We start from the raw sequence: 57671 nt of genomic DNA, 5'->3' as shown, positions 1-57671 counted from the left end.
GCAAGCCCGCATTCCCCGGGTGATCGCCCAAGAGCATATCGCCGGCCTGTCGATTGCCCTGGTCAATGGCCAGGAGCTGATCTGGGCCCAGGGCTTCGGCCTGGCCGACAAGGCCCGGGGCGTGCCGGTCACGCCCAACACCGCGTTCCGTGCCGGTGGCATTTCCAAGCTGCTCACCGCCACGGCCGCGCTGCAATGTGTGGAACAACAGCGGCTGGCGCTGGATGCGCCGATCCAGCAGACCTTGCGCGAGTTTTACGTGCGCTCGCGCTTTCATGACGACCAGGCCGCTGCCGACCGCGCTGTGACCCTGCGGCGTTTACTCAGCCACCAGTCCGGCCTGCCCAGTGAACACCTGCGTGACCTGCACAGCACCTACGCCATGGGGCAGATGCCGATGCGCGTGTCGGGGGTTTGGCTGAGCAGCCCGCCAGGCTCGCAGGTGGCGTATTCCAACCTCGGTTATGCCCTGGTGGGCGCGGCCATCGAGCGCAGCAGCGGCAAAAGCTTTGAAGCCCAGTTGCAAAACAGCCTGCTCAAGCCGCTGGAAATGAACCAGTCGAGTTTTGTCGGCACCGCCAGCCAGCAGGCGTTCCGCGCCCTGGGCTACACGGACGGCGTTGCCAGTACCGATGCCCCGGTGCGCGACATCGCCGCCAGCGGCCTGTGGGCCAGCCCGAAAGACCTCGCGCATTACGTGCACATGCTCTTCGCCCAAGGCGTCTACAAAGGCAACCGCGTGCTGGGCAGCGCTTCGATCGACGCGATGTTCACCCAGCAGAACACCGGCAATGCGCTGGACTTCGATTGCCAGATGGGCCTGGGCTGGTTCCTCGCCCCATGCGGTGACGAACCCGTCGGCCCCGGTATACGCACCTACCAGCACAGCGGTGGCGGCGATGATTTTGCCGCGCAGTTGAGCCTGCTGCCCGACCAACAACTGGCCGTGATCATCATGGCCAATGACAGCAACGCCGAAGACCTGGTGGCCGGCCTGGCCACCGACACCCTGCGCCTGCTGCTCCAGGCGCAAACCGGCCACGCCGTCTGCGCCGACGACTGCCAGGCGCCCAGCCACGGCCTGAAACTGCGCCACGTGCCGGCCGCCATCGACCGCAGGCGCCTGGCCGGCTTCTACGCCACCGCCTGGGGCGTGTTCCGGATCAAGGATGACGATCAGCGGCTGTCGGGCGAGTTGGCCGGCTACACCTTCGAATTATTGCGCGACGACGATGGCTGGTTGCGCGCGCAGAAGAAAGTGCTCGGCTTCTGGCTCAAGGACCTCGGCGAACTGGGCCGCGTGCAACTGGACGTGATCAGCGTGCAAGGCCGCCAGATGCTCACCGCCCGCAGCCACGGCCAGCGCGTGGCTATCGGTGAGCGCATCGAACCGCCGCCCTTGCCCTCGGCCTGGGCCGACACCATCGGGACCTATCAAGTGCTCAACACCCATGAGCCGGACGCCCCCCTGAGCGGCATCAGCGTGCGCCTGGAAGACGGCTTCCTGGTGATCCGCGGCCAACTGCACGACGAACCGCTGACCGACTACATCCTGCTGCCCATCGACAACGCCCATGCCGTCCTCGCCGGCAACGGCTATGGCCTGGGCGATACGGTGAGCCGCCAGATCAACGGTCTCAGCGCTTCGGGCTACGCCTTCAAACGCACCCGCTCCCCTTATAAACCCTTGGCTTTCTAACCCCCCATATGGAACCCTTTATGCGCTCAACCCCCCTGTACCTGTCGCTCTCCTCACTGTGCCTGCTGGCCGCTGCCGACCGCGCAATTGCCGAAGACTGGCAATACAGCCTCAAGGCCGGCATGGCCAACGTGCCCCGCTACAGCGGCAGCGATGAGCGCATGACCGCGCCGGTGCTGGGCGGCAAAGTCGTCAGCCCCTGGGGGATATTCCTCGACACCGACAAAGGTCTGGGCTGGGGCTATGAAGGCAACGCCTTGAGCTTCAGCACCTATATCGGTGCCAGCCATTCACGCAACGACAAGAATCATAGCCTGCACGCCGGCTCGAAGCGGCTCAAGGGCATGGGCGAGATCAAGGCCCGCCCGCAAGTGGGAGTGAGTGCCAGCTATAACCTGGGTGGCGTGATTGCCGGCGCGACCCTGGAACACGCGCTCAAGGAAGATGACCACAAGGACAGCGGCAAGGCGTTCACCCACCTGGAGCTGAGCCTGGGCACCACGCTCTACGACGGCCGCTACGGATCGGTCGATGCCAGCCTCAACAGTCACTTTGGTGACCGCAATTACCTGCAGACCTGGTACGGCGTGACCACCGGCCAGGCCGCGCAAAGTCGCTTCAAGGCCTACAAGGCCGGTGCGGGCAATATCAGCAATGGCATGAACCTGGTGTGGAGCCTGCCGATCAGCGAGCACACCCAGTTCTCGACCCTGCTGGATGTGCAATACCTGGCGGATGACGCGGGCAAGAGCCCGATTGTGGAGCGGCGCTTGCAGACCTCGGTGATGGGGGTGTTGGAATACACCTTTTGACCGGGTAAGCCCGTCAGAAAATGTGGGAAGGGGCTTGCTCCCTCCCACATTTGCCTCCCATTGTTCTCCGGATACTTATTCGGCATACGCCCACGTCATGCGAAACGACGCCCCGCCCCACTCCGAATCCATCACGTGCACGTGCCCGCCATGCCACTGCGACACCCGCTGCACCAGCGCCAGGCCGAGGCCGAAGCCGCCGGTGCGGCGGTCGCGACTGGCATCCAGGCGCATGAAGGGCTGGAAGATCCTGGCCCGGCCGTCCTCGGGCACGCCGGGGCCGTCGTCACACACACGCACTTCGTAGCCCTCGCCGAACTTCACCAGCGACACCTCGACCCGGCGCTCGGCATAACGGATGGCATTGCGCAGCAGGTTGATCACGGCGCGGGCCATGAAGCGCGGCTCGATCTGGATAAAGTCGACCTCGCAGGTACGCAACGTCAGCTGGATACCGGCCGCCTCCGCCTCCAGCGCGACGCTGCCGATCACGCTGTCGAGCCAGCTGTGGGCCTCGATGCGCTCGCGGGTGACCTGAGTGGCGCCGCGCTCCAGGCTGGCGTAGGTGAGCAGCTCGGACACCATCTCCTCCAGCTCGCCGAGGTCGGCGTACATATCGGCGATCAATTCGCCCCGCTGGCGCGGGTCGGCCTGTTGCTTGAGTTGGTCGAGTTCGAACGATAACCGTGCAATCGGTGTACGCAGTTCGTGGGACACCGCATTGGTGAGTTCGCGCTGGTTGGCGATCAGGCTTTCGATGCGCTCGGCCATCTGGTTGAAGTGCCCGGCCAGCGCACGCACGGTGGAGCTGCGCGGCAGCAGGATGCGCGAGCCGAGGTCGTTGTCGCCGAAGCGCTGCGCGGCCAGGCGGATATGTTCCAGGTCGCGCCAGTGCGGGCGCACCCAGAAATACAGGACGATGGCCAGGCACAGCCCGAGAAAACCGTAGGCCCACAGGTATAACCACTTGGGCTCTTCCGGCAGTTTGATTTCCAGCAGTTGCGGGCCACCGTCGATGGCCGTGAGAAACTCCATAAAGTCGCCGCGCACCACCAGCAAGCCCTGTTCCAGAAGCTTTTGTTCGCGCTCGGTGAGGGCCTGGGCATCCTTCTGCACCAGCTTCAGGCGCAGGCCGTAGTGGGACTGCAACTCGGCCAGCCGTGCGGTGCGCTGCTCCACGGGCAACGGCCGCAATTGCTCCACCAAGCCGTATGCCGGGCCACGCATGGCTTCGCGGTTATAGGTCTCGTTGGCTTCGGGGAGCAGTTCGTCGAAGGTGTAGTTGACCAGCCAGATCGCCCCCGCCAGGCCGATCGCCAGAATCACATACAGGCGCAGAAACAGGCGCAGCATCTAGACCTCCCACGCAAACGGATTGAACAGATAGCCCTTGCCCCAGATGGTCTTGATGCACACCGGCTCACGGGGGTTGTCGTTGAGCTTGCCGCGCAGCTTGCTGATGTACACGTCGACGCTGCGGTTAAGGCCGTCAAAGGCAATGCCGCGCATGCGGTTGAGGATGTCGTCGCGGGAAAGAATCTTGCCCGCGCTGCTGGCCAGCAACCACAGGAGCTCGAACTCCATGGTGGTGAGGTCGATCTGCTCGTCCCCCAGGCTGACCACCCGGCAACTGCGGTCAATCGCCAAGCGGCCGAACGCGAGGGCGCCGCGCACCGTCGGCTCGGGCGCCTGGCGACGTTGCAGGGCGCGCAGGCGTGCCAGCAGTACCGGCGGCTTGATCGGCTTGATCACATAGTCGTCGGCACCCGACTCCAGGCCGAGGATATGGTCCAGGTCGTCTTCCTTGGCAGTGAGGATCACAATGGGGGTGTCGGACACCGTGCGGATCTCGCGGCACACATGCAGGCCACTCTGGCCCGGCAGCATCAGGTCGAGCACGACGATCTTGGGTTTGAAGTCGAGGAACGCCGCCAGGGCTTCATCGCCGCGGTGCACCACGCGGACCTCAAAGCCATGCTGTGACAGAAAATGCGCGATCAGCCCTGCCAGCTTCTCGTCGTCCTCAACGAGCAGGACCTTGCCCAGACCCAGGTTTTCCATAAGTTCTCAGTGTGCAAAGACGGATTGAAGAGCGGGCATTATAGGTGGCAAGCTGGTCAACTAAAGCAACTGGCCAGTTGGTGCCGACGAAGCTTCATGCTTTTAAGAGTTTTTAACAAATAGCCTGCATTTTTTAACGCCATCCACAGGGAGTTGTATGCGCAAGGATTACCTGGCGTTCTTCGTTTCGCTGTTCCTGTCGCGGCTGGCGGACCAGATCCTGTTGTTTATCGTGCCACTGATCGTGTTCCAGACCACCCACAGCGTGTCCTGGGCCGGGCTGGCCTTCTTTGTCGAATCACTGCCGCGCTATCTCGCGTTTCCGGTGTGCGGGGCGTTGTGCGACAAGTATTCGCCGGTGCGCATCCTGCATATCAGCCAGGTTTACCGGGCACTGGCCTGTGTGATGGCGGTGGCGTTGTATGGGGTGTTCGACGGTATCTACTGGCTGGTGCTGCTGTCGGCGTTATGCGGGGTGCTGACGACCCAGGGCATCATGGCCCGCGAAGTGTTGATGCCGCATGTCTTCCAGCAGTACAGCTATGCCAAGACCCTCTCCTACTCGCAGATCGCCGACCAGAGCGGCCTGGTGCTGGGGCCGCTGGTGGCCGCGCTGATGCTGGAGGTGTGGGCCTGGCACTGGGTGGTGCTGGGGATTGCCGGGCTGTTTGTGCTGGCGGACCTGGCGATGCTGGCCTGGCAGCGTAAAACCACGGCAAGCCTGGAAACCCATCGGCAGCACCGGGATATCTGGCTGCAACCGCTGCGCATCGCGTTCGGGCATATCCGCAACCTGGCGGAGCTGAAGCGGATCATTACCCTGGCGGTCGGTGTGAACCTGATCATCGGCGTGACGCTGGCCACCTCCGCGGCCATGGTCACCGGCCTCTACGCTGCCGACAAGGACACCTATGCCCTGCTGCAGGCGGCCGGCGCGGGGGTGACCATCGCAATTCTGTTTTACCTGGCGCGCGCCACCCTGCCCTTGAAAGTGCTGGGCGGGCTGTCTTACTCGATGATCGGCGCCGGGGCGTTGGTGATGGCGGTCAGTCCCAGCCTGTGGGCGTACACCCTGGGATTCCTGCTGGTCACCGGCTTCGACAAGATGTTCAACGTTTACCTGCGCAGTACTCGTCAGCGGGTCATTCCAGTGCAGGACTTCGGCAAGACCGTGGGCGTGATCACCTTGCTCAACAACCTGGCCCAGCCGCTGGCGGGCCTGGTGATTGCAGTGCTGGCGGCGCCCTTGGGCACGCAGACGGTGATCCTGCTACTGACCGGGATCAGCGCCTTGATCGGCGTCGCCGTGGCCTCAGGCTGGCACGCCACTGTGAAAGCGGAACTCGATGTCGGGTGATTCGATCAGTTCCTGCTCGGCCGCCCTCACCCGCTCGATCACCTGGGCGATGTCCTTGGCGTCGCCGTACTGGTAGGCCAGCTTCAGGTAACCCTGGAAGTGCCGCGCCTCGCTTTTCAGCAGGCCGAAGTAGAACTTGCCGAGTTCTTCGTCCAAATGCGGCACCAGGGCTTCGAAACGCTCGCAACTGCGCGCTTCGATAAAGGCGCCGACCACCAGGGTATCCACCAGCTTGACCGGTTCGTGGCTGCGCACCACCTTGCGCAAACCGGAGGCATAGCGCCCGGCGTGCAGTTGGCGCAACTCGACCTTGCGCTTCTTGATCAGGCGCATGACCTGCTCATGGTGCACCAGTTCTTCCCGGGCCAGCCGCGACATCATATTGATCAGGTCAACATGGGCGTGGTACTTGGCGATCAGGCTCAGGGCGGTGCTGGCCGCTTTGAATTCGCAGTTCTTGTGGTCGATCAACAGGGTGTCCTGATCGGCCAATGCGGCCTGCACCCAGGCATCGGGGGTTCGGCAACCGAGGAATTCGTGGATTTCGGGCAGGTTCATCGGGCTCACGGACAAAGGATCACAAAAAGGCCGCCGATTATACCCACCGCGCCGCAGACCACCAGCCACCGGCCTTGATGTGCATCAACATGACGTCTGGCGGGCAGCAACTATAGTTGTTCCACGCCCACCCTTTTGGAGATCCGATCATGCAAGCCATTCGCAGCATCCTGGTGGTCATCGAGCCCGCGCATTCGGAAAGCCTGGCCCTCAAGCGCGCCAAGCTGATCGCCGGGGTTACCGGCGCGCACCTGCACTTGCTGGTCTGCGACAAGAAACACGAGCATTCGGCGCTGTTGAGCCTGCTCAAGGCCGGCTTGCAGGAGGACGGTTACAGCGTGACCACCGAGCAGGCGTGGAATGAAAGCCTGCATGACACCATTATCGATGTGCAGCAGGCCGAAGGCTGTGGGCTGGTGATCAAGCAGCACTTTCCCGACAGCCCGCTTAAAAAGGCCCTGCTGACGCCGGCGGACTGGAAGCTGTTGCGCTTGTGCCCGACGCCGGTGTTGCTGGTCAAGACGTCCACACCGTGGGCGGGCGGGGTAATTCTGGCGGCGATCGATGTGGGCAACAACGACGGGGAACACCGCGAGCTGCATCACGCGATCATCGACCATGGCTTCGACATCGCCAGCCTGGCCAAGGCGCAGTTGCATGTGATCAGCGCCCATCCGTCGCCGATGTTGTCGGCGGCGGACCCGACGTTCCAGCTCAAGGAAACCATCGAGGCGCGTTATCGGGAGCAGTGCAAGGCGTTCCAGGCGGAATTCGATGTGGATGACGCGCACCTGCATGTCGAGGAGGGCCCGGCGGATGTATTGATCCCCCACCTGGCCCACACATTGAAAGCGGCCGTGACCATCATAGGCACGGTGGGGCGCACCGGCATTTCCGGGGCGTTGATCGGTAATACGGCGGAGGTGATCCTGGATGCGGTGGACAGTGATGTACTGGTGCTCAAGCCGCAGACGTTGATGGATCACCTGGAGGAACTGGCGACCAAGGCCTGACGCCGATCCCCCTCCCACAGTTGGATGTGTGTTGTCAGTCAGCGAGCGCGTCTCTCAGGAACCCCGGGGCGATATAGCGCTGGTAATGGGCCTCGGACAGAATGAAGAACTCACGGTCGATGGCATCGCGCAGTTCCGGCAAGGCCCAGTCGCGAAACTCCGGCAACAGCACCATGCCGTACGCCTCCAGGTTATTGATCACCCGCGCGCCGCGGGCAATCAGCTGGTACGCCCAGCAGTACTCGGACTGGTGCGGCACGAAACGGATCTTGCGTTGCTCCAGTTGGCCGCGCAGGGTCTTGGGGTCGAAAATCTCGAGTTTGCCGGCCATCACCTGCACCAACAGTTGCTCCAGCCGCAGCCAGACCGCGCGTTTTTCTTCCTCGTTATAGCCATTCCACTGGATCACTTCGTGGTGGAAACGCTTGCAGCCACGGCACACGAGATCGCCGTAGACCGTGGAGCACAGGCCGACGCAGGGGGTCTTGATGGTTTGGTTGGACATGGGCAACAACACGCAAATCAGCGAAACAGTGCGCCATGTTAGCCCTTTGTCTAAGGTTGATCACCCAGCAAACTTGGTGATGCAACTTACCTTTAGAAATTTTTTGCCGTAGAATCATCCGGCCTTGTAAGGCGCCAATAATCCGCTGGAAGCTGTTTTCAAAGCGTCACGAGCACAGTCGTTCCTTCAGAACGGTGTTGGCGATGGTCATTACCCGGCAGGTAATGATCAGCGCCAACCCTCATCAGCTCCGTTCTGCAGGCGTAAAACTTTGAAAGCAGCTTCTGTAAGGAATGCCGGCAGCGCTGGCTTTGCGGCCCAAAAAGCCCCCGAGCGCATGCGTGCCGTTCATTTCTGGATGAGCGTCCCGTGGGACCACTGATGAGGGTAATAACTGTGCTTGAAGCCTACCGCAAACATATCGAAGAGCGTGCAGCACTGGGTATCGTTCCCCAGCCGCTTAATGCCGAACAAACCGCAGGCCTGGTTGAGCTGCTGAAGAATCCTCCGGCTGGCGAAGAAGAATTCCTCGTTGACCTGATCACCAACCGTATTCCACCGGGCGTTGACGAAGCTGCCTACGTCAAGGCCGGCTTCCTGTCTGCCCTGGCCAAGGGCGAAGCCACTTCCCCCCTGATCGACAAGAAACGCGCGGTTGAACTGCTCGGCACCATGCAGGGCGGCTACAACATCGTGACGTTGGTCGAGCTGCTGGACGACGCCGAGCTGGCGCCTGTCGCGGCTGCCCAACTCAAGCACACCCTGCTGATGTTCGATGCGTTCCACGACGTCGCCGAAAAAGCCCGCAACGGCAACGAGCACGCCAAAGGCGTGATCCAGTCCTGGGCTGACGGCGAGTGGTTCCGTAACCGCCCGACCCTGGCCGACAAGATCAGCCTGCGCGTGTTCAAGGTCACCGGCGAAACCAACACCGACGACCTGTCCCCCGCCCCGGACGCGTGGTCCCGCCCTGACATCCCGCTGCACGCCCTGGCCATGTTGAAAATGGCACGTGAAGGCATCGTGCCGGACGAGCAAGGCAAGACCGGCCCGATGAAGCAGATCGAAGAAATGCGCGGCCAAGGCTTCCCGATCGCCTACGTCGGTGACGTGGTCGGTACCGGATCTTCGCGTAAATCCGCGACCAACTCGGTGCTGTGGTTCTTCGGCGACGACGTTCCCTACGTGCCGAACAAGCGCGCCGGCGGCTTCTGCTTCGGCAGCAAGATCGCTCCCATCTTCTACAACACCATGGAAGATGCCGGCGCACTGCCGATCGAATTCGACGTGACCAACATGAACATGGGCGACGTGATCGACCTGTACCCTCATGCTGGCAAAGTCTGCAAGCACGGCACCGACGAAGTCCTGACCACCTTCGAAATGAAGACCCCGGTCCTGCTCGACGAAGTTCGCGCCGGCGGCCGTATCCCGCTGATCATCGGCCGTGGCCTGACCGACAAGGCGCGCGCCGAGCTGGGCCTGGGCCCTACCGACCTGTTCAAGCTGCCTGAAGCACCGGTCGACACGGGCAAGGGTTTCACCCTGGCCCAGAAAATGGTCGGCAAGGCCTGCGGCCTGCCGGAAGGCAAAGGCGTTCGTCCAGGTACGTACTGCGAACCGAAGATGACCACCGTGGGTTCCCAGGACACCACCGGTCCGATGACCCGTGACGAACTGAAAGACCTGGCGTGCCTGGGCTTCTCGACCGACCTGGTGATGCAGTCCTTCTGCCACACCGCGGCGTATCCAAAGCCGATCGACGTGACCACCCACCACACCCTGCCTGACTTCATCATGACCCGTGGCGGTGTATCGCTGCGTCCAGGCGACGGCATCATCCACAGCTGGCTGAACCGCATGCTGCTGCCGGATACCGTCGGCACCGGTGGTGACTCCCACACCCGTTTCCCGATGGGCATCTCGTTCCCGGCCGGTTCGGGTCTGGTCGCGTTCGCCGCAGCCACCGGCGTCATGCCGCTGGACATGCCGGAATCGATCCTGGTGCGCTTCAAAGGCAAGATGAAACCTGGCATCACCCTGCGCGACCTGGTTCATGCCATTCCTTACTACGCGATCCAGGCTGGCCTGCTGACCGTAGAGAAGAAAGGCAAGAAAAACGCCTTCTCCGGCCGCATCCTGGAAATCGAAGGCCTGAACGACCTGACGCTGGAGCAGGCTTTCGAGCTCTCCGACGCATCGGCCGAACGTTCGGCTGCCGGTTGCACCATCAAGCTGTCGAAAGAATCCGTCACCGAGTACCTGAACTCCAACATCACCCTGCTGCGCTGGATGATCGGCGAAGGCTACGGCGATGCCCGCACCCTGGAACGTCGCGCCCAAGCGATGGAAGCCTGGGTCGCCAACCCGGAACTGATGGAAGCCGATGCCGACGCGGAATACGCCGAAGTCATCGAGATCGACCTGGCCGAAATCAACGAGCCGATCCTCTGCGCGCCGAACGACCCGGACGATGCCCGTCTGCTGTCCAGCGTTGCTGGCGAGAAGATCGACGAAGTGTTCATCGGTTCGTGCATGACCAACATCGGTCACTTCCGCGCTGCCGGTAAGCTGCTGGAGCAGGTCAAGGGTCAGTTGCCAACTCGCCTGTGGCTGTCGCCGCCGACCAAGATGGACGCTCACCAGTTGACCGAAGAAGGCTACTACGGCATCTACGGCAAGGCTGGCGCGCGCATGGAAATGCCGGGCTGCTCGCTGTGCATGGGTAACCAGGCACGTGTAGAGCCGAACTCGACCGTGGTATCGACGTCGACCCGTAACTTCCCGAACCGCCTGGGTGACGGCGCGAACGTCTACCTGGCTTCGGCTGAGCTGGCGGCAGTCGCCTCCACCCTGGGTCGCCTGCCGACCGTCGAAGAGTACATGGGCTACGCAGCGAAACTGGACACCATGGCCAGTGACGTCTATCGCTACCTGAACTTCGACCAGATCGCCGAGTTCCGCAAAATCGCAGCAAGCGCCAACATCCCGGTGATCCAGGCTTAACGGTGTGTTGATGTGAAAGACGCCGCGTATCGCAAGGTACGCGGCGTTTTTTTATGCCTGGAATACCAACACATTCAGTTGATCCATCTGTCACTGACCCACCGCCATCGCATAAGCCCCCTTCCTCACGCTTTTCCTACCTCAAGCGCCAGCTGCACCGCGCCATCGACGCTCAGGCCACTGAGCAATACATGGGGCGCCAATGCCTCAGGCAACCCCTGCAACACCTCACGAGCCTCATGCCGGACGCGGGCCAGCACCAAGCGCTTGCCCTCCCCACGTACCTGGGCAAAAAACGCCGCCAGCGCTTCGATACTGGTGCCGTCGAGGTCCGGCGATTCTTCCAGGCTCAACACCACCACCTCTACCTGTGACTGCCGCATCAGGCGTAAGGCGGCGCCCAGGATGCGCTCGGCATTCGCAAAAAACAGCGCCTCGCTGGGCCGTACGATCAAGACTCTAGGCACGGCCAGGGCATCGGCATGGTGCTGACGGTCGACAAAGTCATGGCTGTCACCCAGGCGCCCCAGCACTTGAATGTCGGCTGACGACATCTGGCGCAGCATCAACACCACACTGATCCCCACCGCCACCAGCAAGCCATCCAGCACACCCAGCACCAGTACCGCCGCCACCGCGCAGATCACCAGCACGCGATCACGCCGCCACAGGAAATAACGCCCGAGCGGCTGCACGCTCAAGCCTCGTCCCAGGGCATAGATGACGACGGCGGCCAGCACCGGCTCCGGCGTGAGCGCGACATAGGGCAGCACCGTCAGCACAATCAGCAAGATCACCAGCGCCGCGACAATCCCCGCCAGGCGCGAATAGGCGCCGGCCGCCTCGTTGGCCGACGTCGCCGAATACCCGGCACCGGCCGGCATGCCGTGGAACAACCCGGAGACCAGGTTGGCCGCGCCCAGCGCCAGCAGGTCACGGTTGGATGACACCCGGTCACCATGCTTGAGCGCGAACGAACTGATAGAGCCGTAGGACTCCGCGTACAGGATCATCACCAGCGCAAACGCCAATTCCCCCAGGCGCAGCCAGTCGGCAAACGGCAGCACCGGCAAATGCCCCAGCTCCAGGCGCAGGTCGATCATGCCGATCTGCGCCACCCCATAGGCCTGCAGGTCCAGGTACTGCCCGGCAGCGATGCCGAGCACCACGACCACCAGGCCACCGGGCAGGCGCGGGAGGCGTGCGCACAGCCACAGCACCAGCAACGCCAGCGTCGCCACCAGTGCCGCAGGCCAGTTCCAACGCGGCAGCTGCTCCAGCAACTGCGGCAGAAAACGGATCAGGTTGTTATCGGTGAGGTGCACACCCACCACACCGGCCAATTGCTTGAGGATGATGGTCAGCGCCAGGCCGAAGGCGAAGCCACGCAATACCGGCTTGGCGATAAACGAGGTGACACCGCCGAGCTTGAACAGTCCGGCCAACAGGAAAAACACCCCGGTGAGCAACACCAGCCCGAAGGCCAGGGACAGCCTCAGTGCCGGGTCGTCACCCGCCAGGCTCGCCGTGGCCGCCGCCAACACGGCTGCCGACGACGAGGTGGCCGAGACAATCGCAAAGCGGCTGCTGCCGAACAGGCCATAGCACACCAGCCCGGCAAACAAGGCGATCACCCCGGCCTGGGGCGGCAGCGCGGCAATACTGGAATAGGCCACGGCCTCCGGCAGCAGCAAACCGGCAATGGATAAGCCGGCCAGCAGGTCTTGGGTGCGGTTAGAGGTTACGGCAACGGGTGCATCGGTTTCAGTCTTCAATCGGCCCAACCCATCCTGGCAAAAAGCGTGGGTAAGCTTAGCCCTCATTGGTCGGCGACGGTTGCGCCGCGTCAGCTTTTGCGCAGGCAAAAAAAAGCCGATTCGCGGTGTGCGCGAATCGGCTTGCGGGCGTGAGCCCCGGGGTCAGGACAGCAGCGAATAAATCAATGCGGTAATCGCCACCAGGCCCACCGCCGTGACAAACACGTTGGACGCCTGCCCACGGTACCTGGCCATGGCCGGCACCTTGCGGATCGCGTACATCGGCATCAGGAACAGGATCGACGCGATGATCGGCCCGCCCAGGGTCTCGATCATGCCAAGGATGCTCGGGTTCAGCGTGGCAACGATCCAGCACACCACCAGCATGAAGGCGGCGGTCATGCGGTCCAGGGTCTTGGCGGCCGGACGGCGACCGCTCTTGAGCACCAGGCCCTTGAGGCCTTCGCTGGCGCCGATGTAGTGACCCAGGAACGACTTGGCAATCGCCACGAACGCGATCAACGGCGCGGCAAACGCGATGGTCGGGTTGTTGAAGTGGTTGGCCAGGTACGACAGGATCGACAGGTTCTGCGCTTTCGCCTCACCCAACTGCGCCGGCGACAGGGTCAGCACGCAACTGAACACGAAGAACAGCACCATCACCACCATCAACAGGTGCGCGCGGGACAGGATCTGCGAACTGCGCTCATCGGCGTGTTCGCCGTACTGGCGCTTCTGGTCGACCGCAAACGCCGAGATGATCGGCGAGTGGTTGAACGAGAACACCATCACCGGAATCGCCAGCCACAGGGTGTTGAGCAACGCCGACGGTGCCGGCACCACACTGGCGGTGCTGAGGATGCCACCGTTCCAATGGGGGATCAGGTACACCGCGAGGAACAGCAAGGCGACGATAAACGGGTACACCATCAGGCTCATGGCCTTGACGATCACCTGCTCACCGCAACGCACCACCGCCAGCAGCCCCAGGATCAGCACAAACGCCAGCAACGCCCGTGGCGGCGGCATGATGTGCAACTGGTGCTCCATGAAGCTGCTGACCGTGTTGGTCAGGGCCACGCTGTAGATCAGCAGGATCGGGAAGATCGCGAAGAAGTACAGCAGCGTGATCAACGCACCGGCCTTGATGCCGAAATGCTCTTCGACCACATCGGTGATGTCGGAGCCCGCACGACCGGAGAGTACGAAACGGGTCAGGCCACGGTGGGCAAAGAACGTCATCGGGAACGCCAGCACCGCCAGGATCACCAAGGGCCAGAAGCCGCCCAGGCCGGCGTTGATCGGCAGGAACAAGGTGCCGGCGCCAATGGCGGTGCCGAACAGGCCAAGCATCCAGGTGGTGTCCTGGCGGCTCCAGCTTGAGAGGGTTGCAGGTGTCGTTGCATAGCGTTCGTCGACGCTATTGGCCTGATCATTCATCCGGTCGGATCTCCGCATTTACACGGCCGGGACGAGTCAGAAAAACCTGACAGGCAGCGCCCCGACCATAGAAGGGGCCGGATTGTCCGGGATTCTCGTGAATAAGCAAAGACTTAGCTGAGGAACGGTTATGCGGTGCAGAGGCTCAAGCGCGGCCCTGGGCAGTGGTTTCGGGGGGCTGCCGCGGGTTTCTCGAGTGGCTGCCAGGCGCCATTGACGAGCGCGATCGGGGATTCTAACCAATGGACTTCCCATACTTTTAGAGAAGTCGCCTACAGCAAGACCAGAAACACCTTATATCTAAATAAAAGTTTAACCACAACAACCTTGCAATTGTTACACAACCCTACATAGCCATTGAGCATTCGCCAAGAACCAACCTAACATCGCCCCGCTCCATTCGAAGAACAACATGCTTATTTAAAATAACAAGGATTCCAATATGCGAAGACTCACTGTTGTTTTTGCTGGTTTGTTGATCACGGGCCTACTCTGCTCGTCTGAAAGTTACGCCAATCAAACCGCGTCTGAACCTGACGTTCACGCACTGGCTTCCTCGCCTCAATGGCTGACCACCAAGGTTTATATCGAAGGCGAGCCGGACACCGACGTCAAGGCCAGCTACCCCGGCGTGGTCGGCATATCGATGTGGGACCCGCAGCGCAATCGCTATGAGTTCTTCTACACCGATACCGGCCGCTCGAAACACGCCGATGGCGGCGGCGGTTACTTCCTGGTCACCGGCGATAAAAAGACCCATATCCTGGTCCCTGACGTTGGCCCGACCAGAACCATTGTTAGAAGACTCGAAAAACTCGACAGCAGCGAATTCACTTATTCCCGCGAAGTGCCGCGCGATATGGTCAGCACTAACCCGCCCGTTCGGATTTATGTGGTACACGCCCCCTACACCGGCCCCATGAAGACAGTCATGTCGAACTGATTAAACATTCATGTTTAGTGATAAAACCGAACAACAAACAAGGCACCCGACAATGAATATGCGCAAACTGTTAATACCCGCACTGCTGGCCGCGACACTGTTACCCGGTGTAGCGACTGCGCAAACTTCAACAACCCTTCCCGCAAAAAACGCTGTTGCCACAGCGGACAACGCCGTCATGTTGACCGTATTTCTTAAACACGATCAATCACGCCCGTTGAGCGAACTGAAACGACAACTGGCCAAGCAGGAATTTCACAAGGTGTTCCCACCAGCAGGAGTGGAAGTAGTGAGCTGGAACATCACCATGGGTATCGGGCAGGTCGTCGTGTTGCGCCTGCCGGCGTCGCGCCTGGCGGAAGTCAACCTGGCGATCGAAAACACCGCATGGGGGGTCTACACCACGGAATTCTTCCCCACCTACAATTTCATGGCCATCGCTCAGGCCGAGCAGGAAAAGGCACGGCTTAGCCCCCCGCAGTGATCTCCCGCTAGCATCCGCGCCCCCTGTTCCAGCTGGGGCGCAACTTTTTCGGCACCTGATGCATTTGACAGTCTCGCCCCTGTCCCAGCATGATCAAGGCATGACCTTTTTCCAGCAGCTCCTCACCCGCACCACCACCACGACCGCTCCAGGCGGGTCGTGCGGTTGCCGTGGGTGCTCAAGCTAAACACCACCCAGATTCAACCCAAGGCCCCGCCAGCAATGGACGGGGCCGTTTTATTGCTCCGTCGCCTGGCACTCGCAAGGAGCAATACCATGGCTGATGCCCTGTTGATCATCGATATGCAAACCGGCTTGTACGATGGCCCCGACAAACCCTTTGAACGCGAGCGTGTGCTGGGCACCATCAACTCGTTGATCGGCCGCGCCCGTGAAGCCGGCGCGCCGATCCTGGTCGCCCGCCATACCGGCCCGGCGGGCTCGCCGATAGCTGCGGGCAGTCCGAATTGGCAACTGTGGCAAGGGCTGCTGGTAGACGAGACTCACGACCATCTGTTCGACAAAACCCGCCCCAGTTGCTTCCTGGGTACCGACCTGGCCCGACGACTGCGAGCCCTGGAGGTTAATCAACTGGTGATCGTCGGGATGAAAACCCAGTACTGCATCGACACCACCTGCCGCGTGGCGGTAGAGCTGGGCTTCTCGGTGATCGTGCCTGAAGACGCCCATACCTGCATGGACACCCCGGCGCTGAAGGCCGAGGCGATCATCGCGCATCACAATGCCACGCTGGCGGGGGCGTTTGGGCTGAGTATGAAAGCGGCTGACGTCAGGTTCTGACCGGTACAGACTGTAGGAGCAAGCATGCTCGCGCCTGCAGTCGTAGATTTTTTCTACCCGAGCAAAACGCGCCCTCCTGCAAATCCCGCATACTGATGCCCTCAAACCCTTCAGGAAGAGCCTTCCGATGACCACCACTGTTCTGGTTCTGGTTGAAACCATCAATGAATACCTGCAAATCATCGAGAGCAACGACTTTCATGTGATCCTGGCGCCCACACCCAGCGAGCGCGCCCAGGCGATCAAGACCCATGGCGGGCAGATCAAGGCCGTACTGACCCGGGGCCCGCTGGGCCTGTATGCCGAAGAAATCGCGGCCCTGCCAATGCTGGAGATCATCTGCGTGATCGGCGCCGGTTATGAGCATGTCGACCTGCAGGCCGCGAGCAATCGCGGCATCGTGGTCACCAATGGCGCCGGGGTGAATGCGCCGTCGGTGGCCGACCACGCCATGGCGCTGCTGTTGTCGCTGGTGCGCGGCATTCCCCAGACGGACGCAGCGGTACGCCGCAGCGAATGGCCCAAGGTCATGCGCCCGTCCCTGGGCGGCAAGCAATTGGGCATCCTCGGGCTCGGCGCGGTGGGCCTGGAAATCGCCAAGCGCGCGGCCCTCGGCTTTGGCATGGAAGTGAGCTATCACAACCGCCAGCCGCGCGATGATGTGGACTACACCTACTGCGCCACGGCCGTGGAGCTGGCGCGCAGCTCGGATTTCCTGGTCCTGGCCACGCCCGGCGGCGCCGGCACGCGCCACTTGATCGACCGCCACGCCCTGGACGCCCTCGGCCCGAACGGTTACCTGGTGAATATCGGCCGTGGCAGCGTGGTGGTCACCGCCGACCTGGTCACCGCCCTTGAACAACGCCGTATCGGGGGTGCGGCGCTGGACGTGTTCGACGATGAACCCAAGGTGCCGGATGCCCTCAAGCGCTTGAGCAATACCGTGCTCACGTCCCATGTGGCCGGCCTGTCTCCCGAGGCCGCCCACGACACCGTGCAGCGTGTGGCCGACAACCTGGTGGAGTACTTTGCCGGCCGTCCGGTGCTTACCCCGGTCGTCCTGCCCCCGCCCGTAAAATGACCAATCAGGCAGGCTGATCACCCTTCAACACGCTAACCTATTAAGCCGCCCCGACCTTGTCGCTGGGCGGTGGTGCGCATTAGATTAGGAAATAGTCCGACGCCTTTAGAATAAGCAGAAGGGATAAGCATGGCGCTTAACGACCAATCGACCCAGATTCGCCCAGGCGAAGAACTTGATGCCAACTTGATCGATCCCTACCTCAAGGCCCATATCCCAGGCCTGAGCGGCACGCCCACGATCAGCCAGTTCCCCGGTGGCGCCTCCAACCTCACCTACCTGCTGGAATACCCCGGCCAGGAATTCGTGCTGCGTCGCCCACCCTTTGGCCACAAGGCCAAGTCCGCCCACGACATGGGCCGCGAATACCGCATTCTCAACCAGCTCAAGGATGGTTTCCCGTATTGCCCCAAGGCCTATGTGCACTGCACCGACGCGTCGGTGATCGGCGCCGAGTTCTATGTGATGGAACGGGTCAACGGCATCATCCTGCGTTCCGACCTGCCCGCCGAACTGGGCCTGGATGCCACCCGGACCGAGGCGTTGTGCAAAAGCTTTATCGACAAGTTCGTCGAACTGCACCAGGTCGACTACCGCGCCTGCGGCCTGGCCGACCTGGGCAAGCCTGAAGGCTATGTGGCACGCCAGATTGGTGGCTGGAGCGACCGCTACGAAAAGGCCCTGACCCCCGACGCCCCCAACTGGGAAAAGGTACGTGCCTGGCTCAACGACAAGATGCCCGCCGACCATCCAACCTCGAGCATCGTGCATAACGACTACCGCTTCGATAACGTGATCCTCGACCCGCACAACCCGATGCAGATCATCGGCGTGTTGGATTGGGAACTGACCACCCTCGGCGACCCGCTGATGGACCTGGGCAACACCCTCGCCTACTGGATCGAAGCCGACGACCCGGCGCCGGTGCAACTGATGCGCCGCCAGCCGAGCAATGCCCCCGGCATGCTCACCCGCCGCCAGTTCGTGGATTACTACGCTGAGCGCGCCGGGATCCAGATCGACAATTTCGACTTCTACTACACCTACGGCCTGTTCCGCCTGGCCGGCATCGTGCAGCAGATCTACTACCGTTTCTTCCACGGCCAGACCCAGGACAAACGCTTTGCGCAGTTCATCCACATGAACAAGCTGCTGGAGCAGATGAGCCTGAATGTCATCGGTAAATCAGCCCTCTAAGGAATCGCTAATGTCCAAGACCCACCTGTTCGACCTCGACGGCAAGATTGCCTTTGTGTCCGGCGCCAGCCGTGGCATCGGTGAAGCCATCGCCAAGCTGCTTGCCCAGCAAGGCGCCCACGTGATCGTCTCGAGCCGCAAGCTCGAAGGCTGCCAGCATGTGGCGGATGCAATCATCGCCGACGGCGGCAAGGCCACGGCGATTGCCTGCCATATCGGTGAAATGGAGCAGATTACCCAGGTGTTTGCCGGCATCCGCGAACAGTTCGGCCGCCTGGACATACTGGTCAACAATGCCGCGACCAACCCGCAGTTCTGCAACGTGCTGGACACCGACCTCGGCGCCTTCCAGAAGACCGTTGACGTGAACATTCGCGGCTACTTCTTCATGTCGGTGGAAGCCGGCAAGCTGATGCGCGAGAACGGTGGCGGCAGCATCATCAACGTGGCGTCGATCAACGGCATTTCGCCGGGCGTGTTCCAGGGCATCTACTCGGTGACCAAGGCCGCCGTAATCAACATGACCAAGGTGTTCGCCAAGGAATGCGCCGAATTCGGCATTCGTTGCAACGCCCTGTTGCCCGGCCTGACCGACACCAAGTTCGCCTCGGCGCTGGTGAAGAACGACGCGATCCTGAAAATGGCCCTGGCGCAGATCCCGCTCAAGCGCGTGGCCGACCCGAGCGAGATGGCCGGTGCGGTGCTGTACCTGGCCAGCGATGCGTCGAGCTACACCACCGGTGTGTCGCTGAATGTGGATGGCGGCTTCCTGTCCTGAGTACGCCTGGGTTTCTACAGATCGATTTACGCGTAACCTTGGCGCAGATCGATCTGTCTCAGGATGAAACATGGAACTCCACATCGTCATCAACGGGCGTAAGGACCTGGCGGCCCAGCTTTATCAGCAGTTGCGTGAAGCCATCGCCACCGGGCGTCTCTCGGCGGGCGCGCAACTGCCACCCAGCCGCCTGCTGGCCGAGCAATTAGGCGTATCGCGCAAGACCGTATCCGACACCTACGCCACCCTGACCTACGAAGGCCTGCTGGTGGGCAAGATTGGCCGTGGCACCTTCGTCAACGCGTGGGCACCACAGCCGAATCGCGTGCAGACCGCCACCGACCTGGCCTGCGCCGCCAACCTGGCGAAGTGGCAGTCACTGCCCTCGCCCATGCGCCATCCCACCCGCGACAGCACGTTGCGCTACGAATTTATCGGCGGCGCCACCAGCCGCAACCAGTTCCCCCAGGATGAATGGCGGCGCTGCACCCAGGATGCGCTGCGGCGCATCGCCCAGAACAGTGGGTTCTACAGCCAGCCCGAAGGGGTGCCGGCACTGCGCAGTGCCATCGCCGGGCATATCGCGTTTTCCCGTGGGGTCAAATGCCGCGACAGCGACATCGTGGTCACCAACGGTGCGCAGCAGGCGTTGGACCTGATCGCCCGCGTGGTGCTGGAGCCGGGCAGCATCGTCGCCATGGAAGACCCCGGCTACAGCCCCGCGCGCCAGCTGTTCATGGCGATGGGGGCCTTGGTCATCGGGGTTCCCATCGATGAACAAGGCATTCAGGTCGACCGGATCCCCGATGGCGCCCGGCTGATCTACGTCACGCCCTCCCACCAGTTCCCCCTCGGCATGCCCATGAGCCTGCCACGTCGGGAGTCACTGCTGGCACGCGCCTTCGAGTTGGGTGCGATCATCATCGAGGACGACTACGACAGCGAGTTCCGCTACGAAGGCCGGCCGACCGACTCCCTGCAAAGCATGGACAGCCGTGGCGTGGTCACCTACGTCGGGACGTTCTCCAAGACCCTGTTGCCCGAACTGCGCCTGGGCTATGCGGTGCTGCCGCCGGCGATCTACGGCGCGGTGCTCAAGGCCAAGCAATTGACCGACCAGCACAGCTCCACATTGCCGCAATGGGCGCTGGCCAAATTCATCAGCGAAGGCTATTTGCTCAAGCATATTCGCCGCTGCCACAGCGTATACGCCGGGCGCCGCGAGCGCATTTTGCAGCGCCTGGCGGGCGACCTGTCGCCGTGGTTCGAAGCGGTGCCCACCGTCGCCGGGTTCCATATGGCGGCGTTGTGCAAAGTAGCGGTGAATATCCCGTTGCTGATGGAATTGGCGCGCCAGGTGGAAGTCGGCCTATACCCGCTGGACGTGTTCTTCCACGACACGCCGGTGCGTCCGGGCCTGATCATCGGGTTTGGGGCCATCGAGACCCTCGACATCGACCCGGCGCTGGACAAGGTGCGCGATATTCTCCAGCAGATTGGCTAAGGGTTTTTCCGCCGGATTGGTCATTGGTCGCTCGAAAATCCCGGCGTACGGTGGGCAGGTCTCGAACTTCTCGGAAACTTCGCCATGAAACGCCTGCTCGCCACCACCCTGATGCTCGCCTCGCTCAGCGCCTTTGCCCACCCGCCCGTGTACAACCAGGAATCGATCAAGGTCCTGCAAGAACACGCGCTGCCCCAGGTGCCCGGCAAGAAAACCCTCATGCTCACCGTGGACTACGCCCCCGGCCAGGCCACCGTACCCCACAGCCACACGGGCACGGCCGTGGCCTATGTGCTCGAAGGCGCGATTACCTCGCGGGTGAATGATGAGAAAGCCAGGACCTACACGGTTGGCGAATCGTTCTACGAGCCCGCGGGTTCGCGACACTTTGAATCCAGCAATGCCAGCCAGACCCAGCCGGCCAGGCTGCTGGTAGTGATGGTGCTGGATGACAAGGCCGAGGTGTTGACCCCTCTTCCTCACTAATCAGCCTCATCACCAACCAGCAATATGGATGAAGCCCCCTCCCTCCGTCAGCGACTCACGGGCGCTTGAACTGGCGGCGCAGTTCTTCGATCTTTGGGCGGCACACGCACCCATCAAGGTGATCATTGACCATCCCCATCGCCTGCATCAGCGCATACAGCGTGGTCGGCCCGACGAACGTCCAGCCACGTTTCTTCAAAGCCTTGGACAGGCGCACCGAGGCCGGCGAGATGGGATTGCCCGTCCAGTAAGCCAGGTCCACCACTGCCGGTCGCTCTTCAGGGCCGGGTTCGAACGCCCATAACCACTGCGCCAGCGAGCCGGTCTCATCCACCAGCTCACACGCCCGGCGGGCGTTGTTGATGGTGGAAACGATCTTCGCCCGGTTACGCACGATGCCCGCGTCCTGCATCAACCGCTCGACATCCGCCTCGCCGTACTGCGCCACCCGGCGAAAATCAAAACCGTCGAATGCCGCCCTGAACGGCTCGCGCTTGCGCAGGATGGTGATCCAGGCCATGCCGGCCTGGAAGCCTTCCAGGCAGATCTTCTCGTACAGCTGAACATCATCCGCCACCGGTACGCCCCACTCGTGGTCGTGATAACGGAGGTATTCCGGCGCGGCCGTGCGCCAGGTGCAGTGGGTCAGCCCTGCTTCGTCGGTGGTCAGTCCTGGTTTGTCCATCCATCACCTCATGTGCCAGGCGGCGAATGATAAGCGAAAAAATTTGCGCCCCGCCAACCGCTCAAGCATCCACCTTCGCGACCAACTGGTCAGACCGGGACCTGCCAACCGCCGAATTTTTACTTGTGATTTCAAAAATACCTGGCCTAGACTGGCGACGCACTGGACTTACCGGTATGACCACAACAATTAAGCCCTGGAACCACCAGGGCACCGAATAGAGATCCCTCCCATGCTCAGATGGTGCTCGCGTTCGATTTTCCTGCAAGTCGTGATTGGCCTGATGCTCGGCATCGTGTGCGGCCTGGCCCTTCCCGAATTCTCCTCGCAACTCAAACCCCTGGGTGACGGCTTTATCAAGCTGATCAAGATGCTGATCGGCCTGATCGTGTTCTGCGTGGTGGTCAGTGGTATTTCCGGGGCCGGCGACTTGAAGAAGGTCGGGCGCATCGGCCTTAAGTCGGTGATCTACTTTGAGATCCTCACCACCATCGCCCTGGTGATCGGCCTGATCATGGCCTTCAGCACCGGGATCGGCCAAGGTGCCAATATCCACCTGGAGCAGCTCTCCTCTGCCGGCCTGAATGAACTGGCCGACAAGGGCCAGCACATCAAAGGCACCAGCCAGTTCCTGATGGACCTGATCCCTAATTCGGTGATCGGCGCCTTTGCCGACAACAACGTGCTGCAAGTGCTGCTGTTCTCGGTACTGTTCGGCAGCGCGCTGAACCTGGTAGGCGAAGCAGCCTCGGGCATCACCCGGCTGATCAACGAACTCAGCCACGTGATTTTCCGCATCATGGGCATGATCGTGCGCCTGGCGCCGATCGGTGTGTTCGGCGCAATCGCCTTCACCACCAGCACCTACGGGCTGGACTCCCTGCAACACTTGGGCAGCCTGGTGGGCCTGTTCTACCTGACCTGCCTTGCCTTCGTCGCGCTGATCCTCGGCCTGGTGATGCGCCTGTCGGGCCTGCGCATGCTGCCGTTGCTCAAGTACCTGCGTGAAGAACTGCTGATCGTGATGGGCACCGCCTCCTCCGATGCCGTGCTGCCGCAGGTCATGCGCAAACTCGAACACCTGGGCATCGGCAGTTCCACCGTGGGCCTGGTGATTCCAACCGGGTACTCGTTCAACCTCGACGGTTTCTCGATCTACCTGACCCTGGCCATCGTGTTTATCGCCAACGCCACCGGCACGCCGCTGTCGATGACCGATCTGCTGACCATCCTGCTGGTGTCGCTGATCACCTCCAAGGGTGCCCACGGGATTCCCGGCTCGGCCCTGGTGATCCTGGCGGCGACGCTCACGGCGATCCCGGCGATTCCGGTGGTCGGCCTGGTGCTGGTGTTGGCGGTGGACTGGTTCATGGGCATCGGTCGCGCGTTGACCAACCTGATCGGCAACTGCGTCGCCACCGTGGCCATCGCGCGCTGGGAAAAAGACATCGATATCCAACGCGCCAACAAGGTGCTGGACGGCCAGCAAGGTTATGCCTTCCAGGCCAGGAAGCCGGTAGTGCCGGCCCACCAGGAATTTTAAAACGCTAAACGCTTTCCACTGTAGGAGCGAGCTTGCTCGCGAAGGTCGTCAACGATAACGCGGGCATTCTGGATGCACGCGGTGACTTGAAGTTTTTCGCGAGCAAGCTCGCTCCTACAGTGCAGGGATTATTCATTTTTAAGGAGCGCACGACGTGATCAGCACCTCAACCGTCGTCAATTCAGTCGTAGAAAAACTCCGCGCCGCCCTGGCTCGCGGTCAGTGGCGCCGGGGCGAAATGCTGCCCGGCCAGCGCGAACTGGCCGAACAGATGGGCATCAGCCGCCCCAGCCTGCGCGAAGCGGTCATCGTGCTGGAAACCCTCGGCTTGGTGCGCTCCATGCCCGGCAAAGGTGTGGTCGTGCTGGAAACCAGCGTCAGCGAACCACAATCGAGCGACGCCGTGGCCGACGCCAGCCTCGAAGACATCCTGCAACTGCGCTACACCCTCGAACCCTTTATCGTCGGCCTGGTGGCCCAGTCCATCAGCAGCAAGGAAGTCGGCCAATTGCGCCTGACCCTGATGGACATGCGCGAAGCCCTGGATGCCGGTGACGCCGAAGCCGGCATGAACGCTTACCTCGACTTTCATGAGGAACTGTTCGCGCTCACCTCCAACCCGATCTTCCAGAACGTGGTGCAGCAAACCAGCAATGCCCTCAAGCAAAGCACCCAGGTGCTGCGCAACTCACCCGAGCACCTGGCGGAACGCCTGCAGGAAAATGAGGCGGTGGTACGCGCCATCCGCAACAAGAACAGCGCCCTGGCCAGTGCCGAGATGCGCCGGCATATCCTCCAGGAAGGCCTGCGCATGGGCATTCGCCTGAATATCCCGGACGATCATCTGGGCAGCTGATTTATTGGAGACCGGCCATGACCGCCCACGCCCTGCAACACGACCCCTACTTGCCCACCCTGCGCCTGGTGGCCGGCAAGAAGCCTTCGGTGGATGACATCTACCCACGGTTGTTCGACGCAATCCTCGAACAACGCATCGCCCCGGCCAGCCGCTTCACCGAAGAAAGCCTGGGCGAAACCTTCGGCGTGAGCCGCAGCGTGATCCGTCGGGTATTGGCCAAACTGTCCCATCAGCAAGTGATTATCCTGCGTCCGAACCAGCGCGCCCAAGTGGCGGCGCCGGATGCCCAGCAGACGCGGCAAATCCTCGAAGCGCGGCGCATGACCGAAATGACCGTGGTGCAATTGGCATGCGCCCAGGCCAGCTCCGGGCAAATCCGCCAATTACGCGAATTGATCGCCCGCGAGCGCGATTGCATTGAACGTGACCAGCGTGGGCCGGCGATACGCTTGTCGGGGGAGTTTCACCTGCAGTTGGCAGCCATAGCAGGAAATGCGCCGCTGGCGCAGTTCCTGAACAGCCTGGTGCCGCTGACGTCGTTGATCATTGCGCAATATGAGGCCAAAGCCTGCACGTATTGCGCGTGGCAGGAGCATGTGGCGATTGTCGACGCAGTTGAGCAACGCGACGTCAACCGTGCGATCAGCCTGATGACCCAGCATTTGGATCACCTGGAATCGAAACTGCTCAAGCTAACGCAATAGCTATCTAACGCCTGAGGGCCCAGGCAATCTCACACCCTGTTTGCGCACAATTTGAGTGCGTATTACAGGTACCAATCATGAAATCAGATTCAAAAATACGACCAGCACTGTTCAGCGTGCTTTCGCAACTGAACACGCAAAAAACAACAATGCCACTGGAAATGCAGACGGCTCTGAACGAGTTGAACGATGCTGCGCTTTACACGGGAGCGAAAATATTCCAGCTCAACAAACTTGAAGAAGCCGAGCGCTTTCTAAACATAGCCGCCGCGACCGGCAACGCTTGGTCTCAGTTCGCCCTGGCCACATGCGGTGCTTACCGCGACGGCATCTGGCATCACAAGAACGGTGAGGTCACTTCCCACGCAAGCGACGATACAAAGAAATGGCTCAGATTGGCTGCGGCTCAGAACTATATTCCTGCCTTGATACAACTGGGTGACGCCCAGTCCCTGGAAAAAGCCAAGGGCCTGCTGACCAACCCGGCGAGCCAAGAGAATCCCCAGGGCATGTATTACATGTACCTCATTACCAATGACACCCACTGGTTGGAGAAGTCCGCCGCCGTCGGCTGGAACCAAGCCCAATACAAACTCGCCCAGTTGTATCAACAAAAGCCTGAGATCTTTAGTAACGACACCCTACGCCACGCCCGAATCGAAGAACTCCTGCAAGCGTCCGCAGACGGTGGACTGCCTTTGGCGGTACACGCACGAGTCTTTTCCGATGAGTCGAATGCCAGCTTTGCCGAAAAACAATCACGTCTTGCTCAACTGGCGTGGATGGGACAGGTATACGGGATGCTCGAATACGGCTACGCACTCGCCAACTTTGCACGCGCGCAAAAAGACGCATCCCGCTATGCCCCTGGCGAGCGACAGGCGCCGCGCACGTACGGCCTAGCCAAGGACCTCGGCCTGGCCTACGCGATGTTGAAGTATGTACTCAAGAAAACAGCGGAGGTTGAAGAGGTTCCCATGCTTGCATCCGACCTCCACGCAATCGAAATGCAGATGACGCAAACGGATTGGGAAAAGGCCAACACGACCCTGACCCAACTTGCAGAAAAGGCTATTGAACCCTTCTCTCGCCTTGAGGAGTTGATCATTCCGGGCACTGCGAAATAATCGTCCAATAGCGGGCTGCCCGGGTTCACCGGGCCAAAAAAAATCCCTGAATCGTGAGATTCAGGGATTCGTCCAGTACCAGTCGTTGTTTTACAACACCGATTGACCACTCAACGCCAGGTCCAGCAACTCACGGTTGGCCACCGCGTACATGGCGTAGTCCGTGCCGACCGCAGCACGGATTTCCACCATCATTGCGACCCAACGATCAGCCATGTCCTTGTGCTGCTCAAGCCACAGGGCCACGCGGGCTTCCATGTCCTGTGGCGCGTCGGCCATTTGCAGGACGGAAATGGTGATCGCACGTTGCTGCCAGTCCACATCGTCGCGGAACGCTTCGCGGGCCTGGGCCTGCCAGTTGTTGGCCACGGGCAGATCGCTGATCTGCTGCAGATACCACGGCAGGTCCAGGGCGCTGCCGACAGCGAAGTAGGCCTTGGCCACTTCGGCGGCGTCATGCCCGGTCACATCAGCGGCTTCGATGATCGGCAGCAAGGTGTACAGGTGGGTCGTGCCTGCAACCATGCGCGCCAGCAACTCCGGCACGCCGGCTTCGGTGTAGGCCTGGTAGCGGGTCTGCCAGCCTTCGCGGGTCGGACCTTCCAGCAGTTCGTCGAGCTTGAGGCCCAACGCGGCCAGGTGCGGACCGAAGTGCGCGGTGTCACGGCCGGCGTCCTGCTCGTTGCGACGGCTGCGCAGGAACCAGCGCGTGGCGCGACGGCCCAGGCGCATCAACTCATCCATCAACTGCAATTGCACGTCAGCGGAGACCTGGTGGTCCAGGGCTTCGATCTGGCGGAACCAGTGCGGGAGGTGGAAGATGTCGCGCACGATCACGTAGGCACCGGCCACGTTCGCCGGGCTCATGCCGGTCGACTCCTTGAGTCGCTGCACAAAGGTGATGCCCATGTGGTTGACCAGGTCGTTGGCGATCTGGGTGCTGACGATCTCGCGCTTCAGACGGTGGCGACGCATGGCTTCGCCGAACTTGGCCACCAGGCTCGGTGGGAACGCGGTCTCCATGTCGCGGGTCAGGTAGTCGTCATCCGGTACCAGCGACTTGAGCAGCGCTTCCTTGAGGTCGATCTTGCTGTAGGAAATCAGCACCGACAGTTCCGGACGGGTCAGGCCCTTGCCGGTGGAAGCGCGCTCGGTGAGCTGCTCCTCGGTCGGCAGGTACTCGATGGCGCGGTCCAGCTTGCCACGGCCTTCCAGGTCGCTCATCAGGCGCTTGTACTCGGCGGCACGCTCGTAGGCACGGCGCGCAGCCAGGGACAGGGCCTGGGTCTGCTTGTAGTTGTTGCCCAACACCAGGCTGCCGACTTCGTCGGTCATGCTCGCCAGCAACTGGTTGCGTTGCTTGTCGGTCATGTCGCCGGCCTGCACCACTTCGTTGAGCAGGATCTTGATGTTCACTTCGTGGTCGGAGCAGTCCACGCCACCGGCGTTGTCGATGAAGTCGGTGTTGGAGCCGCCACCATTGAGACCGAATTCCACACGGCCCAGCTGGGTCATGCCGAGGTTACCGCCCTCGCCCACCACCTTGCAGCGCAGCTCGTTGCCGTTGACGCGCAGCGCGTCGTTGGCCTTGTCGCCTACATCGGCATGGCTTTCGGTGCTGGCCTTGACGTAGGTACCGATACCGCCGTTCCACAACAGGTCCACCGGCGCCTTGAGCAAGGCGTTCAGCAGTTCGGTCGGGGTCAGCTTGTCGGCCGAAATGTCAAAGCGTTCCTTCATCTGTGGCGAGATGGCAATGCTCTTCGCGCTGCGCGAGAAGATACCGCCGCCTTCGGACATGATGCTGGTGTCGTAGTCGGTCCAGGCCGAACGCGGCAGCTCGAACATGCGCTGGCGCTCGACGAAGCTGGTGGCCGGGTTCGGGTTCGGGTCGATAAAGATATGCAGGTGGTTGAAGGCCGCGACCAGTTGCAGCTTGTCGGACATCAACAGGCCGTTACCGAACACGTCGCCGGCCATATCGCCGACGCCCACCACGGTGATGCTGTCTTCCTGCACGTTGATGCCGCGCTCACGGAAGTGACGCTGCACACCGACCCAAGCCCCCTTGGCAGTGATGCCCATTTTCTTGTGGTCGTAACCGGCGGAACCACCGGAGGCAAAGGCATCGCCCAGCCAGAAGCCGTAGTCGATGGCGATGCCGTTGGCGATGTCGGAGAAGGTCGCGGTGCCCTTGTCCGCTGCCACCACCAGGTACGGGTCATCGTCGTCATGGCGCACGACGTTGGCCGGCGGCACCAGGGCGCCATCCTTGAGGTTGTCGGTGATGTCCAACAGGCCGGAAATGAAGATGCGGTAGCAGGCGATGCCCTCGGCCGCGATCTCGTCACGGCTGCCGCCCAATGGCAGGCGACGCGGCAGGAAGCCGCCCTTGGCGCCCACCGGCACGATCACCGAGTTCTTCACTTGCTGGGCTTTGACCAGGCCGAGCACTTCGGTACGGAAGTCTTCTTCACGGTCGGACCAGCGCAGGCCGCCACGGGCCACATTGCCAAAGCGTAGGTGCACGCCTTCGACACGCGGCGAGTAGACGAAGATTTCAAACTTCGGCACCGGCTTGGGCAGCTCGGGGATGGCACGCGGGTCGAACTTGAAGCTGAAGTACGACTTGTTCTGGCCGTTGGCGTCGGTCTGGTAGAAGTTGGTGCGCAGGGTGGCCTTGATCAGGTCCAGGTAGCGCCGCAGGATGCGGTCTTCGTTGAGCACCTGGACGTCGTCCAGGGCCGTGAGGATCGCTTGTTCCAGGCGTTGCTGCTTATCTTCCAGGTCATCGGCGGTGAGCTTGCGCGCCAGATAGAAGCGGGTCTTGAACAACCGGGTCAACTCGCGGGCGATGTCGGTGTGGTTGTTCAGGGTGCTGGCGATGTAGCCGAGGTCGAAGCCCAGGCGGATCTGCTTCAGGTAACGGGCGTAGGCACGCAACAGCGCGACGTCGCGCCATGGCAGGCCGGCGGTGAGTACCAGGCGGTTGAACGCATCGTTCTCTGCATCGCCATGCACGATGTGCACGAACGCGTCCTGCAGGGTGTCGTTGAGCTGCTGGATGTCCAGGTTCACGCCTTCGGCGGCAATGAACGCAAAATCGTGGATCCAGAACTCGCGGCCGTTGGCATGGCGCAGGCGGTACGGGAACTCACCCAGCACGCGCAGGCCGAGGTTTTCCAGGATCGGCAAGACGTCGGACAGTGCCAGTGGGGTATCGGCGTGATACAGCTTGCAATGCAGCTCGCGCTGGCCGGAGACCTGGCCCAGCGGCTGATAGAAGCTCATCACCAGCGGGTTGGCTTCGGTGAGACTGAGCAGGTGCTGCATGTCGACCACGGCCGAGTGCGCAGCGAAACGCTCGCGGTAGCCGGCCGGGAAGCCTTTCGGGAAGTCCGCCAGCACGTTGGTGCCGTGGGCTTCGCCGAAGCTTTCCACAACGAGGCTGGAGTAGTCGTCCTGCCAGCTGCGGCAGGCCTGCACCACTTCTTTTTCCAGTTGCAGCGGGTCGATGTCCAGGCGGTTCTTCGGGTCGACCCGCAGAATCAGCTGCACGCGCGCCAGCACGGATTCGGAGAAGAAGGTCCAGAATTCGCAGTCCGAGGCTTTCAGGCGATCCATCAGCACTTGCTGGATCTTCTGGCGCACTTCGGTGGAATAGATGTCGCGCGGCACGTAGGCCAGGCAGTAGCAGAAACGACCGTACGGGTCTTTACGCAGGAACACACGGATCTTGTTGCGTTCCTGGATCTGCACGATCGACATCACGGTGCTGAACAGCTCGTCGACCGGGGTCTGGAACAGGTCGTCACGGGGCAGCACTTCAACGACTTGAGCAAGCTCCTTGCCCAGGTGCGCCTTGGCCTGGAAGCCCGAGCGACGCTCGATTTCCGCGACCTTGCGGCGGATATACGGGATGACGCGCACGCTTTCGCCATACACCGACGAGGTGTAGAGGCCCATGAAGCGGCATTCCTTGATCACCTTGCCGTCGGCATCGATCTGGCGGATCGACACGTAGTCCGGGTAAGCCGGGCGGTGCACACGGCTTGGGTGCGCGGCCTTGGCGAACGACAGCACGGTCGGCTCGCGCAGGTACGACACGGCGTAGTCTTCGATGCGCAGGTCGTCGGCGGTGAGGCCGGCGCGCAGCAGCTTGGTCAGACCGAGGAACGAGCTGGCGTCATATTCGATATGACCGCCGTCCGCCTCGTCACGTACCACGAACTCTTCATAGCCGAGGAAGGTGAAGTGGTTGCCCACCAGCCATTCCAGGAAGTTCTTGATCTCGGCTTTCTCTTCGCCGTCGATGCCGAACGGGCTGGCGTCGATACCGTCGAGCAGCTCCTGGACCTTGGCCTTCATCGGTTCGAAATCGGCCACGGCCACGCGCACTTCGCCCAGTACCTGCTCAAGCTCTTTGCTCAGCACGTTCAGTTCGGCGGCGTTGGCGCAGCGGTCGATTTCCAGGTACATCAGCGATTCTTGCTCGATGCCTTCGCCCTGGGTGCCCTTGGGCAGGATTTCCAGCAACTCGCCCTTGCTGCCACGGCGCACGCTGAGCACGGTGGTCTGCAGGGTGTGGATGCTGTAGCCACGGCGGTTCAGCTCGGTGCGTACCGAGTCCACCAGGAATGGCAGGTCATGGTGCAGCACTTCGACCGCGGTGTGGGTCGATTGCCAGCCATGACGTTCGTAATCGGGGTTGTAGACCCGCACTTGCGGTTGGGTGTGATCAAAGCGCTCAAGCAGGCGCCAGGCAGACAGGGTGCAACCGGCCAGGTCGGAAAGGCGACGCTGGGTCAGTTCATCCAGGGAAATGATGCCGAAGAATTGTTCAGCGAACAGCGCCACTTGTGGCAGTGCCTGTTCACTGATGTGCTGCGCCAGTGCCGCTTGCAGTTGATGCTGGAAGTCGGCCTTGCTGGCTGCGGTGAAGAACGCCATCTGTGGTACTCCGCTTGGGCTTGTTATTGATGGAAGCGTCGCGTGTTATCCCCTGGTGGGGAGACCGTCAGCTCTGTTCGCAGGTAACGAGTTAAGCACCATAAACGAATCAGGGTGACAGGTGGGTGAAGCTGGACAAGACAATGAGGTCACATACAACTTCCATAAGATGCGCACCTTGCCGGGTGACGGTACGACGGGCAGGTCAGGCGCCTGGCACGTGCACATCCGTTGCGCAGCTTAACGAGTGTGGGAAGCCGGGTGCTTGCGATGCTGCGACATATTCGGTCATCGGTACGCAGGCGTGGGGTTGCGACTTGGGCAACCCGGAATTCCCGGTAGAAAAACCGGCTATTTTCCCCGCCCCGAGTACCGAAAATGACCGGTATTGCCCGTCAGGTCATGCGCTGGGTCTGACACAGGAAGCAGCACAAAATTCGCCGCAATGGCACAATTGCCTACGCAACGCCCTACCCCAGACAGGATTCCCCATGCTGCAACTGAAAACCGACGCCCTGATGGCCACCCCGTGCGACGACGAAGAAGACAACATGGCCATGCTCTGCTGCCACGGCAGGAACGGCGAGATGTTCATGCTCACCCGCTACCCCGACGAAGACGAAGTGGAACTGACCTGGGACTATGAGCCGTCGACCCTGGATGGGCTGAAAGTCACCCTCAGCGACACGACATTGCGGGTAGAGCTGGCAGCGGGCGATGCCGATGCACTGGGCGGCAAGGACCAATTGGAGATAACCCACGCCACCGCCGCAGCGGAGATGGCAGAAGTGGAACAAACCCTGCAAAACATCCTCAAGGGCACCGGCACCTACATCCGCGCCTGAATCGCACTGGCGCAGCCTTCACCGATGCCCTTGACCGTTGGTCGGTACTGTTATTTCTAACAGTACCCGGCCCCGTGTTTCCGGCCTTAGCTGAGCAAAGCAACGGTGACTGCACGGGTGCCTCGATGAAATCCCTCAGCAAGTTCCTGGCCATTGGCCTTTTGGCTACGGTTTCATCAGCGCTGGCGGCATCCGCAGCCAACACTGACTATTCACACTTGATTCTGCTGATCAAAGACGACGGATCCAGGTCGCGAAATCTTCAGGACCTCGTCGACCCCTCCAGCACCTTCCAGCACCGCGTGCCCAACATCAAGCCGCTGGTAACGCCGAGCAAGGCCCGCACGCTGGCGGATGCAGAAGCCCTGCGCCGCCATCGGCTGGACCGCTACTACATTGTCGACACGCGCCACTTGAGCCACAGGCAGGCTGACGCACTGCGCCAGCAACTCCAGCAAGACCCGGCCATAGAAGACGTCGACTTTGAACCCGTGGTGGAGGGCATGCACGACGACAAGGCCGAACCCATCGCAGGCAGTGCGCGCGGCAGCATACCGGACCATACCGGACGCCAGCACTACCTGCTCGGCCGACAAGCCGTGCCGCCCTACAACATCGGCGGTGTAAACGCGGTGAAGGCCTGGACCGTACCCGGTGGCAAGGGCTACAACATGCGGGTGATCTCTTCGGAGATCGATCATTGGGCCTACAACCACGTGGACCTGCCCAAACCTTTTCTGGAAGTCGATGCAGGGGCTCTTACTGGCTACCACGACACGGCCAGCGTCGGCACCATCGGCTCCAGGGACAACGGCTTCGGCACCACCGGCATCGTGCCCCATGCACAACTGGGCTATTCGCAATATGGCCCCAGCCGATTGCTGCAAACCGCCGAACAACTGAGCCCCGGCGATGTGTTGCAACTGGGCGTGCATATGAATTACACGCCCTTTCCAGCAGTCGGCTGCACCCAGAACTGCTACATGCCCCTGGAATACAACAGCATGGTACGCGACATCATCACCTACCTGACGATGGAAAAAGGTGTGCATGTCGTACTGGCTGCGGCAAACGGCAATATCAACCTGGACCACCCCTACTTCAACGGCTACTTTGATCGCAACAGATTCGATTCCGGCAGCATCTACGCGGGCGCCGTGTACCCCACGAGCGGTTTGAGAGCCTATTACTCCCAATACGGCAGACGCGTCGACCTGTTCAGTTGGGGCGGCTCCGTCACCACGACGACCTGGACCACCGCCAACCCCACCAGCGCCTACACCCACACCTACAGCGGCACCTCCTCCGCCAACCCGATCATTGCCGGGGTGATGGCATCGCTGCAAGGTGTGGCGCGGGCCAATGGCCTGGGCAATCTCGCCCCCAAGGAACTGCGCAGAATCCTCGTGGAGACCGGCTATCCACAAGCCAACGGCAACCGTACCGAGATTGGCGTGCAACCGGACCTGGAGGCCGCCATCCGCAAACTGCTTGCCGACGGCGCCGGCCAACCGCCCACGGGCCGGCTGGCCATCCCCGAGCAAGCCAAATCGGGAGAGACGTTCAACGGCCATGTCTATGCGCAATCGCCCACGCAAAAACCGCTGACCTATCGCTGGAATGCCGACGGGTTTACCCCTCCGGACGGGGATGGACCGACCTTGGCATTGACCGCCCCGCCCGTAACCGCCGATACCCTGACCTCGATTTCCGTGGCGGTGTCCGACGGCACCCACACCCTCAACCTGAGGGAAAACATGACCATCAAGGCCCCTGACGCGCCTCCGGTCGGCGACTGCGCCGCCCCCTGGATTGCGAGCAAGGTATATGCCTCCGCTGGCGAAAAAGTCTCCTACAGCGGTTACAACTACCAAGTGGCGCACTGGACGCAAAACGCTCGCCCCGATCTGAACTTTGTTGAAACCGGCGCCGCCAAACCCTGGCGGCGCCTGGGCACCTGCGGCAACGGGCTGCCGGTCGCCAGGATCACCGGCCCTTCCAGTGTTGAGGCCGGCAAGGCGGTGCTGCTATCGGGGGCCTCCTCCACGGGCCAAGGCTTGCGCTTCGCCTGGGCGGCCACTGGCTTCAACCCGGACTTTTCGGCGCAAGCATCCAGCAGCTTTATTGCTCCGAATACGGCGGGAACACGCGTCATCACCCTGACCGTCACCGATGAACGCGATCGCCGTGCGACGGCCAGCCACAGCCTCACGGTGACCACCGGCACCCCCGCCAACCGCCCACCCGTCGGCAGCCTGCAGGGCAGCGAAACGGTCGATTCGGGCAAGGCCGTGAGCTTCATCGCCAACACCAGCGACCCTGACGGCGACGCGATGAGCTACACGTGGACGCGCCCGACCGGCTTCACCGGCACCATCGGCAATACCCGCAGCGTCACCCTCACCGCCCCTGCGGTCACCGGCGATACCCGCGTCATCGTCAGTGTCGGGGTCAGTGACGGGCGCGGCGGTACGCTGCGACTGGAAAAACCGATCACCGTCAAGGCCCCGCCACCTTCGGGCAGTTGCCGCGACATTCCGGCGTGGTCGCCCACCAAGGTGTATTCAACCTACGCAGAGGCGGTGTCGTACAACGGCATGGCCTACAAACAGAACTTCTACAGCCTCGACAAACGCCCGGATCTCAACTCTGCCGTGCATAGCCAGCCTTGGCATCCCGAGGTGCCCTGCCGTTGAAGCAGAGGCGGTGAGCGGACACGCCTGCTCGCCGTCCTTTGTGCCTCTCACACAATTTTCCTACAAGTTTTGCTAAAAATACCCCGCGTGCCGTTAGTCGCCACCCCCTGCCATGCATTAAAGTAGGCGCCCCAGGCTGTCGTTTGTTACATGACGCACAGGCTCATCTCTCCAGGAACCGTCATCGATGGAACATCGTGAAGCGCTGCTCGCGCTGCGAACCTTTCTTTCTACGCAGATTCTCGGCCAGGAAAAACTCATCGATCGCCTGCTGATCGCCCTGCTCGCCGACGGCCATATGCTGGTGGAAGGCGCGCCGGGCCTGGCCAAGACCAAGGCGATCAAAGAGCTGGCCGAAGGCATCGAAGCGCAGTTCCATCGTATCCAGTTCACCCCCGACCTGTTGCCCGCCGACATCACCGGCACCGAGATCTATCGCCCGGAAACCGGCAGTTTCGTGTTCCAGCAAGGGCCGATCTTCCACAACCTGGTGCTGGCGGACGAGATCAACCGCGCCCCGGCCAAGGTGCAATCGGCGCTGTTGGAGGCCATGGCCGAGCGCCAGGTCAGCGTCGGGCGCAGTACCTACGACCTGTCCCCGCTGTTTCTGGTGATGGCCACGCAAAACCCCATCGAGCAGGAAGGCACCTACCCGCTGCCCGAGGCCCAGCTCGACCGTTTCCTGATGCACGTCAAGATCGGCTTCCCCGACGCGGCCGTCGAACGGCGCATCCTGCAACAGGCCCGTGGCGAAGCCCTCAACGGCGAAACCAAGCCCGAGCGCCGCGTCAGCCAGCAGGCGATCTTTGCCGCGCGCAAGGAAATCCTCGGCCTGTACATGGCCGATGCGGTGGAGGAATACCTGGTGCAACTGGTCATGGCCACGCGCACCCCGGCCAAGTTCGACCCGGAAATGGCCGAATGGATCGCCTACGGCGCCAGCCCCCGTGGCTCCATCGCCCTGGATCGCTGCGCGCGCGCCCATGCCTGGCTGGCCGGTCGCGACTTTGTCAGCCCGGAAGACATCCAGGCGGTGCTGTTCGACGTGCTGCGCCATCGCATCATCCTGTCGTTCGAAGCCGAAGCGGCCGGGATTGACCAGGACCGTGTGGTGCAACGCATTCTCGACGTCGTTGCCGTCGCTTGAAGTCGATGAACGCAAGCGATGGGGTGCGCGTCACGCTCAGCGAGCTGATCGAGATGCGCCACCGTGTGCGCGAAGTGCAGCTGTTTTCCACGCCAAGCCAGCGCAGCCCGTTGATTGGCCTGCACCACTCCAAGCTGCGCGGGCGCGGTGTGGACTTCGACCAGGTGCGCGTGTACCAGGCCGGCGACGACGTGCGCACCATCGACTGGCGCGTCACCGCGCGCACCCAGGAGCCGCACACCAAGCTGTTCCACGAAGAACGCGAACGGCCGATTTTCATCATGGTGGAGCAAAGTTGCCGGCTGTTTTTCGGCTCGGGGCAGATGTTCAAGTCGGTGCTCGCCGCTCAAGCCGCCAGCCTGATCGGCTGGGCCGCGTTAGGGCACAACGACCGCGTCGGCGGGCTGGTGTTCGGCGACAACGAGCACTACGAAATCAAGCCGCGCCGCAGCAAGCAAAGCCTGCTGCAATTGCTCAACCGCCTGGTGCGCGTCAACCAGAGCCTGGACACCGAAAGCCGCCCGGAGGCCGACGCCCTGGGCATGGCCCTGCGCCGTGGCCGCGAAGTGCTGCGTCCCGGCAGCCTGGTAATCGTGATCTGCGACGAACGTGCCCTCACCGAGGGCGCCGAGCAGCAATTGAGCCTGCTGTCACGCCATTGCGACTTGCTGCTGTTGCCGATCTCCGACCCGCTGGACCACGCCCTCCCCGCCGCCGGGCTGCTGCGTTTTGCGCAACGCGGGGCGCAATTGGAACTGGATACGCTGAACTTCGATTTGCGCCAGGCCTACAAGGCCCAGGCCGAAGCGCGCATCGCCCGTTGGGAACTGCTCGCGCAGAAACTGCGGATCCTGCTGATGCCCCTGAGCACCCAGAGCCAAATGGTCGAACAACTGCGCGAATACCTCAACCCGCAACGCCCGGTTAAAAAGCAATGAGCAGCCTCGACCAACTGCAACCGCTGATCGCCCCGCCGCCCATCGGCTTCTGGCCGCCCGCGCCGGGCTGGTGGCTGTTGCTGCTGGTCATCCCGCTGCTGGGTTGGGGGTTGTGGTCGCTGCGCCGCTTCTTGCCGACTCGACGCCCCCTGGCCCGCGCCGAACAACCGCTGGACCCGCTGCGCATCGCCGCCCTGGCGGAGTTGGCGCTGATGCCCAAACCCTACGATGGCGCGCCCGCCGGCGCCTGGCTGCAACAGCTCAATGGCCTGCTCAAGCGCCTGTGCCGCAACGACTATCCCTATAGCCAGAGCCATACCCTCAACGGCCGCAAATGGCTGGCATTCCTCGACAACCGTTGCCCGGCCGCCGGCCTCACGCGCTGGATGGTGCTGGTGGAGGGAGCCTACAAACCCGAATGCAAACTCGACGACAAGGCCATCGCCGGCCTGACCCAAGCGGTCGACACCTGGATCCGCAAACATGTTTGAGTTCGCCTGGCCGTGGATCTTCATCCTGTTGCCCTTGCCGTGGGTGATGCGGTTCATCCTGCCGGCGGCCGACAGCGGCGAGCCCGCCCTTAAAGTCAGCTACCTCGGCGATCTCGAAAGCCTGGCCCGCCGCCGTGCGCGGGTGAACCTGCCGGGCTGGCGTCAACAGGCGCCCTTCGTGGTGCTGTGGCTGCTGCTGCTGAGCGCAGCTGCGCGCCCGGAATGGCTGGGCGAGCCACTGCCGATTGCCGCCAGCGGCCGCGATTTGCTGGTGGCGGTGGACGTGTCCGGCTCCATGGACTTTCCCGACATGCACTGGCAGGACGAAGACGTCAGCCGCCTGAACCTGGTCAAGCACCTGCTCGGCGACTTCCTTGAAGGCCGCGAAGGTGACCGCGTGGGCCTGATCCTGTTCGGCAGCCAGGCCTACCTCCAGGCACCGCTGACCTTTGACCGCCGCACCGTGCGCACCTGGCTGGATGAGGCGCGCATCGGCATCGCCGGCAAGAACACCGCCATTGGCGATGCCATAGGCCTGGCGCTGAAACGCCTGCGTCAGCGGCCTGCGCAAAGCCGCGTGCTGATCCTGGTCACCGATGGCGCCAACAACGCCGGGCAGATCGCGCCCCTGATCGCCGCGCGCCTGGCGGCCGAAGAAGGGGTGAAGATCTACCCCATCGGCATCGGCGCCGACCCTGAGCAAACCGGTTCCCTGGGCATCCTTGGCGTCAACCCGAGCCTGGACCTCGACGAGCCGGCACTCAGGGCGATTGCCGAGGCCACCGGCGGCCAATACTTCCGTGCCCGCGATGGCCAGGAGCTGGAAGCGATCAAGCAGACACTGGACAAGCTCGAGCCCGTCGAACAGCAACCGACCCAGGCACGCCCGGCGCAGGCGCTGTACAGCGGACCGCTGGCCCTGGCGCTGATCCTGAGCATGTTGCTGGTGATCCACGAACGCTGGCCAAACAACGCCCTGCAACGCGGGCTCAACAAACTGTCGAGCAAGGGAATCTTCCTGCAACAGCATCCGGAATGGCGCCAGCGCCTTAAACGCCTGCGTCTACGGAGGCGTCGATGATCGCCCTGTGGCCACATTGGTTCCGTCCCTGGTGGCTGTTGCTGCTGCCGCTGCTCGGCTGGTTGCTGTGGCAACTGTGGCATCGGCAAAAGCGCGCCGGGCGCTGGCAGATGATCCTGCCGCCGGCCTTTCACGCCGTACTGCTCAGCGGTGGCAGCGGGCGCGAAAGCAAATCGCCGTGGGTGTTGCTGGGCCTCGCCTGGCTGTTGGCGGTGCTGGCGTTGCTGGGTCCCAGCTGGCAACGGGTTGAACAAACCAGCCAGAAACCCTCCGACCCGTTGGTGGTGCTGCTCGAACTGACCCCGGAAATGCTCGCCACCGACAGCCCGCCCAACCGCCTCGAACAGGCACGGCGCAAGCTCTATGACTTGTTGCAGGCGCGCAGCGATGCGCAAACCGCCATCGTCGTGTATGCCGGCAGCGCCCACACCCTGGTGCCGCTGTCGGACGACCTGGCCACCAGCCGCAACCTGCTCGACGCCCTGCGCCCCTCGATCATGCCGGAGTCCGGCCACCGCGCCGACCTGGCCGTGGAGAAAGCCCTGGACCTGCTCAAGCATGGCGGCCTGGGCCAGGGTCGCCTGCTGCTGGTCGGCTCATCGCTGTCCAAACAGGAACGCCAGGGCATTCGCCTGCTGCTGCAGGGCAACCAGGCGCCGAGCCTGTCGATCCTGGGCATCGGCAGCCGTGAAGGTACGCCGGTGACCCAGGAAAGCGGCGAATTCCTCAAGGACGAACAAGGCGCGATCCTGGTACCGCGCCTCGACAGCCCGACACTCAAGGCCTTCGCCAACGAAATGGGCGGCCGCTACCGGGCCGCACGCCTGGATGATAAAGACCTGCGCCAGCTCGGCGTGCTGGACCCGCCCCAAGCCCTGCGCAACGACGGCCAGTTACTGCACCTCGACACCTGGGCCGACCAGGGATACTGGCTGCTGCTGCCGCTGTTGCTGCTGGCCGCCTGCGCCGGGCGGCGCGGCTGGTTGTTCTTTTTACCGCTTCTGCTGTTGGGCGCGCCACAACCCAGCTATGCCTTTGAATTCCAGGATTTGTGGCTGCGGCCGGACCAGCAAGGCCAATACCTGCTCAAGCAGAAACGCCCCGCCGAGGCCGCAGAGCACTTCCAGGATCCGCAGTGGCAAGGCGTCGCCCTGTACGCGGCCGGCAACTATGCCGAGGCCATCAAGCGGTTTGCCGAGGGCAATGACGCCTATTCCCACTACAATCGCGGCAACGCCCTGGCCAGGTCCGGTGAACTCGAAGCGGCCATCGACGCCTACGAACAAGCCCTGGAAGCCCAGCCCGACCTGCAACCGGCACTGAAAAACAAGGCCCTGGTAGAAGCCCTGATCCAGGAACAGACAGAACCCGAGCCGCAAACGCAGGCAAAAAACGAGGATGACGAAACCACCCAACCCGGCCAAACTGCGCAACCGGGCGCCACTGGGCAAAATGCCACAGGTGGCGAGCAGTCGTCCCAGGGCCAGGGCGAAGCCGGCACCGGCGATACCCAGGCCGGCACCCCGCCGCCAGCCGCTGGCAACGACGTGCCGGGCAGCGAGTTGGGCGATGAGCACACCACCACCCCGCCGCTGCTTGCTGCCGACGCCAACCTCGACGGTGAACACCGCCAGGCCCTGGAACAATGGCTGCAGGAGATCCCGGACAATCCCGGCGAACTGCTGCGACGCAAATTCTGGTACGAACAGCAACAGCATCAGGACAAGACTCGATGAGCCGCCGCACCACCCTTCTGCTTCTGCTCGCGTTGTCGGCAGGCCACGCCCAGGCGGCCAGCCTGGTCGCCAGCGTCGACCGCAACCGTCTCAATTCCGGGGAAACGGTGGAACTGACGGTGGAATCCAGCGATGTCACCCAGTTCGGCAAGCCCGACCTGTCGCCCCTGGATGCGCAATTCGAAGTCAGTGGCACGCGCCAGCTCAACCAACTCACGACGTTGGGTGGCGATAACCATGCGACCACCCGCTGGATCATTACCCTGCTGCCCAAACAGAACGGCACGGTGGTGATTCCGCCGCTGCAAGTGGGTGAGTACACGACCCAGCCGATCAGCCTGCAAGTGCTGGAAACCACCAGCCAGGACACCAACGCCGAACTGGCCCCGGTGTTTGTCGAAGCCAACCTCGACCAGACCAGCGTGTACGTCCAGGCCCAGGCACTGTTGACCGTGCGCGTGTACCACTCGGTGTCGCTGTATGACGACAGCAGCTTGACGCCGTTGCAGATCCCCGATGCCCGTGTCGAACAGTTGGGCGAGTCGCGCACCTATGAAAAGGTCATCAACAGCATCCGCCATGGCGTGATCGAAACCCGCTACGCGATCTACCCGCAGCACAGCGGCACCCTGGAGATTCCCGCGCAGACGTTCAGCGCCACGCTGGTGGAGTCGCGTCCGCCCCAGGAAAACACACTGCAGGGCACCAAGCCCGGCAAGCTGATCCATGTGAGTTCGGCGGTGCTGCCACTGGCGGTCAAGCCCAAGCCCGCGCTGTACCCCGTCGATGCGCCCTGGTTGCCGGCTCGCAGCCTCACGCTCACCGAGAGCTGGAACCCGGAGCCGGAACATGTACAAGTCGGCGATTCCCTGACCCGCAGCCTGATCGTCAAGGCCGAAGGCCTGTCCAGCGCCCAACTGCCCGCCCTGCCCAGCACCGACATCAACGGCCTGCGCCGCTACCCGGACCAACCGATGCTCGGCAACCAGACCAGTGACCGTGGCCTGATCGGCAGTCGCGAAGACCGTGAGGCCCTGGTGCCCAACCGTGTCGGCGCCCTGGAACTGCCTGCCGTCGAGGTGGTGTGGTGGAACACCCACGAGGACCATCTGGAACGCACCAGCCTGCCGGCCCGCACCCTGCAAGTGGCCAACAACCCCAGCCTGGCGGTGGACACGCCGGCCATCCCGACCATCATCACCGCACCGGACGACAGCCGCCTGTGGCTGTGGCAACTCAGCACCCTGCTCCTGGCCTGCACCACCTTGCTGGGCTTCGGCCTGTGGTGGCGGGCCCGTCGGCAACCGGCGGTACTGCGCGCCGCGCAAACCGGCCCGAGCCCGCGCACCCTGCTCGACGACCTCAAGCGTGCCACCCAGGCCAACGACCCCCAGGCCACCCGCCAGGCACTGGATGCCTGGGCGCGGCAACAGCCGGAAACCCTGGCGGATATGGCGGCACGGTTTGTGCCGTTGTCGGATGCACTGGATGGGCTCAATGGCGCGCTGTACAGCGAGAGCGGTCAATACTGGCTGGGTGAAGAACTGTGGCGTGCGGTCAAGGCCATCCCCATGGCCGAGCGCGAGCAGGGCCCGGCGACGGACACCACCAGTTTGCCGCCGCTGTATCCCAAATAAGCCCTCCCAGATTTGACTTGTGCTGCCTGGGGGACCTGTATTGTTAAAGGCCAGCAATCCATAGTTCGTTAAAATTGCAGGACGTGCATTTGATCAGCAGCGCCAATAGCCTCGCCGACGGAGCGGCGGGCCGCATCCAGGGTGGACGCCCTCCTTTGAATATTCCCGCGTGGGGCGTGGAAATAATCAATCAAAGGACATCCACCGTCTAAAGGCGTTAAAGCAGGCCTTACTGATTGGCAGACAATGCCGATGAGCACTCCTGCATCGGCTCCTTATGTGGGTTTTCCGGAATCGAACCAGTTGACCATAAACCGCGCGTAATCAGCGCCAGCCTCAGCCAGTTTTGGATCGCGCTTTTCATTGGTCACACTTTCAAGCCAATCCCTGGGATTCATTGGTGCTTCCTTTGGCTCGCTTTTTTTTTCCGGCGACTGATGATGTACGGGAGGTAAGGTGAACGAGTAAAGAAGGTGATCACCACCGGGATTAATTGCACTCATATTCAATTTATCCTTCAAACAGTTCATAGGTATCCCACCTTCAGGTGGGACCTGTTTTGAGTGCATGTTCATCAGCGGTCAGTTCCAAGCGCGCCTGGTAACAGGGTATTTACAGGTAAACTCTCCAGCTTTATCGCCCTGCTTTGTTTTCGGCGGCCATTCATCCTCTTTTCCTCTACGGAGTTCGCCTTGCGTCTGTTCCACACCTCCGACTGGCACCTGGGCCAAAACCTCCACGGCCAGGAACGCGACTTCGAACACGCCTGCTTCCTCGAGTGGCTGCTGCGCCAGATCGCGGCCCAGCAACCCGATGTGCTGTTGATCGCCGGCGATATCTTCGACACCGTCAACCCGCCGCTCAAGGCCCAGGAGCGTCTGTACGATTTCATCATCAGCGCCCACGAACAAAACCCGACGCTGACCATCGTAATGATCGCCGGCAACCACGACTCCGGCTCGCGCATCGAACTGCCCGCGCCGTTGATGCGGCGCCTGCGCACCCATGCGCTGGGCCGCGTGCTGTGGCTGGACGACGGCCAGCTGGACGCCGAACGCCTGCTGATTCCCCTGCCGGATGCCAAGGGCAAGGTCGCCGCGTGGTGCCTGGCGCTGCCGTTCCTGCGCCCGGCGGAAGTCACCGGTGCCCACCTGGGTGATGACTACCTGCAGGGTATCGGCCAGGTACATGAATGGCTGATCGCCGCCGCCAACGCCAAACGCAAAAAAGGCCAGGCGCTGATTGCCATCAGCCATGCGCACATGGCCGGTGGTTCGGTGTCGGAAGACTCCGAGCGCAGCCTGATCATCGGCAACGCCGAGGCGCTGCCGGCCACACTGTTCGACAAGAGTGTGGGCTATGTGGCCCTCGGCCATTTGCACAAGCCGCAAAAGGTCAATGGCGAAGAGCGCATTCGCTACAGCGGCTCACCGATTCCACTGTCGTTTTCCGAAATCGGCTACAAGCACCAGATTCTCGATGTGACGTTCCAGGGCCAATGCCTGGTGAGCGTCGAACCGCTGCTGATTCCCCGCTCGGTCGACCTGCAACGCCTGGAAGCCGCGCCGCTGGCGGATATTCTTAAACAGCTGGCAGAGCTGCCCGATATCGACCTGCTCGCCGAAACCCAGCGCCATCCCTGGCTGGAAGTGCGCGTACTTCTGGACGAGCCCCAGCCCGACCTGCGCCAGCAGATCGAAACCGCCCTACAAGGCAAGGCCGTGCGCCTGGTGCGTATCGCCGCCGAGTACGCGGGTAAACGTGGCAGTGATGCCCATGACGAAGAGCGCTTTATCGAACTCGATCAACTCTCGCCGCAAGAGCTGTTCAGCCGTGCCTGGCAGGACAGCTACGGCAGTGAAGTGGATGAACAGACCTTGAAGGATTTCGCCGTGCTGCTCCAGGAAGTGCAACAGGCAGGTGAACAGCCATGAAGATTCTTGCCATCCGCCTGAAAAACCTCGCCTCCCTGGCCGGGCCGTTCGAGATCGACTTTACTGCCGAGCCCCTGGCCAGTGCCGGGCTGTTCGCGATTACCGGGCCGACCGGCGCCGGTAAAAGCACCCTGCTCGATGCCCTGTGCCTGGCGCTGTTTGGCGCCGTGCCACGCCTGGGCGATACCGGCCAGGCCAAGATGCCGGATGCCGACAGCGATATTTCCATCGGCGATCCACGCACCCTGATCCGGCGTGGCACCGGTGGCGGCTACGCCGAAGTGGACTTTGTCGGTGTCAGCGGCCGTCGCTACCGGGCGCGCTGGGAAGCCAATCGCGCCCGCGACAAGGCCAGCGGCAAATTGCAGAACAGTCGGCAGAGCCTGATCGACCTGGACAGCGACCAACTGCTGGCCAGCCAGAAGACCGAATACAAAACCCAGCTGGAACTGGCCCTGGGCCTGAACTTCGAGCAGTTCACCCGCGCGGTGTTGCTGGCGCAAAGCGAGTTCAGCGCCTTCCTCAAGGCCAACGACAATGAGCGCAGCGAACTGCTGGAAAAGCTCACCGACACCGCGCTGTACACCCAGCTCGGCCGCCGCGCATTCGACAAGGCCAAGGAGGCCAAGGATACGCACAAACACCTGCAGGACCAGGCTACCGGCGTAGTGCCCCTGGCCCCTGAAGCGCGCGCCGAACTGGACCAGCAATTCGACGCGGCCCAGCAGCAGCTCAAGACCCAGCAGGCGCAGCTCAAGCAGTTGGAGTTGCAGCACACCTGGCTCAAGGAACTGCGCGAATGGCAGGACCGCCAGCGCAGTGCCACCGAGCAGCTCCAGCGCGTACAGGCCGATTGGGACAGCCAGGATGCACAGCGCCAAGACCTGAGCCGCCTGGACCAATTGGCGCCGCAGCGGCATCAGTTTGCGCGCCAGGCCGAACTCGACACCTTGCTCACACCGCTGGCTACGCAGATTCAGGCGCACATCGAGCAACAGGCCGAATTGCATACCCGCCAGGCGCAGGCCCAACAGCAGCAGGCATCCGCCCAGGCGGCACTGGCCGAAGCGCTCAAGGCCCAGGGCGATGCGGTGCCGTTGCTGCGCCAGGCCTTTGAAGCACAAAACACCCTTGCCCACCTGACCAGAGACCTGGCCAAGCGCAACGAGGAAAAACAGCAACACGAAGCCGCCTGTGCCGAAGGCCAGACGCTGCTCAAGGGTTTGCAGGACAAACACGCCCACGTTGCCGAGCGCTTGCAACGCCTGGCCGCCGAACTTGAACGCAGCAGCGCCCTCGCCCCGCTCAGCGATGCCTGGAACGCCTACCGCGATCGCTTGCAACAGTTGATGCTGATCGGAAATCGCCTGAAAAAAGGCCAGGCCGAACTGCCACAACTTGAACAGCGTGCTACCAGCGCCGCAGAAAAATTTGCCCAGCAACGCGAAGCCCTCGACCTGCTGTATCAAGAAGCCGGCGCCGAACCCCATGCCGTGGCCGAACAGGTGCAACTGCTGGCCAGCCTGTTGCAGGACAATCGCAAGCAGCAGCGCGCCTTCGAAGACCTGTCACGCCTGTGGGACAGCCAGCAGCAACTGGAGCAGCAAGCCGTTGCCCTCACGCAAAAGCTCGCCGATGCCGCCCAGCAACGCGACCAACTGAACCAGACCGGCCTGCAAACCAAGGCCGAGCTGGCCGTGGCTGAACAGACCCTGACGGTGACCAAGCAACTCTTGGAGCGCCAGCGCCTGGCCCGCAGCGCCAGCGTCGAGGAATTGCGCGAACAATTGCAGGACGGCCAGCCCTGCCCGGTGTGCGGCAGCCATGAACACCCGTACCACCAGCCCGAAGCCCTGCTGCAGAGCCTCGGGCGCCACGACGACAACGAAGAGGCCACGGCGCAGAAAGCGGTCGATACCCTCAAGGAAAAACTCACCGAACTGCGCGGTGAAGTCGGCGGCCTGATCGCCCAGCAGAAAGAATTCCTGCAACAACAGGAACACCTGGTCACCCAACAGCAGGCGCTCCAGCCCAGCCTGGACGCACACCCACTGGCGGCCTCGCTGTTCAATCAGGACGCAGCCAAACGCAGCCATTGGTTGGCCCAGCAACTCAGCCAACTGACCCAAAGCATCACCCAGGACGAACAGCGCCAGGCCGCCCTGCTCAACCTGCAGCAAAACGCCGGGCGCTTGCAGCAACACCTGCAAGCCGCTCAGGACAGTAGCCAGCAGACCCGCCAATTAATGCTGGATCAACAGCGCGAGCTGTCCAACGACCGCGAGCGCCTCGACGAAGAACTCAACGCCTTCGCCAACCTGCTCCCCGCCGACACCCTGGAAGGCTTGCGCAGCGACCCGGCCGCGACCTTTATGCAGTTGGACCAGCAGGTCAGCCAACGCCTTGAACAACTGGGCCATCAGAAGGATGAGTTGGCCGAGCAGCAGGAACGCCAGCAGGCCATCGAGAAAGAGCACACGCACCAGCAGCATCGCCAACAGCAGCTCGAGGCCCTGAACCAGCAATTTACCGAGTTGGCCGCGCAGCGACAGGCCGCCCAGGAAAAACTCGGGGCCTTGCTGGGCGAGCACGCCAGCGCCGAACACTGGCAACAACAACTGGAACAGGCCGTGGTGCAGGCACGCCAGAGCGAGACGGACGCCAACCAGCAGTTGCAGGACATCTGCAACCAACTGATCCAGCTGGCCGCCGACCTCAAGGCCCGGCAGGAGCGCCGGCAATCCCTTGAAGCCGAGCAGCAGGCCCTCCAGACCCGCACCCACGAATGGCGCGCCCTGCACCCAGAGCTGGATGACGAGGGCCTGGCGCGTCTGCTGGCGTTCGATGACACACACATCGCCACGCTGCGCGAGCATCTGCACAGCAGCGAAAAAGCCGTCGAGCAAGCCAAGGTATTGCTGCAGGAACGCGAACAACGCCTCGCCGAACACCAGGCCCTGCACAACGGCAACCTGGACGCCGAACAACTCGACGGCGCCCTGGCTGCGCTCAATCAACACTTGGCCGACGGCGAAAAACACTGCGCCGACCTGCGCGCGCGCCAGTCCGAAGACCAGCGTCGCCAGGACGCCAACAGTGCCCTGGCCGAACAGATCGCCAAGGCCTATGACGAGTGGCAACGCTGGGCACGCCTGAACGCACTGATCGGCTCGGCCACCGGCGATACCTTCCGCAAGATTGCCCAGGCCTACAACCTCGACCTGCTGGTGCACCACGCCAACGTGCAACTGCGCCAACTGGTGCGCCGCTACCGTCTCAAGCGCGGCGGCAGCATGTTGGGCCTGCTGGTGATGGACACGGAAATGGGCGATGAACTGCGCTCGGTGCATTCGTTGTCCGGCGGCGAGACGTTCCTGGTGTCCCTGGCCTTGGCCCTGGGCCTGGCGTCGATGGCGTCCAGCACCTTGAAGATCGAATCGCTGTTTATCGACGAAGGCTTTGGCAGTCTCGACCCCGAGTCCCTGCAATTGGCCATGGACGCCCTCGACGGCTTGCAGGCCCAGGGGCGCAAGGTGGCGGTGATCTCCCACGTACAGGAAATGCACGAACGCATCCCGGTGCAGATCCAGGTCAAGCGCCAGGGCAATGGCCTGAGCACCCTGGAGGTCAAGTGAGCGAGGCGCTGCTGTATTCGTTCCGGCGCTGCCCCTATGCGATGCGCGCACGCCTGGCGCTGCGCTACTCGGGGGTGGCGGTGCGGATTGTCGAGGTGAGCCTCAAGGCCAAGCCGGCGGAGATGCTGGCACTGTCGCCCAAGGGCACGGTGCCGGTGCTGGTGGTGGATGGCGTGGTGATCGACGAGAGCCTGGCGATCATGCAATGGGCCTTGGCCCGGCATGATCCGGATAACTGGTTATTGCAGGGCGATCCAGCGGTACTTGAGCTGATCGCCGAGAACGATTCAACCTTTAAACATCACTTGAATCGATACAAGTACCCCGAGCGCTATCCCGAGCAGCCGGTGGAACACTATCGAGCCGAAGGCGAGGTGTTCTTGCAGAAGCTCGAGGGGTTGCTGGCCCAGCGCGCCTATCTGCTGGCCGACCACCCTGGCCTGGCGGACATGGCGCTTGCGCCGTTTATACGGCAGTTTGCCCACGTGGACCGCGAATGGTTTGCCGGTACGCCGTACAAAGCGTTGCAACGCTGGTTGGAAGAATTCCTGCAATCGCCACTGTTTATCGGCGTGATGGCGAAGGCTTAGCCTTCGATCAGACTCAACAACCGCTCGCGAGCGATCTCCGGTTCGCCGTCCGTCAACTGCACGGATGACAGGATCGGGGTGGAATAAAGGGCGAGGATAAGTGCGGCGAGTCGAAGTGCCATGCTGTCGATTCCATGAAAGAGCGCGTCAATATTTAAGCGTCAATTTAAACACATGGCAATGCGCCATTACCTCATTTTTTTCTTCGACAGCTGCACAAACGCCAAACCACTCGAACGCGCGTTTACGTTCCAGTGGTTTGGCGTCTGCTTGTGTGCAGGGTCAATCAGCGCTCATTGCTGGGTCTTGTGATCCAGGGCGGCGTAGAAGTTGGCGCTCTGTTGCAGGTATTTCTGGGTGTAGGCGCTGGTGCTGGATTTTTTGCCGCTGACTTCCACGCTGGCGGCGGCAGGCAGGGCCACGGTGGCGGAAACGGCGGAGGCGGCGATGATGGAGAAGAGATTCAAGTTCATGTCGGTAACCCTTATGTTCGTTCGGTTGGGTGGCCGGGGAAGGCCTTGGAACCCAACTTACGCCCGAGGGTTGAACCTTAGAAATGCTTTGAAACAGTAGCCGCTATTAATACAATTAATACTAAGGGTCAGGCCCCGCATGGCGGGGCCTGTGGCTTATTGACGCACCAGGAACTTGAGGTCGCTGGGCGCATCGATCGGCAATTTCTGCACGGTTTTACCCAGCAGGCCGGTCTTGGGGTCGCGTTCGACCACCACGATTTCATTGCTTTTCTGGTTGGCGATCAGCAGGAACTTGCCGCTCGGATCGAGGCTGAACTCTCGCGGGTGATCGCCTTCCACCGAGCGCTGCTGCACCTGCTTGAGGTGCGCAGTGGCCGGGTCGATGCTGAACACCAGGATCTGATTGGCCGTGCCACGATTGCTCACGTAGAGGAACTTGCCATCGCTTGACGCGTGCAGCGCCGCGCCGGCTTTGTCCGACACCGGCTGCCCCGGCGCATAGTCCAGCAACTGGGTCTGTGTGAGCGTACCGTCGTGGTAATCGAACACCGCGACCTGGGCGCTCATCTCGGTGGTCAGCCAGGCATGCTTGCCATCTGCGCTGAACAGCAAGTGACGCGGGCCGCTGCCTGGAGGCAATTGCACCGAGGCCGGGTTGGCCGGGGTCAACGGCAGTTCGTGGTTGGCCTTGGGGTCATAACGGTAGGCAAACACCTTGTCGGCACCCAAGTCCTGCACAAACACGTACTTGCCATCCGGCGACGACACCACCGAGTGCACATGGTTGGACGCCTGGCGCTCGGGGTTCACGCGGCTGGCGGGGTGCCCGCTCAACTGCACGGGCGCCGACAGCTTGCCGGTGGCGTCCACCGGCAGGATCGCCAGGCTGCCGCCCGGATCTTGCAGCACCGAATAGTTGGCGACGAACAGGTAGCGCCCATCAGCGGCGACGCTGGAGTGGGTGGGCTCGTTGCCCAGGCTCTGGACCTGGTTGATCAAGGTCAACTGGTGGCTCTGCGGGTCAATGCTGTAACTGCTCACACGCCCCACTGCGTCTTTCTGCCCTGGGCCGTTTTCGTTGACCACAAACAGGTGTTTCTGATCCTTCGAGACCGTCAGCCACGATGGGTTGGCTGCCTTGGCCGCCAGTACCGGCGCGCCCTGGAATTGGCCGGTGCGGCTGTCGAACTGTACGCGGTAAATGCCTTCGCTGGTACCGGCGGTGTAGCTGCCGACCAACAGCTCGTAGGTGTCAGCCGGTGCGGCGTGTACCGACATCGCACCGACACTGCCGGCCATCAGCAGCGGCCAGAATTTACGCATCATCATCGGCTGGGTCCTCATCGTTATTGTTGCCGGTGAACGCGCTCATGCAGATCAGGCGGTGCTCGCCCGACTCACCGGTCAGGGTCCAACTTTGCAAGGGCTCGTCGAAGGTGGCGGCCTGCACCTGCGCCGTGCTGAAGCTCCAGCGTTTTTCGGCACGGCCGTCCATGGCGGTGATCAGCAGCTTTTCATCAACGAGCTGGAAGTCGAAGGCGTGCAGCCCGTCGATTTCAAGCATATCGCTGGCTTCAAGGACGGTTTTCAGGTTGTCGGCAGTCATCAGGATCATTCATCAGTTCATAAAGACGCTGATGATAGGCCAATCTCGCGCGCGTTTCCCCTCTTGCGGTAATCGACTACCACCTTTCCCCGCCAACCAGTCGCCATGCTTGGGCCGATACGACACTTCTTCAGCCACGGAATGGAATCTGCTATGCCAACTACGCCCCCCCCGCTGCCGCCCACACCCCCGACCTTTACCCAACACAGCGACGCCCCGGCCCAGGCGGTCAGCCGTCAGTTCGCCTCGCGCCCGAGCCTGAGAGCGGTGTTCGGGCAAATGCTGCAAAAAGCGATCAAAGAGCAATACCCGCCGCTGGACCTTGACGTGCAGCTTACCCGGCTAGCGGTCCCTAACCTGGTCGGGGGCTGGGACCTTAAGCGCTTGCTGGATGTGGCGCTCGATTACGTGGGCAGCGGTACGCTGTTAGACACGGACACGGTCATCGACGGGCGCCGCTGCTTCCTGACCAACCGAGCGCCCCATCCCCTGACCTATGAGGCCGAAGCGGTCAGAGAGCCGGATTTGCAACTGATCAAGGCGAAAATCCTCGACCTGACACCCACCCTGATGACGGTATTCCAGGACGCTCTGACAGATTACTGGAACCAGCCGGGCGACACCGGCCCTATCCGCTGGCAATGGCTGGGCGACCTGTTGGCCACAGGCTTGAGCAGCACCGCCAGCCTGTTACCGACCCAATACCAGCAACAACAAACAGCCCTGCACCACTTGACCGCTTACCCGGACCAAAGAACGCGCCCGACGCCGGTGCAAGGCGGGGTGCATGCCTATTGCCTGGAAACGAGCATCGTCCAGGGCAGCCACACCGCCAACATCATGGAACCCGAATTGCTGGTGGTGCAGGCACAAAACGTCATGCTGTACCGCAGCAACGGCACATTGGAGTTCCATGATTCCCTTGAAGCCTTCACCCAGGCGCGGGGGCGGGACCTGTCGCGCCGGGTGCTGGCCGACAGCGTGACCATCAAACGTTATGAGCCCGATGGCAATAGCTTCGACACCCTCGCGGCCTTGCTGCTTAACCAACAACTGGAAGCGCTCGGCACCGTCGTGCTGCCGGCCAGCGACGGCCTGAACGCCTTGGAACAGCGCATTGCCGACACCACAGACCCCACGCCCTGGTTCATCCAGGCCCCGGCGCCGAGCCCGACCTTTGAGCACACCCTCCAGGCGAACCTTCCCGTGTGGCTGCAAACAGCGACACCCGGTGATCGTTTTGCCTACCGCCAACAGCTGGCTGAATTGGCACGCGTACACCGGCAAACAGCGGGGGCTTCGTTTCTGGATGGCGTCGAGAACCTGCATGACTTCACGCGCAATACCTTGCTCGAACAGATCCACGCCGATCATCCCGAGGTCACGACGATTGATCCGGACGACCTTGAATTGACCTTCCATGTACCCGTCGGCGACCTGGGCAGCGGCTACCTCACGCCCGTGTCCATGAGCCTGACGCAATTGGCGATCAAGAACCTGGCGGCCGCGCCCCAGGGAAGCCTGACCCTGCGCTCCAAATCCGGCGCGACGATACCGGCCTGGATGAACGCCGACTACCTGCTGGGAGAAAAAGGCCTGTTCACCAGCACCCAGGGGCTGATCGCTCGCACCAATATCGGCGAACGCTACCCCACCACCCTCAGGGCCCTGTTGTTGGGCAACGACAGTGAAGCCCAACGCCGTGAAGCGTTGTTCGACCAAGCATTGCGCGTGCGCCTGCCACTGCAGGCCCTGGAGCACAAGATACGGGGCGAGCATGGCATGACCTGGCAAGGCTACCGTTATGTGCAGGCGTTGATGCAGCGCAGCGCCGCGGACCGGGTGGTCGACGACCTGAGCATTGTGATTCACGCCCTGGCCTTCCACCGCACACCGCATTCCAAGCCGGATGTGGTCAACAACATGTTCATTATCGAGGCGTCGGACCGTCAGGTCGGTCCGCATATCCTCTACCGGCCGCTGTATCCGGACTCGCTACGCCAGTTTGCGAGCCGTGACGCGCTGTTGGGCGCCATTGCTGAGCCTGGCCCCCTGCAAGACAGTGTGCTCAGTTGGCTACCCGACCACGCCCGGCCGATCTACAGCAACAATGGCTTTGTCAGCCCGCATATCATCCGTTTTGGCCAGGGCGACGACACCGTGCAATGGCCGGCACCGGCACCCGCGCAGTTGGCGGACGATAGCAACGGGGATGCAGTGCTGGGGTCTCTCGCCCAGTCGTTGGCCGCTGGCAACCTGACCCAATACCTGTACGGCAGCAACGCGCGGGCGCTGGTCGACCTGGCCGACCGTGACGCCGTGTCCAACGCCGAAAGCCGCTGGGCGATTTTGCTGGAGGGTGGCTGGCTGCTGTTCAACGCACTATTGCTGCCGTTGCTGCGCGGCCCCGCCATGGTCGCGGGCTGGATGGTACAACTGGCCGTCAGCCTGCAACATGACCTGGAGGCCTTGCACGGCGATGCCCCGGTCGCACGCGAACTGGCCTGGGTCGATGTCCTGCTCAATATCGGCCTGTTACTGATACACAGGGCGTCGGCGCAACATCCATCAATCGAGCCCGCTTTCACCCCAGCCAAACCGCCCGTGTCCAAGGCCTTGAGTACCTTGCTGCGACGACCTCCCACGCCGTCTGCACACGTTGCGCCAAAGATTGAACAAGGCCCGGTTGGCCTGCCGTCCGAGCCGCCTGCGAGTGATCGTACCGAGGTGGACTTCATCCACTCCACCGCGCGTGACGGTTCCCGACGCCGTCTGTTCAACGCGTTGCTCGAGCACCACGTAGCCTGGCCGGTGCCCGCTCCCTCTCCGGTCGAGTTGGGTGCCTTCAAAGGGTTGTACCGCATTGGTCAGCAGTGGCATGCCTCGGTAGCCGGCCTGCTGTTCCAGGTCAGCATCGTTCCCGACGCAGGCGAAGTGTTCATCGTCAATCCACAAAAAAACCTGCACCCAGGCTTTAAGCTCAGCTACGACGGGCAAGGACGCTGGGCCTTGGACCTGGGTCTCAAACTGCGTGGAGGGGGGCCGAAAAACCGACTCAAGGCCAAGTTGGCGCAAATTGAACAGCAACGTGCAGAGGCGTGGCTGAAGGTCACTCGCCTGGAAAGCCAGATCCTTGAACAAATTGACCAAACCGCCCATTTGTTCGACACCGTGACGGCAACCAAGAAACAATTTGAAGTGCGCGACCGCGAGTTGGCCCATGCAATGCAACGCCTGCGCCTGTCCCCTAATGACCCGTCAGCCGTCAGCGCCCACGCCGTTGAGGCGCGTAACAGGACCCGGGCTCGCTTGCACTTTCTCGTGGCCTATGAAAAGTACGCCCCGGTCACCGAGCAGTTACAGCAAAATCGCCGCGCGATAATCGACGCCTACGCGCAGGTCAAGGCGGCCGATGGCAAGTTCGATTATGAGTCCAGTTGCCTGGAACAGTACCAAACCCTGCTGGCGGCGCAGGAGGTGGATGTCAGCTTCCTGGCGTCACTGCACACCGCCACGTTTGTGTCTGATCGGGGCGAGCTGATGAACGACCTGTTGCGGATGGAGCGCGACGAGCCGGCCAATCAGCGGTTGCTCGATATGACTGAAATGCACTTTGCCACCTCCGAGCGCCATGCCGAGTCCCTGATTGCTATCGACATGACGTTGGAAGAGATGGCGAACCGCCTCAAGACCGGGCCGGCAGAGCGCCTGAAGTTCCTCAATGCCATGCCCCATCGGCGCTTCTACAACCGCCTCTGTGCCATTGTCGAGCCGCTCGACCTGCTGGCGGCGTTGAGCATTGATGAGCTGAGGGAGCCAGCCACCGCCCAGGAAGAATACTTTATGGCGCGGCTGGAGACCTTGCACTTCCCTCAGGTCTCCGTAGAGCACTCGTACATCGACCTGTTGACCACCCAAGGCTTCACCTCTGCCGAGCGCAAAGAGGTGTTGGTGAATGTGATCGAGCATTACAGCCGGCGCCTCCAGGCCTACCGCATGCTGATGGAACTGGACTCGACACTGCTGCGTCCGCGCTATATGCCGCTGTTGATCGAGCGCCTGGAAACCCTGCGCGCCGCAGCCGAGACAGACTTGGCGGATGTACTTCGCGAGGATGAATTCCTGCCTGCCCAGTTCGTGCGTTTCAAACCAGCGCAACTGCCATCCCCGACCAAGCGCGTGTTCCGGTCGCGGGACAAAGGAACACTGGTGGGCAACCTGCTGCCCCCCGACGCCGAGATGCCCTTTCCAACCATTGTGGTCAAAAACCCGCTGACCGACGAAATCAGCGCGCGGTTCATGGAGCATCCCCATGAAGGCTGGGTGGAAATCGTCGACGCACCGCCGCAGCGCCCGGCACCCGTGCCACGCCAGCGAGCCCTGGCGACCCTGCGTACGGAAGCTCAGCGGCTGATCGATCAAATCACCGCCCTGGAAAAATCCATCGAGTTTCAGAAACGCAAACTGGCCGACCCGCAGCGCCGTGACGACGTCAACCCACAAGACTGGAATGACATGTTCGGCCACCAAGCCAGGAAAATCGAGGCGATTGCCGATGAAATCCAGGCCCATCACCTGGATAAGCCTGATGTCCCCCAGGCCCTGGAGCGCCTGCGCATGCGTGCAACGGACCTGCGCCGTCAGGGTGAGCAACACTGCATAGAAGGCTACAAGGCCCAGCGTCCGCGCCAGGAAAACATTGATTACCTGCGTCGCCATGCCGCCGTGGATATCGGCCTGGTGCATGGCCCGCAGCGCACTGGCGCGAATGACTATGTCTCGGAGTTTGCCATTCGCGAAAAGAACCGCGTCGACGTGCTGTGGTACGCGCATTTTCACTACAGCAGCGCCGACAGCCCGCGCGGCGACTACACCGCCGCCCACCTCAAACGCCCGGAACACCGGTTCACCACCTTCAAGGACCTGATCGCCAAGGCAGGCCCGGACAGCCACGTGATCGTCAATGACCTCTACAGCCCCATCAACCGGCCGCTGGACCAACAACTGTTCCTCGTCCTGATACCTGAATAAACCCCGCGTCGGGCTGACCGCCCATAAAAAGGATTTTTATGTCGATGCACGCAACACCCACTACTCATGCGCTGACCGCCCAGGCCGTCAGTGCCCAATTTGCCAGTCGCCCCTCCCTGGAGGCGGTGATCCAACCCTTACTCGGCGCAGCCATTGCCGAAACATACCCCGACTTGATCATCGACCTGTCGCGCACACGCCTGGCAACCCCCACCGGGAAAGGTGGCTGGACCCTGGCCCCCTTGATGACGGTTATCCGGCGCTACCTGGCCGAAGGTGGACCACTGGACTTCAACGAAGTCGACCATCTGCCCTACTACCTGTCGGATGTCCCGCCCAAGCGCCTCAAGCTACCCGGCACCGAGACGCCTGGGCCGGACATGAAAGTCATTGAGGCGCTGATCAAGACGCTGCCGCCCACCCTGCCCATTGCCCTGCAAGACGCATTGGCCGAGTACTGGAATGCCCCGTCAGACACAACAGTCAGCCGCTGGCGCTGGCTCAGCGACATGCTCAGGAGCACCTTGCGCGCCAGCACCCTGCGCCAGCCGGAACTGGACGAGGCCGCCTGGCAAACCCTGGACCAACTCATCACCACCCCGGACCGTGCACAACGCCTGGCCAAACACGGCGACCACAGCGTGCTCGCCTATGGGCTTGAGACCACGCTGAGCAGCAATGGCCAGGCCGATCGCCAACTGACCGAACACATGGTGCTGACCCGCGCCATCAACGGCGTGGCGCCGGCCCTTTTGTGTGCGCCAAACGGGCAAGTCGAATCCTTTGCCTCAATGGACGCGCTCTTGCAGGCCTGGGGCGAGCGCCTGGCGGCGCACTACCAGGCCAGCACGATTACCTGTAATCGTTACGAACCCGAAGGCTCCATCTTCGACCACCAGGCGTCGATGATTCTGAACCAGCAACTCACGCGCCTGGGCGCCCTGCAACTGCCACTCGGCCAAGACCAGCAGACGCTGCACACGCTGTACCTGGAAATCACCGACCCAGGGCTGTGCTTTCTCGACGCCCTGCAAGCCCCTGCGCAAACACTCGCCAGCGTGCGTGCGCAGCTACCGCAGAATCTGCGTGGCGCCAGCCCCGCCGACCGTGCCCGCTACCGCCATTACACCTTGGCCCTGGCGGGCCTGAAACAACGCGCACAGGACCCGGCCCTTGCCACCGACATTGAAGACATCCAACGTTTTACCGTTGCGGCCCTACAACGCGAAATGGGCCGTGAAACAGCCGTCGGCAACGGTCCAGACCAGATCCCGACACAGGGGCTTAACCCGGATGATGTGCAGCTGACGTTCGTGGTTGCCGCCGGTTACCCGGGTGGTGCCGGGATTGTCGAGCACGTGCGCATGAGTCTCACGGAGCTGGCCATCAGAAACCTGAGTGGTCGTCCCAGCGGCGAGTTCACCCTCGCCCATCGCCAGGGCACCCCCTTACCGGCGTGGCTGACACCGGCCTACGTCATCGCCCTGGTTGAGCGAGTGGATATCGGCCAGCATTACCCCCATTACCTCAAGGACCAGTTGCTCAGCGATACGGCCAAGGCCCGCGCCCAGGAAACGCTGTTCGCTGAACACCTGTCGGTACAACTGCCGCTATTGGCGCTGGAGTTGAGCCTCAAGCGCGAAGCCGGTGTGACGCCCGTGGGCGCACGCATGGTCGAGTGCCTGATGCAGGCCACCAGCAGCGAGCAGCAACTCGACGGCCGTGCAGTGGTGATTCGTCATCTGGCGCTGCTGCACAGCCCCGCCGCCCAGCCGGACGTGGTGAGCAACATGTACATCATTGAGTTCCAGGACGTCAGCAACGGCCCGCACCTGCTGTTTCGCCCGCTCTATGCCCAACCGTTGCACGAGTACGCCAGCCACGCCGACCTGCTGGCCGCGATCGCCGCACCTGGCGACATGCAAGCCAGCATCCTGACCTGGCTGCCCGACAACACCAGGCCGATCTACGACAACGGAGGTTTTCACGAACCCCATTACCTGCGGTTCGGCCAGGGCGATGAGTTCGCCCCCAGGGAAACGCCGCCGCCGGCGACCCTGGCACTCGATGGTATCAACGAAGAATTGCAGCAGTGCCTGGTCACGGGCAGCCTGATGCAGTACCTGTTCAGCGATAACGCCCGCGCCTTGGTACAACAGGCTGACCGAGCCTCCGTGTCCAACAGTGAAAGTCGCTGGCAGACCTTGCGCGAAGGCAGCGGCTTGCTGTTCTTCAGTGTTATACAACCCGTGCTGCGCGGCCCGGCAATGCTGATGGGGTGGTTGCTGGCCATCACGACCAGCCTGACGCAAGACATCCAGGCGCTCGGCAGCCAGAACCCCAAGGTCCGTGAACAGGGCAGCATCGACCTGTTGCTGAACGTCGCGCTGTTGCTGCTGGACTTCCCGGCAACGCCCATCACACGGCGCCCGCTGCCGTTGGCGGTCACACCGCCCGCCTCCGCCACCGCGCTGCCAC

43 protein-coding genes and 1 pseudogene (1 of these 44 running past the window's edge) are annotated in these 57671 nt (G+C 62.2%); 31 read left to right on the top strand and 13 right to left on the bottom strand.

Features of this window, described 5'->3' with window-relative positions:
- Both BFQ01_RS29105 and BFQ01_RS29100 read left to right on the top strand, forming a co-directional pair.
- Positions 1–1699: the 3' portion of a serine hydrolase domain-containing protein gene (locus BFQ01_RS29105; RefSeq protein WP_065928011.1), read on the top strand. The gene continues 125 nt to the left of window position 1, outside the view; only the last 1699 of its 1824 coding nucleotides appear in the window; the start codon falls outside the window, past its left edge; it ends in the stop codon at positions 1697–1699.
- A gap of 20 nt (positions 1700–1719) precedes the next feature.
- Positions 1720–2511, top strand: a complete 792-nt coding sequence (locus BFQ01_RS29100; protein WP_065928010.1) for a MipA/OmpV family protein — start codon at positions 1720–1722, stop codon at positions 2509–2511.
- A 75-nt stretch (positions 2512–2586) separates the two neighbouring features.
- Here BFQ01_RS29100 and BFQ01_RS29095 read toward each other — a convergent pair whose 3' ends face one another.
- Entirely contained in the window at positions 2587–3864 is a 1278-nt protein-coding gene (locus BFQ01_RS29095) for an ATP-binding protein (RefSeq protein WP_065928009.1), read from the bottom strand.
- Positions 3865–4572 carry a response regulator gene (locus BFQ01_RS29090; protein ID WP_065928008.1) on the bottom strand — a complete coding sequence of 236 codons (708 nt, stop codon included), beginning with the start codon at positions 4570–4572 and terminating at the stop codon, positions 3865–3867. It lies immediately after the preceding gene.
- 157 nt (positions 4573–4729) lie between these two features.
- Here BFQ01_RS29090 and BFQ01_RS29085 point away from each other — a divergent pair, with 157 nt between their 5' ends.
- Positions 4730–5929 (top strand): MFS transporter, encoded by a 1200-nt coding sequence (locus tag BFQ01_RS29085; RefSeq protein WP_065928007.1) that lies wholly within the window; start codon positions 4730–4732, stop codon positions 5927–5929.
- Here BFQ01_RS29085 and BFQ01_RS29080 read toward each other — a convergent pair.
- Entirely contained in the window at positions 5885–6487 is a 603-nt protein-coding gene (locus tag BFQ01_RS29080; RefSeq protein ID WP_027608547.1) for a tRNA-(ms[2]io[6]A)-hydroxylase, read from the bottom strand. The genes BFQ01_RS29085 and BFQ01_RS29080 overlap by 45 nt on opposite strands.
- A 149-nt stretch (positions 6488–6636) precedes the next feature.
- Between BFQ01_RS29080 and BFQ01_RS29075 the strand changes: the two genes are divergently transcribed.
- Positions 6637–7500: a universal stress protein gene (locus BFQ01_RS29075; RefSeq protein ID WP_027608548.1), complete on the top strand. Its 864-nt coding sequence runs from the start codon at positions 6637–6639 to the stop codon at positions 7498–7500.
- A 34-nt stretch (positions 7501–7534) separates the two neighbouring features.
- Here BFQ01_RS29075 and BFQ01_RS29070 read toward each other — a convergent pair whose 3' ends face one another.
- A complete protein-coding gene (locus BFQ01_RS29070) occupies positions 7535–8005 on the bottom strand; it encodes a DUF1289 domain-containing protein (protein ID WP_065928006.1) in 471 nt (156 codons plus the stop codon).
- Positions 8006–8401: 396 nt separating this feature from the next.
- Here BFQ01_RS29070 and acnB point away from each other — a divergent pair, with 396 nt between their 5' ends.
- A complete protein-coding gene (acnB, locus tag BFQ01_RS29065; protein ID WP_065928005.1) occupies positions 8402–11011 on the top strand; it encodes a bifunctional aconitate hydratase 2/2-methylisocitrate dehydratase in 2610 nt (869 codons plus the stop codon).
- 125 nt (positions 11012–11136) lie between these two features.
- Here the strand turns inward: acnB and BFQ01_RS29060 are convergent, their stop codons facing one another.
- Both BFQ01_RS29060 and BFQ01_RS29055 read right to left on the bottom strand, forming a co-directional pair.
- The gene (locus BFQ01_RS29060) at positions 11137–12786 is read right to left on the bottom strand and encodes a SulP family inorganic anion transporter (RefSeq protein ID WP_065928004.1); all 1650 of its coding nucleotides are present in this window, start codon (positions 12784–12786) and stop codon (positions 11137–11139) included.
- Positions 12787–12930: 144 nt separating this feature from the next.
- A complete protein-coding gene (locus tag BFQ01_RS29055; RefSeq protein ID WP_065928003.1) occupies positions 12931–14208 on the bottom strand; it encodes a serine/threonine transporter in 1278 nt (425 codons plus the stop codon).
- Between the two features lie 442 nt (positions 14209–14650).
- Between BFQ01_RS29055 and BFQ01_RS29050 the strand changes: the two genes are divergently transcribed.
- The 8 genes from BFQ01_RS29050 to BFQ01_RS29015 all read left to right on the top strand — a co-directional run bounded on the left by BFQ01_RS29050 (position 14651) and on the right by BFQ01_RS29015 (position 21482).
- Positions 14651–15151 carry a DUF4822 domain-containing protein gene (locus tag BFQ01_RS29050; protein ID WP_065928002.1) on the top strand — a complete coding sequence of 167 codons (501 nt, stop codon included), beginning with the start codon at positions 14651–14653 and terminating at the stop codon, positions 15149–15151.
- Positions 15152–15203: 52 nt separating this feature from the next.
- Positions 15204–15635: a hypothetical protein gene (locus BFQ01_RS29045; protein ID WP_370671283.1), complete on the top strand. Its 432-nt coding sequence runs from the start codon at positions 15204–15206 to the stop codon at positions 15633–15635.
- A 276-nt stretch (positions 15636–15911) separates the two neighbouring features.
- Positions 15912–16436 (top strand): cysteine hydrolase family protein, encoded by a 525-nt coding sequence (locus BFQ01_RS29040; RefSeq protein WP_065928001.1) that lies wholly within the window; start codon positions 15912–15914, stop codon positions 16434–16436.
- A gap of 127 nt (positions 16437–16563) precedes the next feature.
- A complete protein-coding gene (locus tag BFQ01_RS29035) occupies positions 16564–17517 on the top strand; it encodes a 2-hydroxyacid dehydrogenase (RefSeq protein ID WP_065928000.1) in 954 nt (317 codons plus the stop codon).
- Positions 17518–17646: 129 nt separating this feature from the next.
- A complete protein-coding gene (locus BFQ01_RS29030; protein ID WP_027608557.1) occupies positions 17647–18714 on the top strand; it encodes a phosphotransferase family protein in 1068 nt (355 codons plus the stop codon).
- 10 nt (positions 18715–18724) lie between these two features.
- Complete coding sequence (locus BFQ01_RS29025) at positions 18725–19492, top strand: SDR family oxidoreductase (protein WP_027608558.1); 768 nt, start codon at positions 18725–18727, stop codon at positions 19490–19492.
- Positions 19493–19562: 70 nt separating this feature from the next.
- A complete protein-coding gene (locus tag BFQ01_RS29020; RefSeq protein WP_065927999.1) occupies positions 19563–20996 on the top strand; it encodes a MocR-like pyridoxine biosynthesis transcription factor PdxR in 1434 nt (477 codons plus the stop codon).
- Positions 20997–21080: 84 nt separating this feature from the next.
- On the top strand, positions 21081–21482 hold the full coding sequence (locus BFQ01_RS29015) for a cupin domain-containing protein (RefSeq protein WP_065927998.1): 402 nt from the start codon (positions 21081–21083) through the stop codon (positions 21480–21482).
- Between the two features lie 55 nt (positions 21483–21537).
- Here BFQ01_RS29015 and BFQ01_RS29010 read toward each other — a convergent pair whose 3' ends face one another.
- The gene (locus BFQ01_RS29010; RefSeq protein ID WP_065927997.1) at positions 21538–22167 is read right to left on the bottom strand and encodes a DNA-3-methyladenine glycosylase I; all 630 of its coding nucleotides are present in this window, start codon (positions 22165–22167) and stop codon (positions 21538–21540) included.
- Between the two features lie 217 nt (positions 22168–22384).
- Between BFQ01_RS29010 and BFQ01_RS29005 the strand changes: the two genes are divergently transcribed.
- The 5 genes and pseudogenes from BFQ01_RS29005 to BFQ01_RS28990 all read left to right on the top strand — a co-directional run bounded on the left by BFQ01_RS29005 (position 22385) and on the right by BFQ01_RS28990 (position 26400).
- Positions 22385–23710, top strand: coding sequence for a C4-dicarboxylate transporter DctA (locus BFQ01_RS29005; protein ID WP_176718771.1), 1326 nt, complete (start codon positions 22385–22387; stop codon positions 23708–23710).
- 32 nt (positions 23711–23742) lie between these two features.
- Positions 23743–23832 (top strand): annotated as a pseudogene (locus tag BFQ01_RS33120) (outer membrane lipoprotein carrier protein LolA); the annotation flags it as partial.
- 32 nt (positions 23833–23864) lie between these two features.
- Complete coding sequence (locus BFQ01_RS29000) at positions 23865–24566, top strand: FadR/GntR family transcriptional regulator (RefSeq protein ID WP_065927995.1); 702 nt, start codon at positions 23865–23867, stop codon at positions 24564–24566.
- A gap of 17 nt (positions 24567–24583) precedes the next feature.
- Positions 24584–25273 (top strand): GntR family transcriptional regulator, encoded by a 690-nt coding sequence (locus tag BFQ01_RS28995; protein WP_065927994.1) that lies wholly within the window; start codon positions 24584–24586, stop codon positions 25271–25273.
- Positions 25274–25350: 77 nt separating this feature from the next.
- On the top strand, positions 25351–26400 hold the full coding sequence (locus BFQ01_RS28990; protein WP_141691324.1) for a hypothetical protein: 1050 nt from the start codon (positions 25351–25353) through the stop codon (positions 26398–26400).
- A gap of 90 nt (positions 26401–26490) precedes the next feature.
- On the opposite strand, the gene BFQ01_RS28985 is transcribed toward BFQ01_RS28990, so the two are convergent.
- Entirely contained in the window at positions 26491–31350 is a 4860-nt protein-coding gene (locus BFQ01_RS28985; protein ID WP_065927992.1) for an NAD-glutamate dehydrogenase, read from the bottom strand.
- Positions 31351–31841: 491 nt separating this feature from the next.
- On the opposite strand from BFQ01_RS28985, the gene BFQ01_RS28980 reads away from it, so the two are divergent.
- The 8 genes from BFQ01_RS28980 to BFQ01_RS28945 all read left to right on the top strand — a co-directional run bounded on the left by BFQ01_RS28980 (position 31842) and on the right by BFQ01_RS28945 (position 41921).
- Positions 31842–32195, top strand: coding sequence for a hypothetical protein (locus BFQ01_RS28980; protein WP_065927991.1), 354 nt, complete (start codon positions 31842–31844; stop codon positions 32193–32195).
- Positions 32196–32320: 125 nt separating this feature from the next.
- Complete coding sequence (locus BFQ01_RS28975) at positions 32321–34891, top strand: S8 family serine peptidase (RefSeq protein WP_065927990.1); 2571 nt, start codon at positions 32321–32323, stop codon at positions 34889–34891.
- 187 nt (positions 34892–35078) lie between these two features.
- Positions 35079–36038 carry an AAA family ATPase gene (locus BFQ01_RS28970; RefSeq protein ID WP_003174327.1) on the top strand — a complete coding sequence of 320 codons (960 nt, stop codon included), beginning with the start codon at positions 35079–35081 and terminating at the stop codon, positions 36036–36038.
- A 5-nt stretch (positions 36039–36043) separates the two neighbouring features.
- Positions 36044–36976, top strand: coding sequence for a DUF58 domain-containing protein (locus BFQ01_RS28965; RefSeq protein WP_065927989.1), 933 nt, complete (start codon positions 36044–36046; stop codon positions 36974–36976).
- Positions 36973–37467 carry a DUF4381 domain-containing protein gene (locus BFQ01_RS28960; RefSeq protein ID WP_065927988.1) on the top strand — a complete coding sequence of 165 codons (495 nt, stop codon included), beginning with the start codon at positions 36973–36975 and terminating at the stop codon, positions 37465–37467. The genes BFQ01_RS28965 and BFQ01_RS28960 overlap by 4 nt, the downstream gene beginning before the upstream one ends.
- On the top strand, positions 37460–38548 hold the full coding sequence (locus tag BFQ01_RS28955; protein WP_065927987.1) for a vWA domain-containing protein: 1089 nt from the start codon (positions 37460–37462) through the stop codon (positions 38546–38548). Before BFQ01_RS28960 ends, BFQ01_RS28955 begins: the two co-directional genes overlap by 8 nt.
- Positions 38545–40284 carry a tetratricopeptide repeat protein gene (locus BFQ01_RS28950; protein WP_065927986.1) on the top strand — a complete coding sequence of 580 codons (1740 nt, stop codon included), beginning with the start codon at positions 38545–38547 and terminating at the stop codon, positions 40282–40284. The genes BFQ01_RS28955 and BFQ01_RS28950 overlap by 4 nt, the downstream gene beginning before the upstream one ends.
- A complete protein-coding gene (locus BFQ01_RS28945) occupies positions 40281–41921 on the top strand; it encodes a BatD family protein (protein WP_065927985.1) in 1641 nt (546 codons plus the stop codon). The genes BFQ01_RS28950 and BFQ01_RS28945 overlap by 4 nt, the downstream gene beginning before the upstream one ends.
- A gap of 275 nt (positions 41922–42196) precedes the next feature.
- Here BFQ01_RS28945 and BFQ01_RS32515 read toward each other — a convergent pair whose 3' ends face one another.
- Positions 42197–42424 (bottom strand): hypothetical protein, encoded by a 228-nt coding sequence (locus BFQ01_RS32515; protein ID WP_137212529.1) that lies wholly within the window; start codon positions 42422–42424, stop codon positions 42197–42199.
- Between the two features lie 189 nt (positions 42425–42613).
- Here BFQ01_RS32515 and BFQ01_RS28940 point away from each other — a divergent pair, with 189 nt between their 5' ends.
- Genes BFQ01_RS28940 through BFQ01_RS28930 form a run of 3 tightly spaced genes read left to right on the top strand, consistent with a single transcriptional unit; the run spans position 42614 to position 48080 of the window.
- A complete protein-coding gene (locus BFQ01_RS28940; RefSeq protein WP_065927984.1) occupies positions 42614–43855 on the top strand; it encodes an exonuclease SbcCD subunit D C-terminal domain-containing protein in 1242 nt (413 codons plus the stop codon).
- Positions 43852–47490: an AAA family ATPase gene (locus BFQ01_RS28935; protein WP_065927983.1), complete on the top strand. Its 3639-nt coding sequence runs from the start codon at positions 43852–43854 to the stop codon at positions 47488–47490. The genes BFQ01_RS28940 and BFQ01_RS28935 overlap by 4 nt, the downstream gene beginning before the upstream one ends.
- Positions 47487–48080 (top strand): glutathione S-transferase, encoded by a 594-nt coding sequence (locus BFQ01_RS28930; RefSeq protein ID WP_065927982.1) that lies wholly within the window; start codon positions 47487–47489, stop codon positions 48078–48080. The genes BFQ01_RS28935 and BFQ01_RS28930 overlap by 4 nt, the downstream gene beginning before the upstream one ends.
- Here BFQ01_RS28930 and BFQ01_RS33115 read toward each other — a convergent pair.
- The 4 genes from BFQ01_RS33115 to BFQ01_RS28915 form a co-directional block, all read right to left on the bottom strand.
- Positions 48077–48202, bottom strand: a complete 126-nt coding sequence (locus BFQ01_RS33115; RefSeq protein WP_256097795.1) for a hypothetical protein — start codon at positions 48200–48202, stop codon at positions 48077–48079. The genes BFQ01_RS28930 and BFQ01_RS33115 overlap by 4 nt on opposite strands.
- A 171-nt stretch (positions 48203–48373) precedes the next feature.
- Complete coding sequence (locus BFQ01_RS28925; RefSeq protein WP_016980181.1) at positions 48374–48553, bottom strand: hypothetical protein; 180 nt, start codon at positions 48551–48553, stop codon at positions 48374–48376.
- Between the two features lie 156 nt (positions 48554–48709).
- Positions 48710–49885 carry a lactonase family protein gene (locus BFQ01_RS28920; protein WP_065927981.1) on the bottom strand — a complete coding sequence of 392 codons (1176 nt, stop codon included), beginning with the start codon at positions 49883–49885 and terminating at the stop codon, positions 48710–48712.
- Positions 49872–50162 (bottom strand): DUF5629 family protein, encoded by a 291-nt coding sequence (locus BFQ01_RS28915; RefSeq protein WP_065928081.1) that lies wholly within the window; start codon positions 50160–50162, stop codon positions 49872–49874. The genes BFQ01_RS28920 and BFQ01_RS28915 overlap by 14 nt, the downstream gene beginning before the upstream one ends.
- Positions 50163–50315: 153 nt before the next feature.
- Here BFQ01_RS28915 and BFQ01_RS28910 point away from each other — a divergent pair, with 153 nt between their 5' ends.
- Complete coding sequence (locus BFQ01_RS28910) at positions 50316–55193, top strand: dermonecrotic toxin domain-containing protein (RefSeq protein WP_065927980.1); 4878 nt, start codon at positions 50316–50318, stop codon at positions 55191–55193.
- 44 nt (positions 55194–55237) lie between these two features.
- The coding region (locus tag BFQ01_RS28905) for a dermonecrotic toxin domain-containing protein (RefSeq protein ID WP_370671282.1) at positions 55238–57671 on the top strand (2434 nt) is incomplete at its 3' end.

Source organism: Pseudomonas sp. 8 R 14, from assembly GCF_900005955.1.
GTDB lineage: Bacteria > Pseudomonadota > Gammaproteobacteria > Pseudomonadales > Pseudomonadaceae > Aquipseudomonas > Aquipseudomonas marginalis.
Note: the sequence above shows the minus strand (reverse complement) of the source record. Positions and strands in the feature narration are given on the sequence as shown.

What these genes read in the sequence shown, in the direction of transcription:
- BFQ01_RS29100 (WP_065928010.1), top strand. Translation starts at nt 1,720, where the DNA reads ATGCGCTCAACCCCCCTGTACCTGTCGCTCTCCTCACTGTGCCTGCTG.
- BFQ01_RS29095 (WP_065928009.1), bottom strand. Translation starts at nt 3,864, where the DNA reads ATGCTGCGCCTGTTTCTGCGCCTGTATGTGATTCTGGCGATCGGCCTG.
- BFQ01_RS29090 (WP_065928008.1), bottom strand. Translation starts at nt 4,572, where the DNA reads ATGGAAAACCTGGGTCTGGGCAAGGTCCTGCTCGTTGAGGACGACGAG.
- BFQ01_RS29085 (WP_065928007.1), top strand. Translation starts at nt 4,730, where the DNA reads ATGCGCAAGGATTACCTGGCGTTCTTCGTTTCGCTGTTCCTGTCGCGG.
- BFQ01_RS29080 (WP_027608547.1), bottom strand. Translation starts at nt 6,487, where the DNA reads ATGAACCTGCCCGAAATCCACGAATTCCTCGGTTGCCGAACCCCCGAT.
- BFQ01_RS29075 (WP_027608548.1), top strand. Translation starts at nt 6,637, where the DNA reads ATGCAAGCCATTCGCAGCATCCTGGTGGTCATCGAGCCCGCGCATTCG.
- BFQ01_RS29070 (WP_065928006.1), bottom strand. Translation starts at nt 8,005, where the DNA reads ATGTCCAACCAAACCATCAAGACCCCCTGCGTCGGCCTGTGCTCCACG.
- BFQ01_RS29055 (WP_065928003.1), bottom strand. Translation starts at nt 14,208, where the DNA reads ATGAATGATCAGGCCAATAGCGTCGACGAACGCTATGCAACGACACCT.
- BFQ01_RS29050 (WP_065928002.1), top strand. Translation starts at nt 14,651, where the DNA reads ATGCGAAGACTCACTGTTGTTTTTGCTGGTTTGTTGATCACGGGCCTA.
- BFQ01_RS29045 (WP_370671283.1), top strand. Translation starts at nt 15,204, where the DNA reads ATGAATATGCGCAAACTGTTAATACCCGCACTGCTGGCCGCGACACTG.
- BFQ01_RS29040 (WP_065928001.1), top strand. Translation starts at nt 15,912, where the DNA reads ATGGCTGATGCCCTGTTGATCATCGATATGCAAACCGGCTTGTACGAT.
- BFQ01_RS29035 (WP_065928000.1), top strand. Translation starts at nt 16,564, where the DNA reads ATGACCACCACTGTTCTGGTTCTGGTTGAAACCATCAATGAATACCTG.
- BFQ01_RS29030 (WP_027608557.1), top strand. Translation starts at nt 17,647, where the DNA reads ATGGCGCTTAACGACCAATCGACCCAGATTCGCCCAGGCGAAGAACTT.
- BFQ01_RS29025 (WP_027608558.1), top strand. Translation starts at nt 18,725, where the DNA reads ATGTCCAAGACCCACCTGTTCGACCTCGACGGCAAGATTGCCTTTGTG.
- BFQ01_RS29020 (WP_065927999.1), top strand. Translation starts at nt 19,563, where the DNA reads ATGGAACTCCACATCGTCATCAACGGGCGTAAGGACCTGGCGGCCCAG.
- BFQ01_RS29015 (WP_065927998.1), top strand. Translation starts at nt 21,081, where the DNA reads ATGAAACGCCTGCTCGCCACCACCCTGATGCTCGCCTCGCTCAGCGCC.
- BFQ01_RS29010 (WP_065927997.1), bottom strand. Translation starts at nt 22,167, where the DNA reads ATGGACAAACCAGGACTGACCACCGACGAAGCAGGGCTGACCCACTGC.
- BFQ01_RS28995 (WP_065927994.1), top strand. Translation starts at nt 24,584, where the DNA reads ATGACCGCCCACGCCCTGCAACACGACCCCTACTTGCCCACCCTGCGC.
- BFQ01_RS28990 (WP_141691324.1), top strand. Translation starts at nt 25,351, where the DNA reads ATGAAATCAGATTCAAAAATACGACCAGCACTGTTCAGCGTGCTTTCG.
- BFQ01_RS28985 (WP_065927992.1), bottom strand. Translation starts at nt 31,350, where the DNA reads ATGGCGTTCTTCACCGCAGCCAGCAAGGCCGACTTCCAGCATCAACTG.
- BFQ01_RS28980 (WP_065927991.1), top strand. Translation starts at nt 31,842, where the DNA reads ATGCTGCAACTGAAAACCGACGCCCTGATGGCCACCCCGTGCGACGAC.
- BFQ01_RS28975 (WP_065927990.1), top strand. Translation starts at nt 32,321, where the DNA reads ATGAAATCCCTCAGCAAGTTCCTGGCCATTGGCCTTTTGGCTACGGTT.
- BFQ01_RS28970 (WP_003174327.1), top strand. Translation starts at nt 35,079, where the DNA reads ATGGAACATCGTGAAGCGCTGCTCGCGCTGCGAACCTTTCTTTCTACG.
- BFQ01_RS28965 (WP_065927989.1), top strand. Translation starts at nt 36,044, where the DNA reads ATGAACGCAAGCGATGGGGTGCGCGTCACGCTCAGCGAGCTGATCGAG.
- BFQ01_RS28960 (WP_065927988.1), top strand. Translation starts at nt 36,973, where the DNA reads ATGAGCAGCCTCGACCAACTGCAACCGCTGATCGCCCCGCCGCCCATC.
- BFQ01_RS28955 (WP_065927987.1), top strand. Translation starts at nt 37,460, where the DNA reads ATGTTTGAGTTCGCCTGGCCGTGGATCTTCATCCTGTTGCCCTTGCCG.
- BFQ01_RS28950 (WP_065927986.1), top strand. Translation starts at nt 38,545, where the DNA reads ATGATCGCCCTGTGGCCACATTGGTTCCGTCCCTGGTGGCTGTTGCTG.
- BFQ01_RS28945 (WP_065927985.1), top strand. Translation starts at nt 40,281, where the DNA reads ATGAGCCGCCGCACCACCCTTCTGCTTCTGCTCGCGTTGTCGGCAGGC.
- BFQ01_RS32515 (WP_137212529.1), bottom strand. Translation starts at nt 42,424, where the DNA reads ATGAGTGCAATTAATCCCGGTGGTGATCACCTTCTTTACTCGTTCACC.
- BFQ01_RS28935 (WP_065927983.1), top strand. Translation starts at nt 43,852, where the DNA reads ATGAAGATTCTTGCCATCCGCCTGAAAAACCTCGCCTCCCTGGCCGGG.
- BFQ01_RS33115 (WP_256097795.1), bottom strand. Translation starts at nt 48,202, where the DNA reads ATGGCACTTCGACTCGCCGCACTTATCCTCGCCCTTTATTCCACCCCG.
- BFQ01_RS28925 (WP_016980181.1), bottom strand. Translation starts at nt 48,553, where the DNA reads ATGAACTTGAATCTCTTCTCCATCATCGCCGCCTCCGCCGTTTCCGCC.
- BFQ01_RS28920 (WP_065927981.1), bottom strand. Translation starts at nt 49,885, where the DNA reads ATGATGATGCGTAAATTCTGGCCGCTGCTGATGGCCGGCAGTGTCGGT.
- BFQ01_RS28915 (WP_065928081.1), bottom strand. Translation starts at nt 50,162, where the DNA reads ATGACTGCCGACAACCTGAAAACCGTCCTTGAAGCCAGCGATATGCTT.
- BFQ01_RS28910 (WP_065927980.1), top strand. Translation starts at nt 50,316, where the DNA reads ATGCCAACTACGCCCCCCCCGCTGCCGCCCACACCCCCGACCTTTACC.